The following is a 57,671-nucleotide window of genomic DNA, read 5'->3' as shown; positions in this document are numbered from 1 at the left end:
CTCGATGGTTCCGGTCACGCTCAACTTCAAGCTGGAGCGGGAGCTCGTGCATCACCTGAGCTTCTACTTCGGCGTGGGTGCGGGTGTGGCCTTCACCGAGTTCGACGCCAGCGCGCTTTATTTCAGCGGTCCGGTGGCCGTTTCGGAAGACGACGAGGTCTTCTACGCTCAGGTTTTCGCAGGCCTGAACTATAACGTGACCGATTCCTTCGAGATCTACGGCGGAGCCCGCTGGCTCTATCTGGATGACTCGGACATCTCGGGTCTTCCTTCGGGAGTCGCCGGATTCGACGATGACTTCCTCGGTGAGCTCGGGGTTCGCTTCAACTTCTGAAACGAAATCGCCTTTTTCCAAGCCGGTGTTCCTTCACGGGATGCCGGCTTTTTTCGTCAGGTGGAGGTGATGCCGGCGCATGGCGCCCATTCTTCTTTTGTTTTCCGCCAGAAAAGCGACGCTCCGCCATCCTCCCCCGGTGAATCCGGAGGCTCCCATTCGAGCCCCCTATGAGCGTTTCTGTCATCGTCCCTGCCCGCAATGCTGCGGCTACCCTGCCGCGTACCCTGGAATCTCTGCTGGAGCAGACCTTTGCCGATTGGGAGGCGATCGTAGTGGATGATGGGTCGACTGATCGCACGGCGGCGATTGCGGGAGAGTTCGCGGCGAAGGACAAGAGGTTCCGACTGCTGCGTCAGGAGAATGCGGGTGTCAGTGTCGCACGCAATGCCGGGATCGCGGTGGCGAATGGTGAGTGGCTGCTGTTCCTGGATTCGGATGACTGGATCGGGCCGCAGCATCTCGAGCTCATGACCGGGGTCTTGAAGGAACGGCCGGAGCTGGATGCGGTGCTTTGCGGTTGGGTGCGGGTGCTGCCGGATGGCTCGCTGTTAGGGAAGGGGAACTTTCCGCCTGAAGGTGATCTGTTTGAGATCCTCGCGAGCCGCTGTGCGCTGGCGATTCATGCGTGTCTGGTGCGGCGATCGCTGGTGCAGGCGGTGGGTGGCTTTGATGCGACGTTGGCGACGTGTGAGGATTGGGATCTCTGGCAGCGTGTCGCGCGGACGGGGACCAAGTTCGCGCTGCTTCGCGAGGTACTGGCTTATTACCGAATGCGGCCTGCGTCGCTCACGACGGATGGCTCGCGGTTTTTGGCGGACGGGCTGCAAGTGATCGAGCGAGGTCATGGGCCAGACTCGCGGGTATTGGAGCCGCTGCCGGTTCACGCGAAGGGCCTGTCGCCGGAGCGCTTGGCGGGAGCGAAGATGCGCTTTGCCTGTTGGCCGGCTGCGGTGGCGCTCGGGCAGGGACAGGATGCCCGGCCGCTGCTGGAGATGCTGGGCGATGCCCGCGATGCGGTGCTGGATCCGTCTTTCGTCGCCGCTTCGATCTTCGAGGCCGCGCCATTGCCGACCTGCCGCTGCTTGTCCGAGTGGCATGCGCTGTGGCCGATGGTGGTGCATCGACTCGATGATCTTCTCAGAGCGCTTGAAGAACGTTCGAAAGTTCCGCGGCTGGCCCGGCGGGCGCGGCGTGCCTTGGAGGCGATGATTGCCGAGCAGACTGGGTCTCCGCGTCCCTTGAAGGCAGGACTGACGCATGCGGAGGTCGTGGAGGTCACGAAGCCGCTGCGGGATGTCATTGCGGCGGGTGCGGAGCGCCTGGTCTGCGACTTGATCATGGAGGGCAAGCCGCTGGGGCGTGTCCGGTTGCCGGTGTGTGATGGCATCGTGCCGGCATCGGTCCTCGCCGATGCGATCGTGGCGGAGCATGCATGGCCTGTTCTCGGGGCATTCTTCGAGCGGACGCTTTATGGTGATCTCCGGGTGGAGGAGAGCGAAGAAGGCGTTGCGATTTTCCGTGGTGATCTTTGTTTGGCGAGCGGGCTGCACGCCGCGGCGAGCACCGACTGGTCGACGGCTCATGACCACATCGGATGGACCGTGTTTCTCCAAGAACTCTGGGGTGCTCCGGAGTCTCCGGAGGCAGCCTTCTATGAGCCTTATCCGGGCGAGGTTCCGGAAGTGGCGACGCGATTCGATGTCGAACTGGGTGGCGAAATCCACGATCGCGAGCTCGATGTGAATGCCGCTGAAGTGGCGGTGACGATCGGTGGGGCTGGGATCGGACTGATGGGCGTGGCGGTGGAGGAAGGATGCCTGAGCGCGGCTGCATTGCGTGCTGCGATCAATGCGGCGGGTGGGTTCGAGCTTTGTCGCGTGGCGGTTCGTGAGGCGTTGTTAGGGAGGTCGTTTGATGCTTCCGGGACGCTGCGGGAGCGGCTCGCGGAACTGGCCGGCAATCAAGGACAGCATGGCGCGGGAGTGACCTTCGGCCCGCGGCCGGTGCAGCCGATTGGAACCAGTGCGTCGCGCCGTGCGGCATTTCCTGCCGCGGCCTTGGCGGAGCTGAGTCATGCCGCGACGATCTCCCGCCAGCCGGTGGGGCATTTCTATCAGACGAATGGCACGCGGCGACTGGTGCTTCACGCGCCCGGGATTGTCGCGCCATTTGGCATCGAGCCCTTCAAGCGAACCTCCACGACCAGCGAACTCAAATCGGGCGTCCAAGCTCATGATGGGCATCACTTCGAAGCGCTGTTCGCTTCCGGCGAGGACCCGTGGGACTACACCAACGACTACGAGCAGGTGAAGTACGAGCAGACGCTCTCGCTGCTGCCGGACGGGCCGATCCCGGACGCGCTGGAGCTGGCCTGCGCGGAAGGACATTTCACCGTTCAGTTCGCGGGGCGCACGGGCAATCTGTTAGCCATGGATATTTCGCAGATCGCCTTGTCGCGGGCTGCGAAGCGCTGTTCCGCGTTTGATCACATTCGCTACGGGCACTGTGATTTGATCAGGGACGAGATCCCGGGCATGTATGATCTCGTGGTGTGTAGCGAGGTGCTCTACTACGTCGGAGAAACAGGGAACCTGGAACGGGTGGCGGAGAAGATCGCCGCAGCGATCAAGCCCGGCGGTCATTTCCTCACCGCGCACGCCAACCTCGTCGTCGATGAACCGGACAAGGCGGGCTTTGATTGGGACGTGCCTTTTGGCTCGAAGGTGATTGGCGAGACCTTTGCCCGGACTCCCGGGCTTCATCTGGTGAAGGAGCTCCGCACGCCGCTGTATCGCGTGCTGCTTTTCCGACGCACGGACGATGCTTCGACGATTGTCCCGGAATTCATCGAGGACGACCGGCTTGGTGAGATGCCAGAAGCTGTTTCCCGCCATGTGCTGTGGAATGGTGGCGAGGTTCGCCGGGTGGAGGCGGCGAAGCTGGCGAGCACCTATCGCCTGCCGATCCTGATGTATCATCGGGTGGCTCCCGAAGGTGTGGAGGCGACGTCGCGCTGGAGGGTGACGCCGGAGGCCTTTGAAGAGCAGCTCCGTTACTTGCGCGATGCGGGCTTTTACAGTGTCACGCTGGAGCAATGGCGTGAGGCGGCGCAGGCGAAGAAGCCGCTACCGGGGCGAGCGGTGTTGCTGACCTTCGATGATGGTTATCGCGACTTTGCCGAACACGCGTGGCCTTTGCTGAAGCGCTACGGTTTTACTGCGATCATGTTCCTCGTGGCGGGGAGAATCGGCGGGACCAATGAATGGGACCGGGCCTTCGGTGAGGAGGTCGAGCTGATGGACTGGGATGAGATCCTGAGGCTGCAGAAAGAGGGTGTGGAATTCGGCGCGCACACGGTGACGCATGAGCCGCTTACCGGGCTGTCGCCGACCGATCTTGTTCGTGAGCTTGTGAGGTCGCGGGCTATGCTTGAGGCGAAGCTAAAGTATCCGGTGGATGCGATCGCCTATCCCTATGGCGATCAGGATCGGGCGGTGCAGCACCTGACCGGTGCGTGTGGCTATACCTTCGGGCTGAGTTGCAAGCCGGGGACGTGTCGTTTCCAAGACTCGCTGCTGGAGTTGCCTCGCATCGAAGTGATGGGTGGGATGACCCTGCCGGAATTCGTGGTGAGCTTGGGGTCCTAGGACCCGTCTACGCCCTTCCGCAACGCCGTTGGCGTAGGGGACTCGGGCATGAGTGGACCCGGGGTAGCCTCCTGCGTCGGCAACCCCGGGCTTTGGGACGTAGTCCCGTTGGGACAAAGAGTTCGCCGCCTTATCCGCCTTATGTATCAAGGTCAGGACTCAGGAGGAGCCGGGAGTTTCTTGCGAAGGCGCTCGAGTTCGACGGGAGTGATCCGGTCGGGGTTTTTCAGGATCCAGCCGGTGCCGCCGCAGTAGTCACAGGAGCTTCCGGCGATCTTGCCCAGCATGTTGCAGGAGTGGCAAGGGACGGCGATGCGGAGGTCGGTGCTGGAGCGCGGAAGATCGAGCATGGGGGATGACGAAAGGCGGGATCATTGAAGACGCAAGTTGCGTGGAGGGGAAGCCCGCAGGTTCTTCGTCTGCCAAACGTCAGCGCTACTCCCACCAATCGGTGATCCAATTCGTCAACAGACGGGCGAGCGCCAGCAGCGCGATGATCGCGATGATGCTGATGACCGTGGCTCCTATGCCTCCCATCATGACGGGGAGAATTTACGGCCGAACCGGGAGTGATCAATTCAACACGTGCCACTGCCGGCCGATCGCTGCGGTCAGGGGAGCCGGAGGTTGGCCGCTGGCCTGGCGCAGCGTCCACTCGACCGAAGGCGTGTCCATCGCGAAGGAGTGCTCCCAGCGCGTGGGAAACATGGCCAGCGCGTAGCGGTGGGTGACCTGGACCCTGGCTTGAAGGATGAATTTGCCTTCGTGGCGGGTGATTGCGGTGACGAGCAGCTTGCTGCCGTCCGGAGTGAAGTAGCTCTGGCCCACGGCCGCGTAGCCGGGATTGCGCGCCATTTCGACGGAAACCTCATGCCAGCCTTCGGTCTGAAGGCCGACTTCGGTCGAGACGTAATAACTGCCAGCGATGAGGGTGCCGGCACCGAGGGCGACGAGGGCCGGTTTGAACAACGAGACTGCCATTTCCCGAGGAAATAGCAGCCGGTGTTCCAAATCATGCCGCTTCCCGGGGCGATACTGTTGAATTTGCGCGGACCAACTGAGATTCTAGGATGATCAGGGCTTCTGGATGTAGTTCCAGATGGCGTCGAATTGCTTGGCGGCGTCGCCATCCAGCTCCGGCCGCTGGGATTTACCGTCCTCGCTGTAGCGCGGCATTTTGGTGGCCGGGGTGACCGAGGGCGGATTGTCCATCCAGCGCTGGAACCACTCCTTGCGCAGGCGCTCATGGGAGAGGGCGAAATTGACGCCCTCGACCTCGAAGGCTGCGGTGGGCTTGGCGGTGCCGACGCCGTGGCAGGTGATGCAGCCGAAGCCATCGGCGCTGATGATCTTCTTGCCGATCTCGGCGAGGGCGGCGTCCACCGCCGGTGCTTCCGGCTTGCCGGGTTCGACGCCGTGGATGCGGGCGAGGCCGGTGGCGAGGCCATTCGAGTAGGCGTGGAAGGCGGGCATCCGCATATCAAGCCATGGGCGCGGGCGAATGCCGGTGCTGGTCGGGTTACCATTGATCATGCCCTCGATGAACGAGGCATGGAGCATTTCGCCGATGTAGGTGAGCTGCGGGCGCGATTGATCGAGCTTCTCATTCTCGCCTTTGACGTGCTCGACCAGCGACTTGGACTCGAGATGAGTGGCGTCCAGCCTGGAGGGGTGGCCGTCCATGCCGTGGCAGCTGGTGCAGCGGAGTTCCTGAAGCTTGGCAGTGGCGTATTCCGCGGGAACGTTGCGGGTGAGCGGGGCAGTGCCTTTCTTCGAGAAGGCGACCAGCGCGGCGCGATCGTCGTCGGACAGGTTGAGCTTGGGTGCCTTGGGGCCGGGATGGGCGGAGACGCAACCGGTGGCGGCCCAGTCCTTCGCGAAGATGGCGTCGGTGGTGGCCAGGGCGACGTTCGGGGCACCGGCGCCGGCGTGGCAGGCGGCGCAGTTCAGCTCGGTGGCGATCGCCATGCCCTTGGAGGCATCGCCCTTCGGGAAGTCCGAGGTCTTGTGCTCCACCTTGCCCGAGGCATCGAGCAGGAAGGCGGCGATTTCATTCGCTTCGGCATCACTGAGCGAGAAGTCCGGCATGCCGATGTGGGCATACCAGGCGTCGGGCTTCTTCAGGAAACCGGCGAGGGCGCCGGGCTGGAACTTGAAGGCGACATTGGCCAGCGGGACGCGCGTCGGATCGGCAGGAGTGCCGGCCTGGGTGTGGCAGGCGACGCAGCCGAGGCGATGGAAGTGCTCGCCGCCTTTTTCAGCGAGTGCCTTGTCCGGAGCGGCGGGGACGTCCCCGACCTTCTGGCTCATCAGCCACGCGGCGAGGTCGGCGGCCTTTTGTTTTCCTTCCGGAGTCGACTCGTCGATCAGGTCGGGCATCCGGGTGTCCGGCTTGAGAGCCGAGGGATTGGCAAGCCACTGGGCGATCCAGGCTTCATTCAGGCGGGAACCGGAAGCGACGAGAAGCGGTGCAAACTCGGTGAGCTCGGTCATGCCGGCGGCACCCATGTGGCACTTGCTGCAATGGTTTTCCGCGAAGAGGAGGCGTCCGTGGCGGGCAGGATCGACGGTGACCTCCGCCTTGAAGACGGTGGGTGGAACGCTCTGCTTCGGGAACGATTGTTCCTGCCAGAACAGGCGGAAGCGGCCTGAGCCGTCGGCCTTGGAATGGTAGGCGATGGAGATGTCGTGCTCGCCCTTGTTGAGGCGGGTGCTTTCGGAGGCCTTCGTGCCAAACGTGCCATCCTCGGTGACCACTTCCTTGCCATCGATGGTGAGCGTTGCCTTGCCCTCGCCCTCGAAGGAGAAGATCAGACGCTGGCGCTCGGAGAGCACCAGCTTGCCGGTCCAGGTCACGCCGAACTCTCCTGCGGGCAGGAAGGGCGTGGGGGACTCGCCGGCCTTGACGAGCAGGGCGGGCAGGCGATCGGAACGGGTGTCCTTGGCTGCTCCGGATTCGAAGGTGGCGGCAAGCTCGGCGCGGGCGGCACCGGCGGTCAGGGCAAGGACAGGGAGGAGGGAAAGGGCAGTTCTCATCTCAATCAAGAAAGCGGGGAGCCTACACCACGCAGGCTCCCCGAGCGAATCAGTTCAATCGGAGTTCCGGCAGATTACTTGCCCATCGCGCGGACGGTGCAATGGACGTCGCCCTGGAGGACTTCGCCGTCCTTGTTCTCAAGATCAAAGCCGACCTTGAGCGACATGGAGGGCTTGTGGCCTTCGAGGTCGATCTCGACGGTCTTGCCATCGGCCAGCAGGCGAGCGGCGCTGATCTTGATGTTGTCGCGCTTGTGCTGCTCCTTCGACTCTTTCTCGACGGCGTTCTTGCGGGCTTCGGCCTCGACATTGTCGACCGAGAATTCGCCGGAGCCATACTGCGGGCCGCGGACGTAATCCCAGCGCTGGGCGGAGTAGCTTTCCGGATCGGTGGCGGTTTCCTTGTCGAGTTCGGTCTCGAAGTGGAGGCGCACGCCCTTCTCGGTGATCTCGAGCTTGTCCGGCACGGGGATGGTGGCGCCAGCGTTGTAGCGGATGCGCTGGACGGCGCACTCGTTGGCGGCATTGGTCTGCCAGCCGCGGAAGCCGGCGACATACATGGAGCCGTCCTTGTGGAAACGGGCGCGCATGGCGGAGGAGCCGAGCTTGATCGGCAGCTTGGTCACGCCGCCTTGCAGGGTGTCGCCGACATTGGCGAAGAGCACGCGGAAGACCGAGGACTGGCCGTAGGAGAGGTGGATCAGCTCGCCTTCCTTGAGGCCGAACTTGGCACCCTTCGGCACCCAGACCTGGGAGCCGCCGGAGTTGTCGACGTCCATCGGCAGGTAAACGAGCGGTTCGGTGTAGGGAGCATCCTTCAGGCCCTGGCGGCTTGGCTCGGTGCCGAAGAACTTCGGACGCTCGTTCTTCGCCATGTAGTTGATCTTGCAGCAGGGCTGCCACGATCCCTCGTTCTCACCGGTGGTGATTTCCCCATTCGGGCCGACGCCGAGGCCGCCGGGGGCGCGCAGGCCGGTGGCGATGACCTCGAAGCTGGAGGCGTCCTTCGAGAGGCGCATCACGGTGCCGTGGTTCGGGAAGATGGTGTCGAAGCCGCGACCGCCGGGGCGGACCGGGGCGGCCTTCGAGAAGTAGAAGTCACCATTCGAGTCGGTCTGGAGGTCGAAGGCGAACTCGTGGAAGTTCGGCGAGACGGCGACGCCATTGAAGAAGCACTCGTATTGGTCGGCCTCGCCGTCCTTGTTGAGATCGTGCAGCTTGGTGATCTGGTCGCGGCCGTGGACGTAGACGGTGCCGTCCACCACCTTGATGCCGAGCGGCTGGAAGAGGCCGGAAGCGAAGCGCTTCCACTCGAGCTTGCTCCAATCGCCCTTGAGGCCCTTCACGGTCCAGACGTCGCCATTCCAGGTGGAGATGGCGGCGGTGTCTTCATCGATGAAGTCGAAGCCGGCGAAGCGGATGTTCGAGTGCCACGGATTGTTTTCCGGGAGGGTGAGGGTGTCGGTGACCCACGGCGACTTCTTGTCGGTGGAGACCTCGCCCTTGGTGGTGATGACGTCCTTCCAGATGCCTTCGCCGCCCTTGGTGGCGCCGGTCACATTGAAGGGAGCGACGGGCTTGGCGGTGCCGCCGCGGACGTAGGAAATGGTGAAGGTGGTGGCTTTTTCCGCAGGAGCGAGATTGGCGATCAGGCGGGTGGCCTTGTCCGCGGCGGGAGCGAGCACGGCACCGGAGCCGCCGGTAGCGACGGAGAGGCCGGAGCCGGACTTGGCGCTGCCGTTTTCGGTGGTGAAGGCGGAGGCGTCATCGGCGGCGAGGAGCGCGAGCGGCTTGGCGTGGGCGGCGACTTCGAAATGGCGGACGAAGCCGTCCTTGCCCTGCTCGAGGTGCTCCAGCACGCGGGTGCCATTGACGGTGTATTCGAATACGATGCGGGTGCCGTAGCGGTAGAAGCCCTTGTACTGGGCGTTCGGGATGTTACCGCAGGCGGCGGTTACCTTGCTGGCGTCGCGCTTCGCGGTGTAGAGCGTGAAGTCCATGCTCGTGCGCTTGTCCTCGAAGCTGCCGGCTTCGTTCGCCCAGCCCGGACCGGGGACGGTATTGAAGACGAAGTCCTTTTCGTTGGCGGTCTTGACCAGCTGGCCGTGAGCGCCGGTCCATGGGGTGCCGCCCCAGTGGACGTCGCCCTTGTAAACGGTCACCACGCGCAGGGTCTCGGTGTCGAAGAGGGCGCGGGTGCCATCGCCGAGATCGAGGAGCACGCCTTTCACGGCGGCGACTTGCTCCTGGCCATCGAAGGTGCCGGCGAAGGACTCGGCCCAGGCGGGACCGATTTGCATTTCCTGATACCACTCCGCGGCTTTCAGGGGCGCGGTAATGGCTGCGGCGGCAAGAACGAAGGGTGCCAATTGATACGGGTACGGGCGCATGAGTGTGGAGTTACGTCGCTGGTGCGGATCGGGTTTACGGGTATGGCACGGAAAGCCGCGAGTCAAAAGGGTAGGACATACGGGTAGGCGGCCGCCCTGCCGGGGCCACTACGTCAGCTTCCAAACGCGTTTGACAAGAAATCCGTGCGGCTGGGGCGATTCGGGGAATTCCTCGACCGTGCGGGTTTCCTGATTATGGTCCGCCGCGATGTGGGAGGGAATCACGCACTGGAGCGAGGGAATCATGCATTGGGGCGGCTGGGGCACGGCGGGGACCGGGCTGGCGTGGGTGATCACGTCCTGCCTGCTGATCGCGGGGCTGGTCGGCTGCATCGTCCCGATCCTGCCGGGGCACCTGATCGTGCTGATTGCTGCCATCGCCCACCGGCTGATGTTGGGGCGCGAGGGATCCGGGATGGAGTGGTGGTCCTTCGTGATCCTAACCGTGCTGATGGCGATCTCACAAGCGCTTGAGTTTGCGGCCGGTGCGGCAGGCACGAAGTGGTTCGGCGGCACCAAGTGGGGCGCGTGGGGCGCGCTGGTGGGCGGGATTGTGGGGATGTTCTTTTTTCCGTTCGGCCTGCTGCTGGGGCCGCTGATCGGGGCGTTCATCCTCGAAAAATGGGGCGCGAAGCAGGAGCTGAAGCCGGCCGCGGTCTCCGGGGTGGGGTCGGTGGTGGGCACCGTGGCGGGGATGGGGATGAAGTTCGTCATCGGCGTCGTGATGATCGCTTGGTTCTTCATCGATTGCTTCTGGGTGAAGTGAGGTGAGGGTAAGGGCTGAAATTGGCGCTTTCCACGGGGGTCGATCCGCCGCAGGTTCCCGCCGCCGCTCTCCGGACGGTCGCGGTCTTGCTTGCAAGGTCGAGGAAAGTCCGGACACCACAGGGTAACGCGCCTCTCGAAAGAGGGGGACGGCCGTTTCAAGACGGCTGGACGGAAAGTGCAGCAGAGAGCAAACCGCCGATGGCCCGCGAGGGATCAGGTAAGGGTGAAAGGGTGGGGTAAGAGCCCACCGCGTGTCCGGGTAACCGGCGCGGCACGGCAAACCCCGCGTGGTGCAAGACAGAACAGGGGAAGGGTAGCCCGCCCGTCGTATCCCCGGGTATTAGTCGCATCCCGCGCAAGCGGGGGCCCGCTTCGGCGGACAGAGAAATGACCGTTACTTCGGAACGCAGGGTTCCGGGGGAACAGAATCCGGCTTACAGGAGAGCGGCCCGATCCTTCCTTTCAACATCGTTTCGGGAACACACGCCTGAATTGCAGCTTTCCCGGTTCCCCAAATACTCAGAAAATGCCCTTCTCACGAGAGGTCGCCGACGAGGCGTTGGTGCGGTGTGCACAGACATGTTGTCTGTGTCGAAGGTATTCAGGCACCGCCATGCAGACGCACCACATCATTCAGGAAGCTAGCGGCGGATCGAATGAACTTGAGAACTGCATTCCACTTTGTTTGCTCTGCCATGAAGAGGTGGGTTCATATAACCCAGCGCACCCGATTGGTCGTAAGTTTACCCCGGAGGAGCTCCGCGGTCATCGGGACATTTGGTTCCAATTTGTGGCAGCCCATCCTGAAAGGATCGGAAATTCCTCTGAAGCCCTATTTAGGTCCCTCAAGTCTAGTCAGGAATCAACTACTGAGGTTCGCGCAATTGTGGAGCCCTACTGGCGTGAAACTATGGTGTGGTCAAAAGAAGGCGGATCCCGGATGGAGGAAATCTTCACCGCCAAGGTCCGCAATCAGGGAGCGCAACCAATTTATGTGGACTCCATTGGGTTCACAGTTGGAGAAAGAAAGTATCCGGGACGATTTGCACCACGGTCAACAAAGTCGCATGACGAATCACGCGAGGTGCTACCTGGACGTTTTCAAATTTTCTCCTTTTTTGAGGTGAAGATGGAAAGTGAAGATGTCCCGCTTATTGATGGGATGTATCTTGTTACCGGAGCAGGTCGCACGTTTGAGAATAGGGGCATCGATTTGCGGCGCCTTATAGAGCAATTTCAGGACGAACCCTCCAGCTAGCGCTTACGAAAGACTTTGGCAGCCTAGCCGCCCGAATCTCGACGGCTACTTGCTCCAAGAAACTGGTTTTCACCGCAGCTCCCAGCGTTCTTCCTGATGCTCGGCGGAGCGGGGTTCGAGGTGGGTGATGACGCGGACGTCTTGGCCTAGCAGAGTGGCGACTTGGCCTTCGAGTTCGGTGGCGATTTCGTGGGCGTGGTGGAGGTCGGTTTCGTCGGGGAAGACGAGGTGGAACTCGACCCAGTGGGTGCGGCCGGAGTGGCGGTGGCGGAGGTTGTGGTAGGAGAGGTGGTGAGTGGCGCAGCCGGTGTCCAATAGGTCGCGGAGTTCCTTTTCCACGGTGAGGTCGGCTTCGTCCATGAGGCCGCCGAAGCTTTCGCGCATGAGGCGCCAGCCGGTCCAGAGGAGTTTGCCGCCGGCGAGTGCCGCGCAGATGGGGTCCCAGCCTCTCCAGCCGGTGAATTGGACCAAGGCGAGGGCGGCGAGTACGGCGACGCTGGTCCAGACATCGGCGAGGACGTGTTCGCCATTGGCGCGGAGCACGGGTGAGTTGCGCTTCTTGCCGACGCGCAGCAGGGACAGGCCGAGCACGAGGTTTACCCCGGCGGCAGCGCCGGTGAGGATCATGCCGATGGCCATGCTGTGGACCGCTTCGCTGGCGAAGGCCTTGTTCGCCGCATCATAGAGGATGAGCAGGGCGGCCGCGCTGATCATGGCGCCCTCGAATCCGGAGGAGATGAAGGCGACCTTGTCGTGGCCGAAGTGATGGGTGTCGTCGGAGGGCTTGTGGGCGAGTCGCAGTGCCCAGGAGGCGAAGGCGACGGCGAGGACGTGGGTCACGGATTCGGCGGCATCCGAGTAAATGGCGGATGAGCCGGTGATGGCTGCTGCCGCGACCTTCGCGACGAGCAAGATGATGGCCACGACGAGTGACAAGGTCATCACCCGGGACTGGTCTTCGGACAGCGTCGCGCTCACGGGGGAAAGCGTGGGATTTCCCGCGAGGAGTGCAACTTCACGGGAAATTCATTGGTCGGCGGGTGCGTAACCGGTTGAAATCGAAGCATCCCATTGAAGAGGTTTCTCCTAACAATCTTAGCCACGGCAGGAATTGTTTGCGCCGTCTGCTGGCATTTCCGTGATTCCCTGCCCGCCGCGTGGCGCAAGGTGGCGGAGCCGATGGTGACGAAACCCACCCCGGATGCGGCGCGCTATGCGGAGCTGAAGGAAGAAGCCCAACGCCGGCGGAGGGACCTCTCGGCGAAGTACGCCAAAGCTCGTACCAAGGAGGAGAAGGACCGGGTGATGGCCGAGACGCGTGGCTACCTCGAAACGCTCTTGCCGGCGATGATGCGCTGCTGGCTCGGCACGACGTGGGATTTCCATGGCACGGCCGACACGCCGGGCCAGGGCAAGATCGCGTGCGGCTACTTCGTGGCAACGGTCTTGCGCGATGCGGGTTTCGAGGTGGACCGCTACAAGCTCGCGCAGCAGGCTTCGCAGAATATCATCCGCACCTTCCTGCCTTCCGAGGCGATGACCCTGCGAGTGGGCGTGCCCTACGAGAATTTCGCGAGTGAAGTGGCAGGCGCGGAGCCCGGTATCCGGATCGTGGGGCTGGACAGCCATGTCGCCTTTCTCGTGACCGGCCCTGATGGATTTCATTTCATCCACTCTTCCGGCTGCAAGCCGTGGTGCGTGGTCGATGAGGGGCGCGACGATGCAGAGGCACTGCGTCGCTCGAACTATCGCGTGCACGGGCTGCTCACCAGTGATCGCACGGTGCTGCTGCGCTGGCTGAAGGCAGAAAAAATCGCGGTGAAGGAAACCTCCACCGCGACGGCATCGGCGAAGCGCCGGTGAACCGAATCACCGGCGCTCGCGTTGTCAGATGATTCAGGCGACGCCCGCCACCGAGCCATTGAGCTCGGCGGTGATCTCGTCGGCACGGGTGAAGAGGCCTTCCTCGCGGAGGAAGGCGCAGTAGTTCTCCGCGACGGCGACGAGGTCATCGGCATACTCCACGCCGAGATCCTTGAAGCCGGCGATGGACTTCTCAAAGTGGCGCTGTGCCCATGCCTTGTCGCCGGTCGCGAGGAGCGCCAGTGCGAGGTTGTTGTGGGATTGGGCGGTATCGTGGTGAATTTCGCCAAAGAGCTTGCGGCGCGCATCGAGTGCCATCAGGTGCATCTCGCGGGCTTGCTCGAAGTAGCCTGCCCACTGGTAGAGAGCGCCGATGTTGTTGGAGACGGCGGCCGTTTCCTCGTGATCGGGGCCCAGTTCCTTGTGGAGGATTTCGAGGGCGCGCAGGAAGTGTGCTTCGGCACCTTCGACGTCGCCACCGGCCTTCTTGAGGTAGGCGATATTGTTGGACATCGAGGCGATGTCGAGTGACGCGGGCGGCTCGGCGGCTTCGAAATAGTGGATGGCTTGTTGCCAGAGTTCGGAGGCGCGCTCGCTGTTGCCGAGTTGATCGTGCACGGCACCGTAGCCGGCGTAGAGGCGGCCGAGCTGGACCGCGCGGTCGGGGCGGTTGTCGAGCTGGTCGATCGCCTGCTTGTAGTCATCGCGCGCTTCCTCGAGGCGGCCGAGCTGACGGTAGACGTCCGCCCGGACTTCCAGTGAGCTGGCAAATTCGTCGACGCTGTCCGGGTCGTTGCTGAGCATCTGCTGCGCCTTGAGAACGGCGGCGGTGGCGGCGTGAACGGCCTCGTCAAGGTCTCCCACCGCGACGAGCTCATCGACGCGGCCGCGGAGGATTTGAATCAGGGTAGCTGTTGGTGAGTCCATGGCGTGTATTTACTTTAAATCACCGGTTTCGGTTTCCGCAACGGGTAATTCCGGCGCGGGTGAAAGTCGTTCCAACAATTGGGCCCGCTGCGGGGGGAGGCTGCCGAGCGTTTCGCGGAGGGCTCCGGCGGCCTGCTTGCGCTCGCCCATAATGCCCAGATTTCGCGCGAGTTCCTGCTCGAAGTGGTGCATCGCCCGCACGGTGGCTCCTTTTTCGGCGACATGGTCCAGCGCGCGACGCAGCAAGTCTGCCAATTCGGGCTCCGGATGGTCGCGTTCGATCAAAAGTTCTAGCAGACGGCACCAATAGCCAGACAATAGCATTGCATTGTAATCACCTCGGATGGGCTCCCGGGTGCGGCTCACGACTACTTCGCGCAGGCTGTGGAGTTCGCCGGTGCGCGCCTTGGCCCAGGTGATTTCGGCGTCGAAGAAGAGGTCCAGCTTGCCGGCGAAGGCGCTTTTCGGGCTGCGGGCGCCCTTGGCCACGGTCTTGATCAGCCCGTGGCCGGCCGTGAACCAGTGGACGATCCAGCTCGTGTCAGTGAGCTTGGTCAGCCGGATCAGGGTGCCGTGGCAGTGCTCCATGGTGGGGTCGCTAGGGGGTAACCCGGGAAGTGCGAGAACGTTTCAGGATGATGGGATTCGCGGAAGATTCGGGAAAATGGGATCAGGCCGAGGGGAGACGGTGTCTCCAACAGATCGCATCAGAACAGCTGATCGTCACTCGCCGGTTTGGCGATCAATGGAGGTTCCTCGAATGCGGGCAGTGGTGCGACGAGGTTCGCGGGTAATGGGAACTGCTTCTCGTAGATGCCGTCGGCCAACTCGCCTGCTTGTGAGTAGGCGTCCTTCATCATTTCCAACTTTGCATCGAGGTTGTCGATGTAGTGGAGGGCGATGGCTTCGGGGGTGCGTGGCAGGGTAGGAGAGCCGAACTGGTATTCGCCGTGATGGCTGGCGATGAGGTGCAGCAGGTGGAGGCGGACGGTTTCGGTGGGTGGCTCCAGGGGGAGCCAGCCTTTCGCAACGGGGCTTTCGGCGACGTCGCGCCAGAGCTTGTTGACGAGTTCGATGCCGAGCGGGATGTGGCCTAACATTTCGCCGTGCAGCGTGTAGCCCTGTGCGAAGCCTTTCTCGGGATACTGGTTTTCCCACAGCTTCCCGCAGTCGTGGAAGAGCACGCCGACGAGAAGCAGGTCGCGATTCAGGTAAGGGTAAGCGGAGCAGACGAGATCCGCGGTGCGCATCATCTGGGCGACGTGCTCGGTGAGTCCCCCACGCCGCGCATGGTGGTTTTTCCGAGCCGCGGCGGCACGACGGAACTTCGCGCCGAGATCATCGATGAAATGCTTCGCCAGTGCGCTCAGACGCGGGTCCTTCACGGAAGCGAGCAGCGTGAGGATGGTGTCCCAGTCATGGCGCTGCTTTTCCGCAGTGGCCGCATCTCCGGCGTAGAAGGCCTCGAGATCCTCGCCGGTCAGTCGTTCCCAGGAAATGTTCGCGGCATTGAGGCCATATTGATTCTGCGTCCACTCGGAATCGAGGCGCACCACGGTGCCATCGGGCATGCCCTGCGCGGCTTCGAAGAGCGGTGCGTCCGACCAGGCGTTGAGATTGAAGCTGCCGGTGGCGTCGGCGAAGGTGAGGACCAGATAGGGCTTGCCCGCCTTGGTTTGGCGCTGGCTGCGCGACTGCAATTCGCAGGCGATGACTGCGGCGAGGGCTTGCTCGCCCGCCTGTTCCTTCAATGCCGAGATCGTGAAAAACGTCACGCCGCCAGCATCGCCGGTCGGCGGCGGCTGTCACGAACGGAACTCCTCCCGGTCAGGCTGCGACGCAGAGGGCATCCCGCACCGAGTCCATGAAAACCGCGTATTCGAAAGGCTTCCTGAGCACGGTCTGGGCTCCGAGCTGCCGGGCCAGCGGAAGGAAGTCGCCGCCAGCGGAGGATACTCCGCCGGACATGGCGATGATGCGGATGCCGGGGTGGACGGCGCGCAGTTCCAGAATGGTCTGGATGCCATCCATCTCCGGCATGATCATGTCGGTGAGGACGAGGTCGAAAAGCTGTCCCTTGGCTCGCTTTACGGCTTCGATGCCGTTCGCGGCGGTTTCCACCTCGAAACCCTCGGCGAGCAGAGCTTGCCGGAGGACTTCCAGAATCGCCGGTTCGTCGTCCACGAGCAGGATCCGGGTGGTTTCCTTTGCGACCTCGATCGTTGTCATCGTGGCAGCAGTCTGACTGAAGTCCGGCCGCGTGGTATCACGCCATCGCGGAAGGCGATGGGTGTGAGATCCGGCGTGGCAACTTGCCCGGTGTCACCAATGGCCGCTTGCCTGAGACTGCAATCCATGGTTTCGAGTAGCTGCTTGGTCGTCTTTTGAGATGACCGGCCGTGGCCGACATCGGTCTCCACCGAGTCCGGGTGATGAATCCACCAGATCCCAGCCCTCCCCAGCAGATGGCACGCCGTCGCGCGTGGCGCATCGTCGCGGGCTATGGAATCTTTGCCGCCTTGTGGATCGTGCTTTCGGATCATGCGCTGGCACCGCTGATGCCGAGGCCCGAGCTGATGATGCACTGGAGCATGGTGAAGGGGCTGGCATTCGTGGCGCTGACCTCGCTGCTGCTGTGGATCCTGGTGCGGCGCACCTATGGGGCGATCGAAGCGGGATACCAATCGCTGCAGGTGAGCGAAGGTGAGCAGCGCGAGCTTGCCAGGCAGCTCGCGGCGGAACGGTCCCGTCTGGTGGAAGCCCAGCGGGTGGCGGCAATCGGATGGTGGGAAGAGGATTTGAAGAATGGCGGGGTGGTGTGGTCGGACGAGATGCACGGGATCTTTGAAACCGATGCAGCGTCTTTCGTTCCGAGCTTCGAAAGGGTGCTCCGGCGAATGCCGGATGATGACGGCGGTCGGATCAAGAAGGCGGTGGAAGATTCGCTGGCGGGCCATGGTTCCGGTGCCGTGGATCACCGGATCCTGATGGATGGGGGGCGCGTGAAGCACCTGGAGGTGAGCTGGAAAGTATTCCGCGATGATGCGGGAAGACCCTGTCGCATGTTAGGGATCTGTCGTGATGTGACGGAACGCCATGCGGCGCAGCAGGCCCTGCGCGACAGCGAGACGCGTTTCCGGGAGATGGCGGACAATATAGGCGAGATTTTTTACAGCTACGACATGATCCAAGGTCGCCTGCTCTATGCCAGTCCCGCCTATGAAAGCATCTGGGGACATTCCAGAGAGGAGATCTTTGCTGATCCGGGCTCTTACCTGAAGCATGTGCTGCCGGAAGACGTTCCCGCCATGAACGAGGTTGCCCGGCGCAAGCTTGCGGGTGAACAGACGGAAATCGACTTCCGCATTCGCTGGCCGAAGGGGGAAGTCCGGTGGCTCAGTGATCATGCGGTGCCCATCATCGATGCCACAGGCAGGGTCGAGAGGATTGTCGGCACCGTCCGTGACATCACCGCGGCGAAGGTGGCTGAAAGCCAACTCGCGGAGCAGGCGGCTCTCATCGAGAAGGCCCGGGACGCGATCATCGTGCTCGGTTTGGATCAACAGGTGATCTATTGGAACCACGGTGCCGAGCTTCTCTATGGCTGGAGTGCGGGAGCGGTTACGGGGAGGTCCGTGCGCGAGCTTCTCTATCAGGATGAGACCGCATTCATGGATGCCATTCGCACCGTGCTGAAGGAAGGCGTGTGGGCTGGCGAGATCGGGCAATTCACGCGGAGCGGGCAAGCCGTCACCGTGGATGGACGCTGGACACTGCTGCGCGATCCGGATGGCAAGCCGCGGTCGATCCTTTCGATCAATACCGACATCACCGGCCGCAAGCAGCTCGAACAGCAGTTCCTGCGCGCGCAGCGGATGGAGAGCATCGGCACGCTGGCCGGTGGCATCGCCCACGACCTGAACAATGTCCTCGCGCCGGTGATCATGTCGGTGGATCTGCTGAAGCATCGCCTCGCTGATCCCGCTGATCGTGAGATCCTCGACATCGTCGGTGCGAGCGCTCGCCGTGGAGCGGACATGGTGCAGCAGATCCTTTCCTTCGCGCGTGGGATGGAGGGGCGGCGGGTGGAAGTGGATGTGAGCCGCATCCTCCAAGAGGTGGTGCGGATCATCGGCGACACGTTTCCGAAGTCGATTCGCGTGGAGCTTGAGATGGCTACGGGGCTTCATCCCGTGCATGCCGATCCGACGCAGCTGCACCAGGTGCTGCTGAACCTGTGCGTGAATGCCCGGGATGCGATGCCGGAGGGCGGGGTATTGCGGCTGCGGGCTGCGAATGCGAGCAATGAGGAACCGCTGGTGAGGATCGAAGTGGAGGACACGGGGACAGGGATTCCCGCTGGCCTGTTAGACAAGATCTTCGACCCGTTTTTCACGAGCAAGGAGCCGGGGAAGGGAACGGGGCTCGGGCTTTCGACGGCATTGGCGATCGTGCGGGGTCATGGTGGTTCGCTGGAGGTGTCCAGCGCTCTAGGGGTGGGGACGGTGTTCACGGTATTCCTGCCGGCGCTGCGGCGGGCTGGGGAAAAGCCGGTCACGACGGTCAGCCCGGCGCTGCCGCGCGGCCGGGGGGAGACGGTGCTGGTGGTGGATGATGAGTCTTCGATCCGGCTCATCACGCGGCAGACGCTGGAGGCGTATGGGTATGAGGTGCTGGATGCGGCGGATGGAGCGGAGGGCATCGCGCTGTTCATCGGTCGTCGTTTTGAGATCGATGTGGTTTTGACGGACATGGCGATGCCGCGACTCGATGGGCATGCCTTGATCCGTGAGTTGCATCGGATCGATCCGGCGGTGCCAGTCATCGGGGTAAGCGGAGTCTCGTCGATCCAGCCGCTGGACGAGGAGAAGGAGACGGTGCGATTTTTGCCGAAGCCATACACGACCTCGGCGCTTCTAACAGCACTGCGGGAGGTGCTGGATGTGGCGGTGCGGTGAGTGTTTCACCAGCCTTGGGCCGCTTGCCGGTTTTCTTCGGCAATGCGTTCTTGCAGGGCATTGGGGAAGGTCTTGCTGGTCCACGAGGGGAACAGCGGGTCCTTGGAAAACCAGTAGCGCTCAAGGGCGGTCGAGACGGCTACACTTGCCAGCAGGGTGACGACTCCGGTCATGGCCCACGGCAAGGTCGCTCTCATGACCAGGTTCGGCCGGAGGGCACCGGCGCGGGGGGTGAAGAGGGTCATGATGCCCTGCCACAGCAACCAAAGCCCTCCACACGCGGCCATGCCGGTGACTCCTGCCAGAAAGACGCCCGTTTCATTGTCGGTCATGGAGCCGAGGTAAGGGAGAACTCCGGCAACGGGGATGGAGAGTGCTGTCAGGGTGGCCACGCCCCAGCCGATCCAGGGAAGGGGCACGCCGAGTCCGAGGAATCCGCCGTGAACGCCCCAACGCCAGCGCGCGGTCTGGAGCAGCATCACCGCGGCAAAGACAACGCCGGCGGAGGGCTGGATGAGCCAGACGATGGATGGCCAGGGCTTATCGAAATCTCCATCACGCCAGCCGAGAGGAGTCATGCGGGTGATGGTCCACCACCATGCCCAAGGGAGAGCGAGTCCGAGGCCAGCCATCCAAAGGTGATCTTCCTTTCGGAGAAGTGGCACCAAGCCGCGTGCCATGTTCTTCACGATCCGCGAGCGGCGGCAGGTTTCGAAGGCGACGAGGCCGGCGAATACCAGCGCGAGAAATGCGAGGGAGGTGGCAAGAATGCGGTAGAAGAACAGGAACTCCACCCGCCGCGAGGTGAGGGCTTCTTCCACGGTGAGATTGGCGGGAACGCGGTTTTCCGATTTCAGTCGAGGTCCGAGCGCCTTTGCGACCTCCGGCGGGAGATTGGAAGAGGTGAAGACAAGCCGGTCCAGTATCTTCAGCCTCTGCTCCATGTCGGCCTTTTCCACGGCCATGCCGAGGCGGTCGAAAGCGGACTCCAGGGAATTTCCGATCTCCTTCAGTTGATGAAAGATGTCGTTGTATTCGGACTCGCCGGATTGGGTGGAACCGATGATGTGTCCACAAAGCTGTTTCCATTCCCGGTGAAAGTTCGCGAGTCCCTCCTTGTCAGCCGCCGCGACCAGGCGTTCGCAGTGAAGATTTCCCAGCGCACTGAGATTCGCCGAATAGTAGCTGAAGGGCGAGGAAACCCATCTCGAGAATCCCGTCGCGACCATGCTCTCGGCAAGTGAGCGGGAGGGTGGGAAGGCGTCGAGCTGGCGGCGCTTCAGGGATGTCGAGTGGTCTGAATAAGATGGCTTCGCGGCCGCTTCGGAAAAGAGCTTCAGGGCCTGCTGGAAATCGGGCTCGGAAGTGATCTGGGATCCCATGTAATAGGTGCCGAAGCCGGTGGTGGCGCCCGTTGCCTTTGCGAGATGCAGATTGATTTGAATCAACGGCCACAGCGCGTTGTCCTGGTCCAAGCGATTGATGGATGCCTGTTCGTCGCTGGTGAATCCATTCGACCCATGCGACTGGCTGACCTCTCGCATCTCGCGGATGACGTGCTCTTGAAGCATCGCGATGTCGTCCGGATTCTTCGCGAGTGCTGCTGCCGTTTCCTCCGATTTGCCTGAATGGGGATGGAGGCCCAGGGGTAGATCCGGCGCGATGGCGCGAACGCGATCCATCATCATCAAGTAGTCCTTCCCGAGGCCGGGGGAGATGCCGTAGCGACTTTGAGAGGACGCCATGTTCGCCTGGCTTATCAGAAAGATCTCCCAACCCAGCATCGCAATTGTGATCGCCACCGATGCCGTCAGAAGGACTGCTCCGGTCAAAAGCAGTGACCGCCGCAGTGCGTTCTTGGGAGGCTTCGCTCCCGCCAAGCGATCCAGTGGCTCGGCGAGATCCAACATCTCATAGGGCACCCCGCCGTGCGTGATGCGCGACATGAATTCGCCCTTTGCTTCCTCCCGTTCGTTGGGAGTGGCTTCGAGCGGTCGCGTCGCCAGATTCAGAAACCGCTCCACCTCCGGGGTCATGGTGGGCGGTTCTAGCAGAACATTTCCTTTCGCAAAGGAATTCCCGGATCAGCCGAGTTCCCAAGGTTCGGCCATGTGCGGTTCCTCGGCGGTGGTGGTGGTGGCGCGTGCTTCCTCCAGATGCTTCTCGATGCAGCTGAGGATGGTGCCGAATTCAGAGGTCTTGCTGACGAAGGGCAGGCCGCCGGTCTGGGTCTCGCCGTCGGGGGTGTCTGGATTCTCTTCGACCAATGCGGTGAGCATGAGCACGGGGATGCTTCTCAGCTCGGGATCGGCGCGGAATTGCGCGACGACGTCGCCGCCATCGAGGCCGGGCATCACCACGTCGATGATGCAGAGGTCGGGCATGAACTCCTTCGCGGTCTTCAGCGCGTGGGATGACTCGTTGATGTCGAGCACTTCGAAATTGCCCACTTCTTCCAGGTTGGCACGAAGCAGGGCGGTGAAATCGGCTTCGTCGTCGATGATCAAAATTTTGGTGGTCTCCATAATCGGGGTTCTATCGGAAAGTTCGGAAGTAATCAAGAATTGGCGAGGTGTTCTCGCGGTTGGTTTTCTCGCAGTCGGGGTGCCAAGTCGTCAGGCCTTCAGGGTGATGGACGCCCGAACGCCGCCGCCGGGAAGATTTTCGAGTTCGAGGATGCCATTGTGGAGCTCGACGATCTTGCGGCAGACGGCGAGTCCGAGACCGGTGCCCTGGCCGGTGGCCTTGGTGGTGAAAAAGGGATCGAAGATCTTCGACATGATCGCCTCGTCGATGCCGGTGCCGGTGTCATCCACCTCGATGCGAACGGCTTGATCGCCCTCGCGGAGGTGGCTGGCGGTGCGCACGCCTTCATCACGCCGGACGCCATTCAGTTCGCGGGCGAAGGCGCGCACCGTGAGCGTGCCGCCATCGGGCATGGCGTGCATGGCATTGATCATGAGATTGACCAGGACTTGCTCGAGCTTGGTGGCATCCACGCTGACGCGTGGCATGTCAGCCTCGATTTCCTTCACGAGCTTTACCTTTGCCTGGCGCAGCGGATATTCGACCAGGGCCAACGAGTCGCCGATGACTTCCGAGATGTCCTTCGGCTCCATCGAAAGCTGGCGGGCCGATGAGTAATCGACGAGGCCTTTGACGATCTTCTTCGCGCGATCGATGCCGCGCTTCATGCGCTCGATGGTTTCCTGGCCTTGGGCGTCTTCGGTAGGGACGCGGCGGGCGAGCAGCTCGATGCCCATGCCGATCATGGCGAGCGGGTTCTTCACCTCGTGGGCGACGCCGGCGGCGAGACGGCCGATGGATTCCATCTTTTCGGCTTGGATGAGTTGTTCCTGGGCGCGCTTGAGGTCCTCGTTGGCTTTGACGAGGTCTTGGTTGAGGTGATGCATGGCCTGCTCGGCGGCCTTGCGGTCGGTGATGTCGGTGCCGATGGTGCCGACGGCCTGGATCTTGCCATCAAGGTCGCGGAGCGGGAACTTCACCGAGAAGTAGGTGCGTGGCTCGTTGTCGACGTACAGCTCTTCATCCATCTGGAGTGCCTCGCCCTGCTGGGCGACAAGTTGGTCGTGCTCACGGAACTTGTTGGCGGCGGCTTTATCGGCGATGATATCGTGGTCGGTGAAGCCGAGGACGTCTTTTCTCGATAGTCCGAAGAGTTCTTCGAAACCGCGGTTCACCATTAGGAAACGGCCGTCGAGGTCCTTCATGGCGATGACGGCGGGGCTGTTGTCGATCATGGCCTGCATGCGTTGCTCGGCTTGGAGAACCAGCTCTTTCGCGCGGCGCTGTTCGGTCACGTCACGGTCCATGCCGACGATGCCCCACATCTTGCCGTCCGCGTCGAAGAGCGGGACCTTGGAGGTGACGAAGTGGTGGAGGTCGCCGGGTTTCCACTCGAGATCCCACTCGCGATTGAGCACGCCCTGGCGGCTTTCGATGATGCGGAGGTCTTCGGCTTTGCCCGCTTTCACGACCACTTCGGGGAAATAGTCGGCCGGGGTTTTGCCGATCATTTCTTCGGGAGAATCGGCTCCGACCCATTCCGCCATGGCGCGGTTCACGACGAGGTAGTGGCGGTCGAGATCGCGGGCGAAGATCTTGTCGGGGAAGGCGTCGATGAGGGATCGCAGGAGGTAGCGCTCGCGCTCCAGCTCTTGCTTGGCATGGACGAGTTCACTGACATCGCTGGACATGCCGAAGGTGCCGATGATGTTTCCGTCGCGGTCGCGGAAGGGCATCTTGTTGGTGAGGACCCAGCCGGTCTTGCCGTCGGGAAACACCTCGCGTTCGAGGAGGCCGAGAATGGCGTTGCCGGTGTTGACGATGCGGAGTTCATCGGCGCGGGCGGGGTCGGCGTGTTCGCGGCCGAAGAGGTCGTGGTCGGTCTTGCCGATGAGGTCGCGCGGGTGGCCTTTCTTCACGTAGGCCGCCATGCTTTGGTTCACGCGCAGGAAGTGGGATTCGCGGTCCTTGAAGTAGATGTTGGCGGGCACGTTCGCCATGAGCATCTCGAAGTAGTGATCGAGCTGGCGGTGTTGCTCGCGGGTCCGGTGGAGTTCTGCCTCCAGATCCCGGTTGATTTCGGCGAGGCGGTCGGAGGCGCTGGTGGCTTCCGGGATGGTGCGGAGGCGGCCGATGAGAAGGCCGGTGGAGAGTAGGATCACGGCGCTGGCGGCGACGCGGGTATTCAGGTCGCCTTTCCCCATCACCAGCAGGGTGGTGCCGAGCAGGACGAAGATCCCCGCCAAAATGACCAGCGCGCCGGAACGGCGCATGCGGGCGGGCGGGAGATCGCTTTTCACCACTACCATAGAATCACGCAATCCGGTGCGTGTAAATGGCAGCTTTGAACGGAGGTGTTAGTGTGCGGGGGGAAGCAGCAGGATCCGCTTGATTTCGGCGATGGCTTGGGGGTTGTGGAAGGAACCGTGGCCTGCGGGGACCTGGAGCGAGGATTCCGCGCCGGGGAGGCTGGAGCTGGATGGTGGCACGAACAGGTCGTGGGAGCCGGTGATGACGTGGCCTTTGGTGCCGGGGACCAGCGGCAGGCGATCGAAGATCTCCATTGAGCGGCCTTTCGGAGTGAGTGCCACGACGCTGGTGATTTTGCCCTGGGTGAGCGATTGATAGGCTGGCTGGAGCATGCCGGGGTTCTTCTTCTCGATCTGGCGGAAGAAGTCCTGGAACTTGTCGTCCGGCGCGACGAATCGCTGGCCGAGCTTTCCGATCCATGAGTTGGCCCAATTGCTGCCGCGGAAAGGCACGGAGCAGAAGATGATGCGATCGACGTGAGTACGAGGTTTCCAGTAGAAGGCCTCGTCGAGAGTCTTGTGTTCGCTGCGGGTGAGGTTCAGCGATGATAGCGGACGGGTGAAGACGGCATCCCAGAAGGCATTGCGGGGATCGACAGCAAGCGACTTGGCGAGCAGGCCGCCATTGCTGTGGGCGATGACGACGGTGCGCTGCATGGCGGGATCGTGGCCATCGGGATCGAGGAACTTCCGGAGTTCATCGAGCTGGCCGCGCATGATGCGGGCGGAGTAGAGAGCGGGGGAATTGGTGGGGTAGAGATACTGCCAGACCTGATAGCGGCGGCGGATGGCGGGATCGGCCCAGAGCTCGTTGGTGAGTTCGGCCCAAGCCAAGGGGGTGGAAAAGAGGCCGTGGATGCAGATGAGCGGGGTGCGATTTGGATCATACTCCTCGATCAGCGCGAAGCCGGCTTCGCGTGGCGACTTCCTGCTGATGACGGCGGTGATGCCGGAGCGGGCGAGCGGCCGGGCTTTCTCCAACAGTGCCGCGAAGGGGACGGTGAAGTCGGCGGCGAGGGGCTGGGGCTTTCCGCCGAGCGTGATCGTTTCGGTTTTCGCCCGGTTGTAGAGTCGGATTTCGACCGTGTGCCCTGGACCGGGCACGGCGACGGCGGTGACGGCGCGGGTGATGGCCTCGGGTGGATACCAGCGCTCGACCGGTTGCTGGTGGCGGTTTTCGCGATGTCCGATGAGCGGGACGCCGATGCCTTCCAGCTGGTGGGGAGTCAGGCCGGTGACCTTGTAGTGCGAGGTGGGCTCGAGGCGGTCGAAGTAGGTGGGGGCGAAGATGCCGTTACCACCGGGATGGAAGTGGATGGTGTAGCCGTCGAGGAGGCTTTGTGATCGTGGAGCGCTTTGGAGCCAGTCACCGAGTGCGTGCTTGGCGGCGGGATCGGTGGCACCTTCGAAGGCGCGATCCAGGTCGCTTTGGGAGGCGGTGGCGTGATGCGGCCTCTTCTCCGTGATGCGCTCGAGCCTCGCCGGGGCGCAGGTGGCCACGGCGAGGGAAAGGAGGATGATGGGAAGGTGGCGCATCGTGATGGAGAAGGGTGGACTTGTGGTCCACCCGTGTCGACAGGATGTCGACACTCCTTACTTCAGCTTCGCAGCGATGCCGGCGACGTGCTTGCCTTGGAAGCGGGCGAGGGAGAGTTCCTTTTCGCTGGGTTGGCGGGAGCCGTCGGCACCGGCGATGGTGGCGGCGCCGTAGGGGCTGCCGCCGCGGACTTCGCTGATGTCGGTGAGTTCGGGAGCCGAGTAGGGCAGGCCGACGTAGACCATGCCGTGGTGCAGCAGGGTCGGGATGAAGGTGAGGATGGTGGATTCGTTGCCGCCGCCGGTGCCGGTGCTGGCAAAGACGCTGCCGACCTTGCCGATGAGCGCGCCTTCCATCCAGAGCTTGCCGGTTTGATCGAGGAAGTTCCGCATCTGGGCGGCCATGTTGCCGAAGCGGGTGGGCGTGCCGAAGATGATGGCGTCGTAGTTGGCGAGTTCCTTCGGGTCGGCGACCGGGGCGGCTTGGTCCAGCTTGGCACCGTAGGCGGCGGCGACTTCCGGGGGCATGGTTTCCGGAACGCGCTTGAGGGTGACTTCCACGCCATCGACGGAGCGCGCGCCTTCAGCGACGGCGTTCGCCATGGTTTCGATGTGGCCGTAGGTGGAGTAGTAGAGGACGAGGAGCTTGGTCATGACGTGTTGGTTTTGGGGTAACGGGAGAGAGCGTGACAGAATTCCGGGAAGGCGGGAAATGACTGCTCGGAAGTCTGAGCATGCGTGGGGAGCATGGTCCTCCACCCCAAGGCGGATTCTTTCTGTGAAACGAATGTCACCAGTGAAACAAATTGATAGAATCGGCCGTAGCGGCTGGGCCACGGTGGCGCCGCCGCCGGGCGACTTTCGGGTGCGCCGGGGGTATCAGTTATTCAGCAGCATGCGAAAGATCGGACTATTGATGGGGAGCCTGGCGCTGCAGCCGGGGTTGGGTGACGCGCAGACGAGCCATTACGCGCCGTATGCGCCGGTGGAGCAGTTGGCGGAGGGGATCTCGTGGCCGAAGGGGCAGGCGCTGCCGACATTCGCGGCACCGGCGGCGATGCTAGACTCGCTGGTGGTGCAGGACTTGTCGAAGGACGAGCTAATCACGTTTTCCGCGTTGGCAGGACAGGTGAATCGCAAGCAGCCGCGGATACTGTTGCTCGATGATCGGGCGGGCGAAGGGCGGGATACCTGGGCGCAGACTTTGAAATTCGGGGTGTCGGCTCCTCTTACCCGCGAGACGAAGTGGGACTTGCTGAAGAAGTATGCGGGCGAGGTTTCGGGTGTGATCCTTTATGATCCGTCCAAGAATCCTCATTTGCGGAATCTTGCGGGAACCGCGGCGGGGATTCAGCGGGCCTTGCCGGTGTCGGTGGAGGTGATGGCTGCGATGAAGACGGCGGGCATCGAGCTGAAGGTGGTGGAAGATCTTACCCCGCTCAATTTCCCGTCGGCGATCGAGGTCTATGCCTACATGCACGAGCACTACTGGCCGAAGTGCGACAAGCGGCTGATCGTGAGCGCCAAGCCGCTGGATGAGCGCGGCGGTGGCGACTATCATCACGCGCGGGACATCGCGGCAGCAGCAGGCGCTGCGGTGGTGTGGCTGGATACGCGGAATGACAAGCAGCGGGATGTGCTACGGACTTTCTTCCGCGACATGAAGGCCGGAGAGGCGATTGCGATGGGTTGGTATGCAACCGAGCGCACGGGGATTCCGCTGGCGACGGAGTTCGGGATTGGGACGATGCCGGCGGATTTCTTTGTCAGTGGCACCACGTATGCGAGCAGTAGCCCGAAGATCCAGATCCCGCCGGTGCCGAAGATGCCGGCGTTGGAGAACAAGGTGTACGTCGCGGTGATCATCAGTGATGGCGACAACATCCAGTATGTCCAACACGCGATGCGGCAGGCATGGGATCGCTCGGCGGGCGTGCGTGGCAAGGTGGCGCTGAACTGGACGATCGCGCCCGGCCTGGTGGACATCGCGCCGGGGATGATGAACTACTATTACTCTAGTGCCACGGCGCAGGACTGCTTCGTGACCGGTCCATCCGGCATGGGATACCTGATGCCCTTCAACACGCTCACTGAGCCGGGAGCGCCGACGGGGGACAAGCTGACCGATCCAGTACGGATGGATGGCTATGCGCGGATGACGGAGACTTACCTCCAGCGCTCTGGGCTGCGGGTGTCGACGATCTGGGACGACATGACGCCGATGCAGCGGGCATCGTATGAGAAGTACTGCCGGAACCTGTACGGGTCGACGGTGCAGAATTTCAAGGATGTGCCGGCGGTGGCAGGTGGCGTGCAGAACGGGCGGCTGAGGTTTGACAAGCTGGTGATTCCGTATGCCGGTTCATTCGACCACATGCATGGTTCGCTGACGGAGCAGATCCGGAAGTGGGATGGGAAGTCGCCGCTGTTCCTGAGCTATCAGGTAGAGGCGTGGAAGATGGGGCCGGACAAGATCCAGGGGCTGCGGGACGAGCTGGCGAAGGAGTTTCCGGACAAGGTGAGCTTCGTGCGCGCGGACCATTATTTCAACCTGTGCAATGAGGCGGACAACGTGCCGTACAACCTGTGCATGGCACCGGAGACGACGGTGAAGGCGGGCGACGGTCCGGCCGAGGCGGCGGTGGACGGGACGCCGGTGACGCAGTGGTCGACGGCGGAGAAAGGGAAGCGCTGGCTCGGCTTTGACTTCGGCGCGCCGAAGGACATCCGCCGCTACGTGATCCGTCACGCGGGTGACGGCGGCGAGGAGCGCGGCCGGAATTCCCGTGCGTTCACCGTGGAGGCGAGCCTGGACGGGAAATCGTGGAAACGGGTCCACAAGGTGACGGGGAATTCACAGAACGTGACGGACGTGGATCTGAATCCGATCCGGGCACGGTATTTCAAGATCACGATCGACGATGCGGGTGCCGACGGCACGGCGCGGATCGCGGATGTCGAGATTTTCGGGAAGAAGTAGAGTCCGGCGACTGGCCCCGGGGGGCCAGTCTTTACAGGAAATTCACGTGTCGGGGACGCGGTGGCCGAGTATGCTTGGCGGCATGACTCGTACGTGGGCTTTCCTGCTCTGTGGAATGATGCCGGTGATGGCCGGCGAGATGCCGGGGAAGGCAGCGGGATACCACGAGGCGCTGCGCAAGCGGCCGGAAAGCGAAGCCCTGTTCACGCGCTTCCGGGATGCCTGGCTGGAGGAGAAGCCGGCGGCGGATCTTGATGCGGAGTTGCTTTCCCGCGCCGAGGCCGGTGAGGCGGGCGCGTGGGGGATCCTTGGCCGCGAGCGGCTCGCGGCGGGAAAAGAGGACGAGGCGCTGGAGGCCTTTGGCAAGGCGATCGAAAAGGAGCCGAAGGCGGCATGGCTGCGACTGGCGCGTGCGAAGCTGCTGCTGGCCAAGAAGGATTTCGCCGCTGCGGAGAAGGATGCGGTGGCGGTGCCGGAAGGAGACAAGTCGCGGCCGGAAGCGCTCAAGCTGGCCGGTCTCGCCTGCCTGCGTGGCGAGCGGGTGGAGGAGGCGCTGGCCCACTGGAAAAAGGCGGTGGATGGGGCGCCGGGCGACAAGGGGCTGCTGGAAGATCTCACCGAGCTGACCCGGCGGGAGGGCCGGTATGATCTGGCGCTGGATTTCTGCGGGAAGTGGCGGGACGCGACCGAGGACGCGTATGGGAAGGCGATGGCGACCTTGAAGCGGTCCGAGCTGTTGCTCGCCTCGCAGCGCTTCGACGAAGCGATGAGCGAGCTCGGCGAGGTGCTCAAGGCATCCGGTGATGGCTCGTGGCTGGAGCGTGAGGCGCTGGCGCGGGCGGAACAGTCGTTCCAGCGGCGGGGCAATGCCACCGGCTGGGTGGCGCAGATCACCAAGTGGGGTGACGCCAATCCGGTGCGCCTGAATTTCCGTCGCGCTCAGGCCCAGGCGCTCGCCGTGGCGGGCAAGCCGGCCGAGGCGCTCGCAGTGCTGGGTGATGTCTTGAAGCGGGTGCCAGGGGATCGCGAGGCGCGCTGGCAGAAGATCTCGCTGCTCGAGCGCGATCTGAAGGTGCAGCAGGCCTTCGACGAATGCGCATTGCTCGCGGCGGAAGAGAAGTCGGAGGAGAGCGGCTTGCGGTTGGCCGAACTCGCATTCCGTCTCGACAAGAAGGATGAGGTGAAGAAGGCGCTTGATGCGGTGATCGCGGCGGCCGATCCGGCCAAGCGTGTGAGCCTCGCTGGTCTCTATGCGCGCTATGGCTTGGCGGCGGAGTCGGAGAAGCAATGGCGTGCGCTGGCTGGCGGCGAGTCGGGTGGGCAGGCCTTGCGGGAGCTGGCGAAGCACTTGCGGATGGAGCGTCGTGAGAAGGAAGCGCTGGAGGTGTGGAAGGAGATCGGGCGGCGGGATCTGGTGCAGGATCGCATCGATGCCGCGCAGGCACTGGCGGCGGCGGGCGAGAAAGAGGCGGCCCATGATTTGCTGGAAGCGGGGCGCGAGAAGTTCTCCGCGGAGGCGGGCTATGAGGCGGCGCGTGCCGAGCTGGCGCTGATGCAGGGGCGGGCTTCGGATTCGCGGGCGATCTTCCGTGAGCTGGCGGCGCGGGCGAAGCGGGCCGATGAGATGCAGACAGCGGTGAAAGGCTGGCTGCGGGCGGCGGAAGACGAAGGGGAAGCGGCGGCGAAGGAGCTGGGCGAGAGTACGGGTGACCGATGTTTGCGGGCGGCACTGCTGGCGCAGTCGGATCAAGCATTGCCGGCGTTGGTGGCGGGCGATGAATTGGAGAGAAGCTCGCGATTGATCCTGCTGCGCGAGCATTCGAAGTGGCCTGAGGTGGTGGTGATGTTGGAAGCCTCGGGTGGAAGCGGGCCCTTGTTCCTGAGTGAACTGTTAGAGGCGAAAGCGGCGGCGGGTGATTCGGCCGGTGCCTTGGCTGCGGCGCAGGCATGGCGCGAGCGCGCTCCGGAGCTGCCGGGGCCGTGGATGAAAGAGGCGAGCCTTCTAACAGCTGATGGCAAGCTGGGAGCGGCAGAGGTTTTGCTGCGGCGGGCGGTGGCGCGTTTCGAGTCGGACGAAGACGTGGCGCGGGCATTGTTCGCATTGTTAGACAAAGATCACGACACGATGGGAGCGCTCGACCTGGCGTGGCAGAGGCACGATCAGGTGGACGATGCTGCGGCGAAGGCAGGCTGGCTGCGGGAAATCATCCGCGTGTCAAAAGAAGGGAGCCGCTTGGAAGACCTGCGCGCGCGTTTGGAAGAGCGGGTGCGTCGCGATCCGGCATCGCCCGGGCCGCTGGTGGCGCTGGCGGACCTGGCGAAGACGAAAGGGGATCTGAACGGGGAGATGGAACTGATGACCAAGGCGGCAGCCTGTTCGCCACGGGATGTTCCGATCGTTTCGCGGCTGGCGGCCCTGGAGGAGCAGATGGGGCGGCGCGATCGCGCCTTGCAGCGCTACACCGACCTAGCTCGGCTGGCACCCGGCATGGACTCGGCCCGTGCGCTTGCCCAAGCCAAGCTCCGCTGTGGAGACATCTCCGGCGGCATCCGCGACCTGCAGGCGCTGGCAGGTGATCAAGGGGTCGACGTCCGGGCGATGGAACAAAGCGTCTCCGCGCTGGCGAGCCGCGGCTACGTCGAGGAGTCGATTGAGCTGTTAGAAGCGATCGAGCCGTCCCATGTTGATGCGCGAGTTCACTACCTGCTGGGCTTTCTCCTGGAAGTGGATGGCCGGGATGTGGAGGCGCTGGATCATTTTCTCAAGGTGATGGCGGAACCCGCGGATCCGGCGGAGCAGCAGCGTTACGGGGCAAGCGATCAATCGCTGATGGCTTTCCTCAGGTCTTCCGGCGACGCGAACGCTGCGACGACAGGGCAATTCCGCTATGTGCCGATCCCGGGAAGCCTGGTCGAAGCGAAGGCATCGTTGATGCCGCGGGTCCTGCGACTGGCGTCGATGGCTGGTGGGGATTCGTGGGCGAAGGCAGGGGCCGTGTTGCCAGCACTGAAGCTTGCCACTCCGGAGCAGTGGCAGCAGGTCGACGCCTTCTTCAAGGAAGGTGATTACTCGGTCCACTGGTGGGACTTCATCCGCCGCTTTCCGGAGAATCCGCTGGGCCCGGAGTTCTTGCTGGAAACCCAGCAGGGGGAATTCACGCCAGGGCAAGTGGCGGAGCTGCTCAAGCGCCGGCCTCCGGTGTCGCCGAAGTTCGCGGCAACCTTGCGCCTGTCGAAGCCGGAACTTGATGCGGATACGGCGGAATGGCTGGTGGCGGTGGATCCCGCCGGGTGGCGGGACGCGATGGCAGCCGATCGGGTGCTGACATGGGCGGGGAGCCTCATGCGCCAGTTGGAGCTTGGCGCGGCGGCGGATCCGGAAACCGCGGGACGGATGAAGCGGGTGCTGGCGACGCTGGAGAAGGCGGAGTTTGGAAATCGCGACCTGATGAGGATCCGTCTTCTGCTGGCACGGCAGGCGTTGTTCGAGGGGAACGAGGAAGCCTTTCTCGCCGGTGTCCGGAGCGCCATCGAGGTGCGGCCGGACGATTCGAATCGATTGGTAGTGGAATACTATCGTAACGCTTGGGGGCTGGAGCAGTCACTCACGCGGTGGAAACTGGTAAAGGGAGAAGCGGCGGTGAACTCCTTGATCGACCGTCTGCCATCGCCCTCCATGCGATGCATCGCGATCGTCCAGGCGGGAGGAACGCCGGAGCGAGCGCGGGAGCGGCTCGTGAAGGAACTTGCGGACTTGCCGGCAGATGCGCCCCTCGATCAGAGGCGGGCGATGATCCGGCTGAAATGGGACCTGACCGATCGCAGGGAGGACCCGGCCGGGTTTCGAAAGGAGCTCGAGGCCAGCGTGGCAGACGACTCTGATCCACGGCTGGCGCTAGAAGCCCTCTTCCAGCTGATCGTCATCAGCCCCCGGGCAGAGCGCGGGGATATGGAACCCGAGAACCGGCGGCGGATGGAGCAACTCGTGAAGCGGCTCAGCTCTGGCAGTGAATCCGACCGTCAGTTTGCCGAGAGCATTGGCAATACATTCGGCGGCCAGCGCCGGGCGATCGCCTCGCGAACCTTCGGACGCTGGGGGCCGCCTTCCGGTCCCTACTATGGGAATAGTAATAGTGGCCTCTCCAACACGCAGGGAATGATCATCCGCAGGATCATGGGCTTGGAAGACCGCAACATGGCGGTGGCGGAAGCGGCGGACATGCTGGAGAGTTCGGCACGCGGCTCTTCCGAGTCGCCGGTGCCACTGAAGGCTGCGGTGGCTGCGTTCCGCAAGGCAGGCCTGCTGGACGATGCTCTCGCCAGGATCGAGATGCCAAAAAATCCGGGCCTCACCCGTGAGATGGCGATGTTTTCCCTGATGGATACGGCCGGGAAGAAAGCGGAGGCGCGAGCGATCCTCGCCAATCTCCGCAAGAACCGGTCGGTGGAAACGCACTGGGTCATGGAGCTTGCCGTTCGCTCCGAAGACCGGGAGGAGACCTTCCGGCTGCTGGATGAGATTGCGGGCAAGCCGGATTTCGCGAAGGAGATCCTCCAGGCGTTTTTCAGCAGTTCGAGTCCTGCGGATGCCGGGCGCTTCACCTTGCTGGCGGATTGGGCGGAGCGCCCCGGCTCGAACCGTGCTTGGCTCGGCGAGGCGGCTCTCGTCCTGAGCAACAAGCCAGCCACCACCGGCGAGGAAGCGAAGGAATGGACGGAGCTGTATCAGCGCTACTGGAAGCTGGCGCTGACGGATGCACGGAGCGCAGAGCTGGCCTTCCGCTCGATGTGCGCGGCGAGGCGGGCGAAGGAGCCCGCGGCGGTAGAAGATGCCGCGCGGCAGGCACTGCTGAGCGGCGCGTATGTGGTGGGCTTCGGCGAGCGGAACGGTGCCGCGAAGATGCCGATGCCGGAGGCCCCGGCTTCGCTGGAACTGCTGGTGAATGCCGCGGGAGAGAAGAGTGACGACGTGGTGTTTCCCCAAGAATTCCGCGACAAGCTGAAGGTGGCCGACCCCGAACTCGCGGGTTGGCTGACGACCTTGTTGGCGACGAAGCGAGCCCCCGACTTGCCGGAGATTTCCGATGTCCTGGCGATGTCGAATCCGCAGGACGGCGTGCGGCTGGCGAAGCACGAGGCCGCGATCCTGAGGGCGAAATTCCTCCCCGGGCGGGAGGAGTTGTTAGAGCAGCTGTGCCGTGACAAGAAACTGCAATCGGTATCCGGCAACGTGCTCCATGTGATTCGCGAAAGCCTGCGCGATGCGGCCAAGAACCAGAAGCTGGAGGCTCGGCTGCGACTGATGCTGGAAGCGGGTGCCGGACCGCAGAAGGGGTGGAAGCCGGGAGACGAGAGCGTGACCAATACCGGCAGCAAGATCCTCCAGGCGGCCTGCATTTCAGACAGTGCGATCTTGGTGACGGTGCTGAAGTTCTTCACGGCATGGCAGATCCAACCCATGGCAAGCGACGATACCGAAACCGCCCTCCGTACGCTGTGGAGCAAGGAACTGGGGATGCCGGAGCAAGGAAACTGGGAGAGGCTTCCGGGGACTGGATTGCGGGATGCGCTTCAGCTCGGATTCTGGCAGACCCATTCGTACAGCGCTGAGGGGGTGCCGCAACTTGGCTACAGGTGGATCTTTCCGCAGGCTGTCCGGTTTGGCGGTGGAGCAAATGGCGCGGATTTCCTGGAGGAGGTGCGAAAGAACACGAAAGCCACCTTCTTCGAGCTGATGCGTGCCGCGGCGCTCACCAGCGATCCTGAGTTCGACAAGCGGGCGCTCAAGCTCGCAGCACCGGAACTGGAGAAGCTGCCGAATGCCATCCGCACGGCGGTGGTCGAGTCCCTCACGAAGGACCTCACCGAGGCTGATCTGGAGGACTTGCCCAAGGCGGCGACCGCGAGCTTGCGCAAGCGGCTGGACAGCCAACGTGAGGCGCGGCTGGCGGAAGTTCGCATAAGCCTGGAGCAGATGAAGAAGACCGGCTGGGCGATTCAGAAGAGGCCGGAGGATCAGAAGAGGCCGGAGGACATGGGCCGGCTGGTGGGAAAAGCTGCCTCCGATGATCCCAAGCTTGCTGAAGAGATCATGAACCTTTGGCGCTCGGCGCCTTTGCAGAAACCGGGAGAGAAGGAATTCGACGGGTTCATGAGCGGGCTGTTGGACGATGATCATCGCAAGGACATGGATGAGGTGTTTGCCCGGCTCCTCCTCATGGAGCACCTGTGGGAGGGGGCAATTCCCGCATGCCGTTCCAACAGTGACGATCCCTTCGTCACCGCCTGGGGGCTGATGGCTTTCGGTCGCCTGCCGAGTCCGGATATCTGGCCGAAACTCAGCAAGCTTTCCCCACGCATGCAGGTGCGACTGCTGCTGGGCGCGCAGGTCCATTTCCGTTCCCAAGCGATTGACGATGACGAGTGGCTCAAGAAGTCGAGGGAAGCCGCCAAGGGTGCCTCCCTGACTCACCATGCCCTGGGATGGTTCGTAGAGATGAACCGCCTCCAGAATCATTCGAAGGATCGCAGCACCGGAATCGCACCGCTGGGTCTGCTGGAAGCCATGAAGACCGCCGGGGCCACGCCGGAGGAGCTGGCGATGGTGATGGAGCAGGTCTACCCGCGGCTGGCACAGATCGACAATGCGCAGGACATCATGAAGCGCACGCCCGGCCTGCTCGCGGGGATCAAGGAATTGCCGAAGGACACGGCGGCCGAGATGATCGAAGGAGTCGTCCGTCTGTGGAGCCAGGTGCAGAGGCAATCGCGGGAGCAGGGCCAGTCCAAAACAGGCGAGGACCGTTCACCCGCAGCCGTTCATCCCGCCGAGACGGCGGCCTTGTTCAAGCTCATCCTGGCCAAGGTGCCGGCCGGCAATCTTGAGCGCAATTTCTCCACGAGCCAGGTGACAGAGGTGCTGCTTGCCCTGAACGACGACGACTTGCTCGACCGCTGGATGGTGGTTTCCCGTGAGCGCCTCGCTGGCAATGCCCTGCTGATCCTTCATCTCTTGAAAAAGGACCGGATGAAGGATGCGATGGCCCTGCTGCCTGCCCCGGGGCAGGGAGGCCTCTCAAGTCGCAGCTCCTTGCCAGAATACTCGAAAGAGACGGAGGCAATCGCCGGCAAGCTGGCGGCGGAGGATTCGCCGGAGGCTTTCCGCCTGCGGGTGATGATTTCGAATGTGAGGGATGCCCGCGAAGCGGGTGCTCCTTCGGAGACCTATCAGGAGCGGATCAAACGACTCGCCGGTGAATTTGAGCAGCGTCGTGCGACGCTGTCGATCAACGATCGCATGGCGATGTGCAGCGACCTTGGATTGATCGCCAAGGCCAACAGCGAGCACGTGCCGGCGCTCGACGAGTTCGCCGGAGAGATGGCGGCGAAGGAATTCCAGGCCATCTTCAGCGGAATGCCCCGCGATGGCGGCTCATTCGCCGCGAACGTGTGCGCGGCTGCGGCGAAATCGCGTTTCCACGCCGGCGATGGCTCGGGGATCGAGGCTCTGGCTCAAGCGATCCGGCAGGCCACTCCGGGAGTGAATATGGATCAAACCGTGCGGCGATGGCTGCCTGGGATCACCCAGTGCTTCTGGCTGGCGGCCGCCCAGCATGATGCCAAGCTCCCGGAGGCTTCCGCCGCTGCGGTCCGCTCCTTCGCCGCCGCGCTGGCGACTCGTGAGGATCCGGAGATCCGGGCTGAGGCTTCGCTACTGGTCTACCTCGCCGCAAGCGATGCGGCCTCCCTCAAGGCGGGCTTGGAAAGGTGCAAGCTCGAAGGCGTGGCTCCGGGACGGCTGTCCGATCGCGAGGAGATGAGGATGCGAACGGGCTTCGACGGGCCTCTGCCATTCGTGGTGCGGGTCAGTTTGCTGCATCCGTTTTCAGCGGAGCTGATGAAGCTCATCGAGCGGCCCTCGGCATCGGCGAGCCAAATGGGGTCGTTCCTGTCCATCCTCGGCGATCCGCAGGTGCGAGCTCGGCTGGAGCCAGCGATGGTTCTCGACTGGACCCGCTACACGGTGCGTGCGGTTCCACAGGATTTGGATGGGGTGAAGGCGTATGTCTCCGAGCGGCGGGCTGACTTCAGTGAAGACCAGCGAGTCCAGCTCGATGCGCTGATCGGCCGGCTGGAGAATCCGGGCAGGGAGATGGACAAGGAACTCCAGCAGCGGATGATCCGGGAGATGAGAGATGAACGGGAGAAGGAAATGAACGACATGCAGCGCCGGCAGGAGATGATGCGACGCCGCTGATCTCCTGTTAGGCGGGAGGGACCACAATTCCCTTGGACGTCAGAGGATTATCGGGTTTGTTATTTCAAACTCGGTTGGTTGATGCAGAAAAAACCCCTTCTGATCTCCGGCTTCATCGCGCTCGGAGTTCTCGGCCTGTGGCCGTTTGTTAGCCGCGATTCTGGTTCATCGTCTCTTTTCTCCCCGGCGAGTTCTTCGGCCGCGAGAGGTGGGGAGAGTCGTGCGGTTGAGAGTTCGGACGCTGTGGATTCTCCACGGGCGTCCTTGGCTGCGGTGGTTCATGATCCGCTGCACTGCGCTGACTGTGCAGCGGGGCGGAAGCATGAGGGTGGCAGGCGCATGGTGGGGGTGGTGGCTCCGGTGGTGTTCACGGAGATGACTTCTTCCAAGTCGGTGGGGTTATCCCTGCCGGATGGGAAGGTGGGGGAGTTGGTGATCGAGCACTTCGAGGTCGATGCCGCGGGGGAGTGGGTGAGGGTGGAAGGTCGTCTGAGTGAACCTGCGGAGGGGCGCTTTATTTTCCTTCGTCAGCCGGAAGGGACTCCATCGGGTCGGTATGCGGGTGCGATCCGTTTTCCAGGGGAAGAGTATGGGTATGTCTTCAATGAGAGTGCGAGCGGTGAGCCGCAGCTGGTGTTTGAACATGCGGATGAGGTGAGCTGCGTGAAATTTGCGGCGCAGATTCCGCCGGAGGAGCTGCTGCCGAGTGAGCATCCGACGAATGTGCCGATCCCGGCGTATCAGAATGGGGTGATTCCGCTGGAGAGCCTGCCGGGGGCGACGGGTGTGGTTTACCTCGACTTCGATGGTGAGGAGGGGCCGCAGGAGGGCTGGGGGGACTTCGATGCGGAGCCGTCGGGGGCTAACAACGATCAGATCCGCGAGGTGTGGGCGCGGGTGGCGGAGGACTTCTCGCCGTATAACATCAACATCACCACGGATCTGCAGGTCTATCTGGATGCGCCGGAGACTTCGCGGCAGCGGTGCATCATCACGCCCACGACGAATGCGGCGCCGGGTGCGGGTGGTGTGGCTTACATTGGTTCATGGAACTGGAGCGGGAACACGCCGTGCTGGGCCTTCTACTCGACGGGCAAGGCGGCGGCTGAGGTGATCTCGCATGAGGTGGGGCATACGCTTGGACTCGGCCACGATGGGCAGAATCCGAACGTGGGCTACTATGGCGGACATGGGAATGGGGCCACGGGCTGGGCGCCGATTATGGGCGTGGGCTACTATCAGAACCTCACGCAGTGGTCGAAGGGTGAGTATCTCAACGCGAACGAAACGCAGGATGATCTGGCGGTGATCGATACTTTCAACAACGTCGATTTCCGCGTGGATGATCATGGCAACACGGCGGCGACTGCGAGCCCGCTGGAGCTGTTTGGCACGACGGTCAATGATGATGGTGTCATTGGCACGCGTACCGATGTGGATGTGTTCAGGTTCAAGACGACGGGCGGGACTTTGACGCTGGCGATAGAGCCGGTGGCGGATGGTCCCAATCTCGATATCAGTGCGGAGATCCGGAACTCGGCGAATGCGGTGGTGGCGAGTTCGAATCCGGATCTGGGGATCAATGCGACTTTCACGAACGTCAATCTGACGGCGGGGACTTATACGATCAGTGTCGATGGTGTGGGTCGCGGAAGCGTGACCGGGGATGGTTATTCGGACTATGGGTCGCTGGGGCACTATGCGATCGATGGGGTGATCAATGGGGCGATCTCGCCCGATCGTTTCGCAGTCGATGAGTTTCCGCCGAATGGCAGTGTGGTGGGGACGGTGACGCCGGATAACAATCATGGGGCGAATCCGCTGAGCTACAGCATCCTTTCGGGGAATACCGGTGGTGCGTTTGCGATTGGTGGTTCCACGGGGACGCTGACGGTGGCGAATCCTTCGCAGTTCGACTTCGATCTGCTTTCGAAGGGGTGGAATGACCCGGCGGACTTCGAGCTTCAGGTGCAGGTGACGGATGCGACGAATCCGTCTCTGAATGAAGTGCTGCGGGTGGTGGTGACGGTCAATGATACGGGAGCGACGGCGCCGGTGGTGCTGAAGCATCGGTATTCGTTTGTCTCCGGTGCCACTGATTCGATCGGGGGGGCGGATCTGACGCTGCTGGGAACGACCGCGGTGACTGGTGGCGCTTTGAATTTGCCCGGCGGGGCGACGCGGACGAATCATGCAACCGCGCAGGGAGCAGCGCTTACGAAACTGGCGGCGACGATCAATGGTGCGACCGCGATCACGATCGAAGCCTGGTTCAATCAGGACACGTTCCAGAACTGGTCGAAGATCTTCATGGCGGGGCTGCCCGATGGGAATGACTTCATGGACATTACGCCGCGGCGGAATGCGGACAATTTCGTGTCCAGCATGACGATCCGCAATGATGGGGATGCGGGGACGGTCGCGGTGGGTGGGGTGAATGGTGCGCCGCTGGTGAACGACACGAACTACTATGTTGCTGCGACTTGGGATGCGACGCAGAACCGAATGACGTTCCGGATCGGTGCGGTGGGTGGGACGCTTTCTACTTACACGGGCTCTATGGGTGGGAGGTCGCTGGCGAATATCTCGATCGGACAGTTCTTCCTCGGGTCTGCGGTGTTTTTCGGGGATCCGGACTTCGACGGGCAGATCGATGAGTTCCGGATTTGGAGCGGTGCGCTGAGCGAGGCGAAGGTGAATGCGGACTTCGCTGCCGGGCCTTCACCGGCGGGGGATACGGATCTAGATGGGTTGCCGGATGCTTGGGAGCTGACGTATGTGGCTTCGCTTGCCGATCTCAATGGCAACCTTTCGGCGGGAGGTGGGCCGGGTTCGGGGACGGGAGACTTTGATGGGGACGGGCTGTCGGACTTCGATGAATACCACGGTGGTGTGGGTAGCACGAAGCCCAACGATGCCGACACCGACGACGATACGTTCCCAGACTTGTTGGAACGGAATGAAGGGACGGATCCGAATAGCGCGAGTAGCACTCCGGCCCCGCGGTTGGTGCATCGCTATGCTTTCAAGAACAATGCGGACGATGCGATCGGTGGCGGGCATTTAACGCTGCAGGGGACGGCGACGATTGTTGGCGGGCAGCTGGAGTTGCCGGGGAGCGCGACGGCGCGGGTGAACAATGCGCGTGCGCAGGGGGCTGCGCTCACGGAGGTGGCTTCGACGATCACGGACTCGTATGCGCTGACGATGGAGGCGTGGTTCAATCAGGACACGTTCCAGAATTGGGCGAAGGTGGTGATGGCGGGCAAGGGGGTGGACTTCCAATACTTGGACATCACGCCGCGTCGTGGTGCGGATGGGAATGTCTCGAGCATTTCGATTGATGATGGGCCGAGTGAGGTTCGTGCGATCGGGGGTGCTGCGGGTGCGCCCTTGGTCAATAATGTGAACTACTATGTCTGTGCGACTTGGAATCCGCTGGCGGACCAGCTGGTGATGCGGATCGGCGCGGTGGGTGGGACGCTGAGCACCTACGCGGCGTCAATGGGTGGGAAGAAGCTATCGACGCTCACGATCAATGAATTCCGGATTGGATCGGCGGTGCAGTGGCCGGATCCGGATCTCGATGGGCAGGTGGATGAGGTGCGGCTGTGGCGCGGGGTGTTGAGTGCGGCGCAGGTGCAGGCGAATTTCGTGGCGGGGCCGGTTCAGCCGACGGGTGATCTGGATGGGGATGGCTTGCCGGACGAGTGGGAGATGTCGTTTGCGACGGTGAATCATCTGTCCGATCTTTCGCCGCTGGGGGATTTTGATGGGGATGGGCTGAGCGATGGGGCTGAACGTACGGCGGGGACGAATCCGACGAACCGTGATAGCGATGGAGACACTTATTCGGATGGTATCGAGGTGTCGCTCGGGTCGAATCCTAACAATTCCTCCAGCATTCCGGTGATCCCGCCGACGGTGTTGGCGCATCGGTATTCGTTTGCGGCGAATGCGAGTGATGGGGTGGGGCATGCGGACTTGTCGCTGGTGGGTACGGCGAGCGTGACGGGTGGGCAGCTGGAGTTGCCTGGGGGCACAGCGCGGTCGAATCATGCGACGGCGCAGGGGGCGGCGCTGACGGCGTTGGCGGCGACGATTCAGAATGGGGTGGGGGTTAGCATGGAGGGGTGGTTCAATCAGGATACGGCGCAGAATTGGTCGAAGCTGTTCATGGTGGGGAGGGGTTCAGGAGGGGAGTATATGGATATCACGCCGCGGCGCGGGACGAGTGGCAATGCGGCGAGTGCTTCCTTTAACGATGGGACGGATGAGAGCACGGCGATCGGGGCGACGGCGCTGGGTATCGATGCGAACTACTATGTTTGTGCGATTTGGAATCCGGTGACGGATCAGGTGACGTTGAAGTCGGGGCCGGTGGGCGGGGCGCTGACCACCTTCACGGCTTCATTGAATGGCAGAACCTTGTCGGCGGTGGAGATCAACCAGTTCTTCCTGGGAGCGGCGGTGCAGTTTCCGGATCCGGATTTCGATGGGCAGATCGAGGAGTTTCGCGTTTGGCGCGGGGCCTTGTCTGCATCGAGCGTGGCGGCGAGTTTTGCTGCTGGGCCGAATGCGCCTCCGGGAGACAGCGATGGCGATGGGCTCAGTGATGCGTGGGAGTTTGCCTATGCGGGCCATCTTGAGACATTGACGGCTGGGGGAGACGCGGATGGCGATGGGCTGACGAACCTGCAGGAGCAGAATAACAGCCATACCAGTCCTACCGATCCTGACAGCGATGATGATGGGTATTCGGACAAGATCGAATACAACGCGGGCTCGGATCCTAACAACCCGGGGTCAGTGCCGACCTTGCCGCCGGCGATTCTGGCGCACCGGTATTCGTTTGTGGATGGTGTTACCGATTCGGTGGGCGATGCTGACCTGACCTTGGCGGGGACGGCGGCGGTCGCTGGAGGGAAGCTTGATCTGCCAGGTGGCGCGCCGCGCACGAATCATGCGAAGGCTCAAGGGGCAGCGCTGGCGGAACTTGCGGGCACGATCAAGGGAAGCACCGCGCTGACGATCGAGGGATGGTTCAGGCAGGATACGAATCAGGACTGGGCGAAGGTGTTCATGGCGGGGCAGGGGTCCGGCTTCAGCTTCCTGGACATCACACCGCGGCGTTTGATCGATGGGAACGTCTCCAGTATTTCGATCAACAATGGTCCCGGTGAAAGCAATGTGAAGTCGGCCGCGCCGGTGACGAATGGGGTCGACTACTACTTTGCCGCGACGTGGAATACGCAGACCGATCTGCTGACGCTGCGGATGGGTCCGGTGGGTGGGAGTATCATTACGCAGACGGCGACGATGGGTGGGAAGACTTTGGCGGCGCTCAATATTGCCCAGCTTTATCTGGGGTCGGCGGTGCAGTTCGATGACCCGGATTTCGATGGGAAGATCGATGAGCTGCGGATTTGGAAGGGTGCGCTGACGGCGGTGGAGGTGGGCCAGCACTTTGCGGCGGGTCCGGATGACAACACGCTGGTGCCGAGCAACGGAATCGTTTCGATCAATGCGTCCAAGACGATGCTGACTTTCGGGGTGTCGAACTTGCGGCTTGGGCAGACTTACCACGTCGCTGCGGGCGTCACGCTGAATGACTTCGTTGCGTTGCCGGGGTCGCAGTTCGTGGCGAACAGCGGGACGGCTTCGATTTCGGTGCCGGTGACTCCGGGGACGGTGTCGAAGAAATTCTTCCGGCTGGTGGAAGGGCCGATTCCCTCACCGTGAGTCCGCGTCTAACAAGGCGCGCCGGCGGATGCGGTGGACGAGGAGCGGGTGCAGGAGGTTTGCGAGCAGGATGGTGGCGAGGCCGGCGTAGAAGAGCGGGTGGAGTTGCTTGTGCTCGCCGAAGAGCAGGGCTGCGGCGAGGATGCCGTAGAGGGGCTCGAAGTTGAACGCGAGGTTCATGGTGTAGGCGCTCAGGTGCTTCAGCAGGCTGATGTGGAAGCCGTGGGCGAAGACGGTGCAGACCCAGGCGAGGAGCATTAGCCACAGCCAATCGAGGTCCTTCCAGGCGAGGAGCGAGACGCCTCCGCCGACGAAGGGGAAGAGGAGCAAGGAGGCGGTGAGGGCTCCGGCCATTTCCCAGGCGACCATGGTGAGGGGATCGCTTCCGCCGGTGACGAGCTTGCGGTTCAGCACCGGGAAGACGGAGGCGAGGAAGGCGCTGAGCATGGCGACGCCGAGGCCTAACAGGTGTTCCTTGCCGACGAAGCCGGCGACCACGCCGATGCCGGCGACGACGAGCAGGCCGAGCAGCACTTCAAAGGGGCGGATGCGGCGTTTTTCCAGCAGGGGTTCGGTGAAGGCGGTGAAGAGCGAGATGGTGGCCATGCCGGCGAGGCAGACGGAGATGTTCGCGAGCTTTACCGCGCCGAAGAAGCAGATCCAGTGGAGGCCGACGATGAAGCCGATGGCGAGGTAGGCCTTTGCGGACTTTTTGCCGGGCCAGAGGGAGTGGCGGCGGACCAAGGTGACCCAAGCGGCTGCGCCGAGGGAGGCGAAGAGGGTGCGCCAGATCACCAGCCCCGCGGCGGGCAGGGAGATCAGCTCGCCGAGGATCGCCGTGGTGGCGAGGAGCAGGACGAGGAGGTGGAGTTGGAGGTAGTGTTTCAAAAACGTGGGGACGACGCTGCATGCCGGAACTGGGATGGCGAGCCTTTGGTGCTGAACTCCCGGGGCTTCATTGGTTGTTCGTCTGTAAAAACCGCCGATGTATGCCCCTGAGGTTCGATCTGGACACGCTTTCTTCTTCCCCCTCCATTGCATTTCGCTCTAACTTCTCTCGATCTTGTTGCTCGATGCCTGTCCAAAAATCCACCGCTCCCAAGACCGAAAAAAGCAAGTCCCCCAGATTTTGGTTTTGGGATCTTGTTAGGTCCATTTGCTGCACCTTGAAAAGTCAGATGCTAGGGGGGGCGGGATGAAAGCGTTCATATCGTATTCTCATCATGACGCTGAGTTTCTAACTTCGTTGCACCAACACTTGGCGGGGCTTCGACGTCAGAAGTTACTCGAAACTTGGACGGATCGCGAGATCGATGCCGGAGGTATCCTTGACCAAGAGGTCGCTTCGGCGATGGAAAAGGCCAATCTCTTCCTCCTGCTTGTCAGTTCCTCGTTCATCAATTCCGACTACTGCTATGAGAAAGAATTCAAGAAGGCTCTTGAAAAGCAAAAGGCAGGAAAGGCCCTAATCGTTCCTATCATAGTCCGTCCTTGTGACTGGCTGGTTCCTGAACTTCGCCAATTCAAGGCTCTACCGGAAGATGGGCATGCGATTCATAGCAAACATTGGCACAGCGCCGATGAAGCATTCGCGGACGTGGTAAAAGGGCTCCGAATCCTGATCGAAAATCGGAAAAAGAAGATTGAGAAGTTCACTCCCGATGAATCCCACGTCACCTCTGAGCAACGGGAAGAACTGAGAAACGTCCACGATGAGATTGTGACGCGACTAATTGCCAAAAAGGTGAATCAGGAGGACGACGTTGTTAAGGCCGAGTATGGCAAATGGGCCGGTATTGTTTGGGGCCAATTCCATGACGAGTTTGGTACCAAAACGCACGGCTTGCAGTCTCTTGATCGCTCGCGTTTCGCGGAAGCCAAGTCTTGGCTCCAACAATACCGAGCCAGCAACGACAAGAAGCTTAAGCGGGTCAATCCGCAAGCCTATCGCACCACGTTGACGAAAACGATATATAGCTTATTGAAGCCGTTGGGCTGGACGAAGGAGGCACTTTACGCGTTTGCTGCCGAGAAGCTCGGTTATGCCCAGTCGATCTCGTCCTTGAGTGATTTGGGCAATAGTCAGCTTGAATTGGTTCGCGACCGCGTTCGGTATGAAGCGACCAAGAAGAAGGCGAAGGCGGCACAGGCAAAGGCCAAAAGTGCATCCCGATTTGAAGAGCCCCACTCAACGTTCGCAAAGGAGCTCTTGGAACTCATTCTTCAGCATCCAAACGAGGATGAGCAAGGCCTCACTGAAATACTGCGAGATAGCCCGGTAGGTCCGCTTTATCGAGCGTTCATCCCAAATACAACGGCGGCAGGCGCGGCTCCGTCGGTGAAGAAGTCTCTATTTGCGCCTGCGGTTACAGAACTCATCCGCTTGGGTTGGTTGCTTCAACCGGAAGGGAATAATGCGCTCAGAATCTATGAGCTGAATCCGGAGAGCAAAAGCGGGGCGAAGTAAGTCTTTCGGCATTGGTCGCGCCTGTTTCCCCCGATCTTTGACAATGAAGCCCGACATATCAGAGTTTAGCTACGGATTTGCTCTGACCGATGAATTGATTCATTGGCATGGCTTGAATCTTACCGCTGCACCGGTATTCCCTTCCCTTTTCCAAGAGGGGCAGCCAGGTGGTGGATACGATGTTCGTTTGGATCGGCCTGGTATGCCGCTTTTTATTCAGTTCAAGCTCTCGCACAAGATGAAGCGGCGAAGCGCAGTGGAGGCCAAGAGGGGGCTTCTGAAAGTGCCATTTTACCGGATGCACTTGCGACCCGCGCGACACTCGTCACAGCACGAAATGCTTATTGACCTAGAGCAACTAGGACAGGAGGTGTATTATTCTGCTCCAGCTTTCCATACTCCTCAGGAACTGAATGAGGCCTATTTAAAGCACGAAGTGAAAATCAAGTCCCTATGGATCAAGCCATCGGTGATTGGTGCGCTTCCCGACGATGGTGAACATCACGTTGCTTTTCGTTTGGATGCGCCACCACCGCATATTTGCTCCGAACCCCGCCGTCTTGATTCATCAGGCAGCTTCGAGGAATTCCAAGGAAATGTGATCGGAGCATTTCGCAAAGCTTCGGAGTTTGGGTTGCATAAAGAGAACCTACTTCGGGTAGCGTCAGCAATGACCGATATTGCAGAGAAGCACCGGCATATCGCTTTTGCGTCGAAGCGATTATCGCAACGAGTTCTTGAGGAGCGGACTCCGTTAGAGCGAGTTGCGTTTTATTCGCATGTCTTTTTAGACTGTCAGCTGTTCGTTGTCCAAGAAAGGGACCTTGGGAAGAAAGCTGGGCTCCGACGATAGGTGACCGAGGAGTGGGCCTTTCACGATGTAGTAATCCTGATCAAGGGCGCGATGATGCTGATGCCACTACGTTCCGTGGTGCCCTCCGGGATCGCTCGATGTGCAGAGCGATCAAAAGAGAAAAGGCAGGAGATGCCCGTTAGAGCCTCCTGCCTTTTCTGTCTTTGAATTTAGCTCGTTTCGCGAGTTTCGTCGCCGCTTACGCTTCGCCGGCGATGATGTCGTCGAGGGTTTGGCGCTTGCGGATGATGCGGGCGGTGGAGCCGTCGACTAGGATTTCGGCGGGGAGGGGGCGGGAGTTGTAGTTGGAGGCCATGGCGAAGCCGTAGGCGCCGGCGCTGAGGAGGGCGACGGTTTCGCCGGGTTGGAAGTCGGGGAGCTCGCGGTCCTGGCAGAAGAAGTCGCCGCTTTCGCAGATGGGGCCGACGACGTCGACCTTGCGGATGCCGGTGTCGGCGGTGGGTTGCTTGACGGGGGCGATCTCGTGGTGGCCTTCGTAGAGGGCGGGGCGGATGAGGTCATTCATGCCGGCGTTGACGACCTTGAAGGTCTTGGCCTTGCCGCGCTTTTCGAAGAGGCACTTGGTGAGGAGGACGCCGGCATTGCCGACGATGAGGCGGCCGGGCTCGAGGAGGATCTTGAGGCCGAGGTGTTCGAGGCGGGGGACGAGGGCCTGTCCGTATTGGGCGATGGTGAGGGGTCGCTCGCCCTCGGGCTTGCTTTCCCACCAGCCGGTGTCGCCGGAGTCGAGGGAGCCGTGATAGACGATGCCGATGCCGCCGCCGATGGACCAGAACTCGATGCCGTGGGTGACCTTGAGGTGGGTGGCGAGGGGGGCGACCTTTTCGACGGCCTCGATGAAGGGATCGATGGAGGTGAGCTGGGAGCCGATGTGCATCTGGAGGCCGCGGAGCTTCACGTGGGAGAGTTCGCGGGCGGCGCGGGCGTAGAGGTCGGCGATGGCATCGAAGTCGACGCCGAACTTGTTCTCGGACTTGCCGGTGGAGATGTACTTGTGGGTCTTGGCGTCGACGTTGGGATTCACGCGGACGGCGGCGGGGGCGATGACGCCGAGGGCGGCGGCGACTTCATTGAGGTAGCGGAGCTCTTCCTCGCTCTCGACATTGAAGGAGTAGATGCCCTGCTTGAGGGCGTACTCGATTTCGGCGCGGGTCTTGCCGACGCCGGCGAAGGTGCACTTGGCGGGGTCGCCGCCGGCCTTGATGACGCGGAAGAGTTCGCCGCCGGAGACGATGTCGAAGCCGGCGTGGGCTTCGGCGAGGAGGCGGAGGACGGAGAGGTTCGAATTTGCCTTCACCGCGTAGGCCACCTCGTGGTCGATCGCGCCGAGGGCCTCATCGAGGCGGCGGTAGTGGTCGAGGATGGTATTGGCGGAGTAGACGTAGAGCGGGGTGCCGTGCTCATCGGCGAGGGTCTGGAGATTGACGTCCTCGCAGTGGAGCGAGCCCTGGCGGTAGGCGAATCCGTGCATGCGGGGCCTGTAAACGCTGGCGGCGCGGCGGGCAAGGGCGGTGTGAAAGGTGGCGCAGGTGCTCCGCGGGGACCTCCCGGGAGCGCGGGGTGACGGGGAGGAGCCCGGGAATGGTGGGCCGAAGGAGGGCTCCGTCGTTTGGCCCAGCGTGATCCTCGTTTTAGAGGCCGGTCATTTTCTCCAGCCGTTCCGGATAGCGGGTGCCTTGGACGGTGATGTTGGCCGCGGCGGTGTCGATGGCGTGGAGGTCATCGGCGGTGAGTTCGACGGAGAGCGCGCCGATGTTTTCCTCAAGGCGATGGAGTTTGGTGGTGCCTGGGATGGGGGCGATCCATGGCTTTTGCGCGAGCAGCCATGCGAGGGCGATCTGGGCGGGTGTTGCTTGCTTGCGTGCCGCGACGTCGGCGAGCAGATCGACGAGCGCTTGATTGGCGGCCATCGCTTCTGGAGTGAAACGCGGGAGGGTGCTGCGGAAGTCGGTGCTTTCGAGCTTGGTGTCCGGGGTCATGGCACCGGTGAGGAATCCCTTGCCCAGCGGGCTGTAGGGCACGAGGCCGATGCCGAGTTCCTCCAGCGTGGGAATGACTTCCTTCTCGGGAACACGGTGCCAGAGGGAGTATTCGCTTTGCAGGGCGGCGACGGGCTGCACGGCGTGCGCGCGGCGGATTGTCTGAACTCCGGCTTCCGAGAGGCCGAAGTGTTTCACCTTTCCCTGTTGGATCAGTTCCTTGACCGTGCCGGCCACGTCTTCGATTGGGACGTTTGGATCGACGCGGTGCTGATAGAGGAGGTCGATGACGTCGGTCCTGAGGCGCTTGAGTGAGCCTTCGACGGCGCGTTTGATATGCTCCGGGCGGCTGGTGATCCCGGCGGCGCCCGGGCGGTTGTCGGGGCCGGTGAGGTCGAAGCCGAACTTGGTGGCGATCACGACCTTGTCGCGGAAGGGCGAGAGGGCTTCGCCGAGCAACTCTTCATTGGTGAAGGGGCCGTAGACTTCGGCGGTATCGAAGAAGGTGATGCCACGCTCGACCGCGGCATGGAGCAAGGAGGTCATCTCCTGTTTGTCCTTCGGCGGGCCGTAGGAGAAGCTCATGCCCATGCAGCCGAGGCCGAGGGCTGAGACTTCGAGGCCGCTGTTTCCAAGGATTCTGTTTTTCATCGGGGAATGTGAGGTTGATCGGAAGCGATCGATCCGGCGGCGCTGTGAGCGGGAAAGCCAGAGAACGATCACGAGATCACCCTAGGCGCATTCCCCGGGCGCGTCTCACGGGTTCCTTCTCGCGCTGTCGCGATCTTGCGCAAATGCGCTTCAGAGCTCCCTGCGGAACTCGGTGGGGGTGACGCCGACCTGGCGACGGAAGACCTGAGCGAAGTGGCTGGGGCTGGTGTAGCCGACGTCCATTCCGATCTCGATGAGGCTGCGCGATGTTTCGCGCATGAGCTGCTGGGCGCGGGCGATCCGTTCGCGGGTGACGAATTGGAGCGGGGTCATGCCGGTCGTCTGCTTGAAGACCCGCGAGAAGTGGAAGGGGCTGAGCTCGACCACGGAGGCCATCGCGTCGAGGGAAACTTCCTCGTTCAGGGATTCGCCGACGAAGGCCTCCAGTTTCCGCAGTTTCCCGATCGGGAGCCCGCCGAGGTAGTCCGGCTTGGCAGCCGCCGCATGAGTGTATTTCTCTAACAGGTGGGCGGTCATGAGTGCGCCGATCGCGGAGACGCGTGGCGATGAACCCGGCACGCGTTGTTCGAGCATCCCTGCCAGGGCGTGGAACAGGGGCGTGGCCACCTCGTCGCGGCCGAAGAAGTCGATCACTTCGATCTCCTCGCGCTTTCCGGGAAACAACTGGTCGAGGACGGAAAGAAACCGGTCGACGGCGAAGTGCATCACGATGGTGTCGATTTCCTTGCCGGCGGGGGAGGACCAGGTGAGTTCATACGGCTCCTTGGAATGGGTGACGAAGAGGTCGCCGGGTGTCAGTTGCCGCTCGATCCAATCCTGGCCGGCGTCCCGTTCGCGAAAAGCCGCGGTACCGCTGAGGACGCACGAGAACAGCGGCTCCGGGGTGGCGGGGACGAGGAAGCGGTCCACTTGGCGGGGAAAGCGGAGGCGGCGCACGAAGATGCCGGGCCAGTTCAGCAGTTCGCTGTCCGCGACAATCCTTCCCGACGTGTAGTTGGGGAAAGCCTTGGCGGTGGATTTATCGGGCGTCATCGGCGTGTCGCAGGATTCCAGATGGCGTGTTCCGGTCAACTCTCCCGGCGTGTCTTGCTGCGCATGGCGATGCGTGTGGAGGCTTGGATTCCGGGGAATGCGAGCTATGGGTAGCGGAATGAAGAAGACCGTGCTGCTTCTCGTGCTGGCGCTGCCGGGGATTGCCTTGGCCTTGCCCAATTCGATCACGAGTCCGGTTTTCAATGCGCAGAGTCCGCTGAATGGGAAGGATCTGACGGCGGATCTGATGGCGCCGGGGATTTGGGATGGGTCGACGGCGTTGCCGGGGGAGTGGACGGAGGAGGGGAAGGTGGCGTCTTCGGCGATCTCTTATCTGATGGCGCGGCCGAAGTTGTTTGGGCGGGATCTGGTGCTGCTGCGTGCGGTGAAGCGTGAGGGGAAGCTGGAGTCGCTGGAGGGGACGTTTGTGGATGCGGGATCGTTTTTCGGATACTTCGACGAGGAGTTGCCGGAGGGGCTGAGCAAGCGGGAGACGCGCAAGGAGGTGGAGGTGCGGATGGCGGCGAAGCAGGAGGAATTCGCGAAAATTTATACGGATGCGCACGCGGATCTGCGGACGGCGATCGCGGCGTCCTGTGGGAATACGAAGCCGGTGGAGGCGAAGATCGGGCGGACGCGGGGGCTGAAGATGCCGGTGGAGGAGTGGCAGAAGGAGGGGAAGCACGTGCGGCTGCTGGCGGCAAACAACCGGCTGCTGCGGGTGAGCATCGCGGTGGAGGAGTCGGACCAGTGGCTGGACCCGGCGATCGCGGCGCTGCCGGAGCGGGATCATTTGGCGAAGCTGGCCAAGACCGTGACCCACGGGGAGGATGGGACGGTGAGCCTGGCGGATTTGCAGCCGATTCCGCAGGGGTATCGGCCGTATTGCGGGCTGAATAGCCTGGCGATGGCGGCCCGTCATTTCGGGCTGCACCTCGACGAGGACTGGCTGGCGGTGGCGGCGGGGTTCCAGAATACCGGGCGCGCGGATGGGGCGAACCTGGTGAAGGTGTATCACGCGGTGGCGGCGGAGGCGGGACTGGGGCTGGACCGGACGACGAAGTTCGATGGTGCCGCGGCCGCGCGGGCGATTTCGCAGGGGATGCCGGTGATTGTTTGGCGGCGGTTTTCGTTTGAGCGGAATGAGCTGCACACTCGGTTCATGCGGCAGCTGTCGCGTGATCCTGCGGCGACCTTGCCGGATCCGGCGAATGCGGCGGAGCGGGCGACCTGGCCGACGGAGAGCGCGCCTCTGCATGCCTCGGTGGTGGTGGGCTACAATCCGGAGCGGAAGGAGGTGTTGTTCCTGGAGAGCTGGACCGGCAGAGACAAGCCGCGGCGGATGCGGGTGGAAGAGATGGCGGCGACGAGCTACCTGTGCTTCGTTTTCAAGCCCTGAGGGACCCGGGAGTGCCGGGTTGCATGGGCAGATTGCAAGCTTTGAGCTTGGCTTGAAGGTCAATTTAAGCTAAAGGCCCCGCCGTGGCATCCCGTAAATCCAACGAAATCGCCCCTTGGGTCGCGCTCGCCTTGCGCGTCGCGCTGGGGGGATATTTCGCGTGGAGCGGGTGGGAGAAGGTGTTCCACACGGGGCTGGCGGAGTTCACGCGGGCGGTGGGGAACTACCGCATCGTCTATGCGCCGTGGGATGCGGTGGTCGCCTACACGATCCCGTGGGTGGAGATGGTGGTGGGGGCCTGCCTGATTCTGGGGCTGTGGAAGCGCGGGGCGCTGTGGGCCTTGGCGGGACTGGTGGCGTTTTTTGCGATCGGCGTCGGCCATGCGTGGAGCAAGGGGCTGAACATCGCCTGCGGCTGCCACGGGAACGCGGATGGCTCGCCGATGAACTACACGATGAAATTCGTGGAATTCGGCGGCTACTGGCTGGCGATCCTGATCATCTGGTGGATCGGCCGGCGGGGGAATGGCCACGTTTTCGGCGGGACGAAGATGAAGCTGCCGGGCTGAGCGGCGGGTTACTTGAGGAGGCGCTGGAGCAAGTTCTCCGGGGCGGGTTTGGGATTCATGGAGATTTCCCAGATCGTCTGGATGGTGCCGGCTTCCATGCCGGCGATTTTTCCCTCGAAGGCCCGTTTCAGGCGGATGGCGCGGAAGTGCTCCAACTGGGGAGACTCCTTGTTTCCGGGGACGGTCTCGACGACGAGCAGTTCGTCGGTGCCCTTCGGGTAGAGGCGGACCCGCACGCCATCGGTGCGGGACATGGCCGGGGTGCCGAAGATTTCCTCGGGATCGAAGCGGTCGCCGAGTTGCTTTGCGAAGCGCATGAGCTCCGTGTCGTCGAGCGCCTGCCATGGCAGGGTCTCGCGACCGACAGGTGCCGCCGGGAGGGCAGCGATGAAACTGAAGATAGTCAAATATTTCAGGATCATTAAGTATTTCTACCGGGTCGATGTCCCGCTGGCGAGTCCGGAATTTCGGGGCCTGTGGGATGGCGTGGGTCGGGGGTTGCCGCGGCGGGCTGCGGTGCTACAACCCGGGCATGCGCTACCGCGAACGTTTGCAGGCGAGGATTGCGGCGACCGGGTCCCGCCTTTGTGTGGGTCTGGATCCCCGGCCGGGTGAGGGAGGAATCGAGGCGGTGCCGGATTTCCTGAAGCGGGTGGTGGATGAGACCTGGGAGAAGGCTGCGGCCTTCAAGCCGAACATGGCCTACTTTGAGGCGATGGGGCTGCGGGGGATCGAGATCCTGGAGAAGCTGCTGGGCGAGATGCCGTCCGAGGTGCCGGTGATCCTGGATGCGAAACGCAGCGACATCGGTGAGACGCAGAAGTACTATGCTCATAGTTATTTCGCGCACTGGAAGGTGGATGCGGTGACGCTGAATCCTTTCCTCGGCTATGATTCGATCGAGCCGTTCCTGGGTTGGGAAGGGAAGGGGATCTATTTGCTGGCGGTGACTTCGAATGCCGGGTCGGCGGATTTCCAACGGCAGACGCTGGCGGATGGTCGCTCGGTGTTCGAATTGGTGACCGCGCTCGGCGAGCGGGCGAAGGGGCTGCCGACGGATGTCGGGTATGTGGTGGGCTTGACGAATGCGTCAGGTGTGCTGGCGAAGATTCCGGATGCACCGCTGCTGGTGCCGGGGCTGGGTGCTCAGGGGGGTGATCTTGCCTCGCTGGCTGCTGCCGCGCGAACCGCGCCGGATGTGATCAATGTTTCCCGCGGTATCCTGTATGCCGATGACGGGAGCAGCTACGGCGAGCGTGCGGTTTCATGGGCTGCGAGAATTTCGCAGGCGTATGAAGAAGCGGTCGCGTGACTCCGTAGGAACCTGAGGTTAGGGTGGCAAACTGATGCCGAGGAAAAGACATCCGAAGACCGGTCAGGTGACGGCCCACTATTCCGGGCTGTTGCCGCAGAAAGGTTGGCCGGCGCGGAACTACAAGTTCTTCCGCCATCGCATCGTTCCCGGGATGTTTTCCAAGCGGGGCGGCGCGGAACAGGACCCTGTCCTGAGCGTGCCGGAGAACGGCTGCGTGCGGGTCACGTGGATCGGCCACGCGTCCTTCCTGCTGCAATTCGCCGATCACTCGGTGATGGTGGATCCGAACTGGGCGCGCTGGCACGGCTTTGTGAAGCGGCTGCGCGAACCGGGGCTGCCGCTGAGGGCGATTCCGGAGCTGGATCTGGTGGCGGTGAGCCATGCGCACTTCGATCATCTTCACAAGCCGAGCCTGAAGGTGCTGCGGGCGCGCGGTGGCATCATCGTGCCGCGAGGCAGCGGGAGTCTGGTGAGGCGGCTGGGCTTTCCCGCGGTGCATGAGGTGAAGGTGTGGGATCACTTCGAGTTCAACAGTCTCAATGTGATCCACACGCCGAGCCATCACTGGGGGGCGCGCTACATTCACGATATCCATCGAGACTATGGGGGCTATCTCATCGAGTCCGGTGGCAAGAGCGTGTTCCACTGCGGTGACAGCGCGTGGTTCGATGGGTTCGCGGAGATCGGGCGGCGTTTGCCTAACATCGATGTCGCGCTGATGCCGATCGGCGCCTACGACGCGCCGAGCGGTCGTGACGTGCACATGAATCCCGAGGAGGCTGTTAGAGCCTTCGCGGAGATCGGAGCGAAGGTGATGATCCCGATGCACTATGGGACCTTTCCGCTTGGCAATGAGCCGATCGGTGAACCGGTGGAGCGGTTGCTGATGGAGGCAGACCGGCTTGGGATCAGTGAGAAGATCCTTATTCCGGAAGAGGGGGTAGGGATCGAGTGGTGAGTTTGCCCCGCGGTCCCGGAGGGAGGGCCGGAACCGCGGAGCCGGGAGGGGGATCTTACTTACTGAGGTTCTGTCACGACTTGCACGTCGTCGAAGAACGAGCGGTTGCCGGTGCTTTCGAGGCGGACCTTGTAGGAGTAGGCGGCGTCGAGGTTGGTCTCGAAGCTATCGAAGGAAGCGGGCATGGAGCGTGACCAGTTTCCGGCAGGGATGGCGGCTGCTCCAACGGCCATGCGGGAAAGCTCGGCGCCGCTGATGAGGACGACGCTGGAGAGATTGCCGGGCTGGGTGAAGCCGCTGCGATTGCCGATGGCGGCGGTGATCGAGTGGACGCCGCGATAGCCGAGGAAGGTGCCCTTCATCTCGCTGAAGGAGCCGGCGGCGATGCTGAGATGCTGGGCTCCGCCGGCGGCGAAGTTCGGGATGTTTTCGAACGACGTCGCGGTGAAGGCATCGCCGTCAGGACCCCAGCCGGGAGCATCATTCCAGAAGGTATTCGGCGAAGCGGCAGGCAGCTCGAAGCCGGCATTCTCGATGGTTTGGATCATCTCCGGCTCGAAGCGGGCGCGATAGAAGGTCTTCACGCCGGTGTGGGAAACGATGACGTTCACATCGGTGAATCGCGGGTCGATCATGCCATTGTAGCCAGTGAACTCCCAGTGGATGAGGTCCGTGCTGCGCTCGAGGAAGAATCCGGCGGTAGGGTCCTTGCGCATGGGGACGATGACGTAGGCTCCGTTGGGGTCAGGCCGCGGATTGCTGACGCCGAAGTCGGGACGCAAGATGCAGACCTTGTCGATCCAGCCGCGGTCCTGGCCGATGCTCTGGGAGGAGTCCTTTTGATAGAACCAGCGCAGGGAGTGAGTGCCGGCGGGAATGTTGACGACGACGGGTCTCCATCCGCCGTTCTGGCCGGAGATCGGTGCCGCGGCATTCTCGCCGTCCATTTCGAAGCGGAGGAAGTCGTAGTTGGTCTCGCTATCCACCTTCCAGTGGAAGAAGAGCTTCTTGGGGCCGGTGACGGTGGTTGTCAGGCTGGTGCTCTGGTTGTTGCCGATGGGACTGTGCGAAGTGCTATCGATGCCGCCGTTGGTGGTGTCATTGATCGCGCCCCACGGTGCATCGCCATAGGTCTCCCAGCGCGATCCCCAGCGGTCGAGGCCGCGCGCGGGATGCATGATGCCTTCCTGGAACTCGATCTGATCGATCCAGCCTTGGCCGGCCGTGCCCGAGGCGGTGTAGAGGAAGCGGAGTTCGGCGTAGCCGGGAGGGATTTCAATGTGGACCTGCTGCCATGGGGTGCCGCCGGGGATTGCGGTGATCTTGCGCGGGCCGACGGAGGGGCCGGCCTGGACGAAGCTGCCATTGGTGGTGGTGCGGATCTGAAGCGAGAGATTGCCGCCGACCGAGCCGCTGGCTTGCCACCAGAAGGAGACGGTGCCGCCGCCATTGCTGATGATGGGGAAGCGGATGGCGGTGTCGTTGTTAGCACCTGCAGTGTAGACGGTGTGGATGGAGCTGGTGCCGCGTTCGCCGCCGCGGCCGGAGGGGGCGGCGTCCGAGGCATCGGACTGCCATGGGGCATCGGCGTAGTTTTCGACGACGAGGTTCGAGGCATTCACCGGGAGATCGGCGGCGTCGCGGAGACTGGAGGGCAAGGGGATGACAACGAGTTCATCGGCGTAGCCATTGCCAGCTTGAGTGATGGGCTTGTACCATGACCAGCGTACGGTCTGCGGGCCGGAATCGAGTTCGATGGAGTAGGTTTTCCAAACGTTGCCCGCGCCGTGCAGGATGGAGCGGGAAAGGTTCGGACCCCATTGGGCTCGCAACTCGCCATTGGCTGCCGTCTGGACCATGCGGAAGCGCACCAAGGCCGGACCCTGGATGATAGTTTCCATGTCGGAGCGCTGTCCCGCGTTGATTTCGGCCGATTTGGCGACATCGCCGGTGGGGACGCTGGAGGCATTCAGGAGACTCCACGGCGCGGCGGAGCCGGTGGGTTCGGTGAAGGTGTAGGGGAGATTGTCCATCGCCTCGGGGAGACTGTTGAACTCCAGATTGTCGATCCATCCCTGGTCCGAACCTGCGGTCTGGGAACCGTCCTTCTCATAGGCCCAGCGTAGCGTGTGGGTGCCTGCGGGGACATTGTAGGAGATGGAAGTGGTGGCGACGCTGCCGGAGATTTCCTGCTGCTTCACGCCATCGCTGTAGAAGCGCAGGAAGTCGTAGGTGGCTTCCGAGCTGACGCCCCAGTCGAAGCTGACAGTGACCGGGCCGGTGACGACGGTCTCGAAGCCGGCGGACTGGCTATTGCCGATGGCGAGGTTCACGGCACGGTCGCCGCCGGTGGCGCCGCCCGAGCTTTGCCATGCGAACGAGGCGGTGGCGGCGGCTTGCTTGGTGAAGCTGCGGTCGGGTTTGTCGATGGCTTCGGCGATGGTGCCGGAGGTGTTTGCGACATTGCCCTGGAGCATGAGGGAGAAGGCCTGCTTGAGGTTGGTAGGCTCGAGTGGGTCGGGCTCGGTCAGGGAGCCCTTGTAGGTGACTGACAGTTCATAGGTGCCGGGCAAGCCGGGGATCAGCTGAAGCGGGAAGCCGCCGATCATTTCCACGTTGTCCCTCGTGTTGCCATTGTAGACCGGGGCGGCGGTGGGATTGGTAGGATCGAGTTCCGGCGAACGATAGATCGTCCCGTCAGGCGCGCGAAGGGTGAGGTCGAGATCGTTCACCAGTACCTTCGTCCGGTTATCGAGGCCGGACTGGGCGGTACCTTCGGGATCGGTCCACGCGAGCGTGGCCTTGATCAAACCGGTGGCGGTGAAGGTGACGCGGAACTCGCGTGAGTTCTGCGATAACACCCCTTCGACGATGTGGTAGCCGCCGGGTTCCGAGGCATGGAGGTCGATGTGATTGGCTCCGGCCCAGGCATCGATGAGTCCCCAGCCCGAGGCGTAGTCTGGGCCCGGGGCCTGGACGTCGGTGGCGGTGTGGATCATCAGCGCCTTCAGGGTGCTGGCGCGGAGATACTGGCCGGTCATGTCGCGATAATGCTCATGCATCAGCAAGGCGGTGCCGGTCGCGCCGGGCGTGGCCATGCTGGTGCCGGACAGAGTCGCGGTGGCGGTGTCGCTGGCGTCCGAGGCGGAAAGCACGTCCTGTCCATTGGCGACGATGTCCGGCTTGATGCGACCGTCATCGGTGGGGCCGTAGCTGGAGAAGCTGCTCATGCCCACGCTGGTCGAGCGGCTGCCATTCGAGACCGCGTCCAGCATGCTGCCGACGGCCATCACATTTTTGGCATTACCGTTGTCGGGGAGGGTATCGTAGCCGCCATCGACGCTGCCGTCGACGGCCGGTGCCGAGGCATTGGGCCAAGTGCCCGACGTCTCGACATAACCGCCACTGCCGTTCGGCACGAAGAAATAGATCGTTGCGCCATTGGGGGGCTTGTCGCCCCGTTCGTTGCCAGCCGCAAAGAAGGGGAGGTGATAGGGCGTCACCCGACAGGTGATGTCGCGTTCCCTGCAGCTATTGGAGTATTTGCCGAACTGCGCGGCTTCGGCGGCGCCGTTACTGCCACCCCAGTAGTAGAGGTTCGCTCTCGTGGCGTGATCCTTGGGATACTGGAGCCAGCCGGTAGGCACGCCGTAGGAGTGGTTGGAGACGTAAAGCTTCGACGGCTGGTTGGTAGCAGTTGCGCAGTAGCCGCGCATTTCGAAATCGTCGCTGTTCCAACCGTAGCATTTCGCGGAGGCGCGCCATGCCATCCCCCGTGCGTGGTCATCGACGAAGCCATTGCCGAGGATGGTGCCCATGACGTGAGTCGCGTGGGTGGTGGGCGCGAACAACACGTCTCCTGTGGAGCCTGT

The 57,671-nt window shown here is 62.6% G+C and carries 35 protein-coding genes and 1 other RNA gene (2 of these 36 cut by a window edge); 16 read left to right on the top strand and 20 right to left on the bottom strand.

The genetic code is table 11. From position 1 onward, the window contains the following. Both WKV53_RS03610 and WKV53_RS03605 read left to right on the top strand, forming a co-directional pair. A protein-coding gene (locus WKV53_RS03610) for an outer membrane protein (RefSeq protein WP_341402984.1) crosses the window boundary here: on the top strand, positions 1-334 show its 3' portion. Its footprint begins 323 nt before the window's first position; 334 of the gene's 657 nt are visible here — the last part of the coding sequence; its start codon lies off the left edge, out of view; its stop codon occupies positions 332-334. Between the two features lie 170 nt (positions 335-504). Further along, on the top strand, positions 505-3,984 hold the full coding sequence (locus WKV53_RS03605) for a glycosyltransferase (RefSeq protein ID WP_341402983.1): 3,480 nt from the start codon (positions 505-507) through the stop codon (positions 3,982-3,984). A gap of 152 nt (positions 3,985-4,136) precedes the next feature. Here WKV53_RS03605 and WKV53_RS03600 read toward each other — a convergent pair whose 3' ends face one another. The 4 genes from WKV53_RS03600 to WKV53_RS03585 form a co-directional block, all read right to left on the bottom strand. Beyond that, positions 4,137-4,334 carry a hypothetical protein gene (locus WKV53_RS03600; RefSeq protein ID WP_341402982.1) on the bottom strand — a complete coding sequence of 66 codons (198 nt, stop codon included), beginning with the start codon at positions 4,332-4,334 and terminating at the stop codon, positions 4,137-4,139. Between the two features lie 223 nt (positions 4,335-4,557). After that, positions 4,558-4,965 carry a hypothetical protein gene (locus WKV53_RS03595; RefSeq protein ID WP_341402981.1) on the bottom strand — a complete coding sequence of 136 codons (408 nt, stop codon included), beginning with the start codon at positions 4,963-4,965 and terminating at the stop codon, positions 4,558-4,560. Positions 4,966-5,058: 93 nt separating this feature from the next. Next, entirely contained in the window at positions 5,059-7,020 is a 1,962-nt protein-coding gene (locus WKV53_RS03590; protein WP_341402980.1) for a hypothetical protein, read from the bottom strand. A gap of 74 nt (positions 7,021-7,094) precedes the next feature. Continuing rightward, a complete protein-coding gene (locus WKV53_RS03585) occupies positions 7,095-9,410 on the bottom strand; it encodes a DUF6797 domain-containing protein (RefSeq protein WP_341402979.1) in 2,316 nt (771 codons plus the stop codon). Between the two features lie 208 nt (positions 9,411-9,618). Here WKV53_RS03585 and WKV53_RS03580 point away from each other — a divergent pair, with 208 nt between their 5' ends. The 3 genes from WKV53_RS03580 (at position 9,619) to WKV53_RS03570 (ending at position 11,436) form a co-directional block, all read left to right on the top strand. Next, positions 9,619-10,176: a DUF456 domain-containing protein gene (locus WKV53_RS03580; protein ID WP_341402978.1), complete on the top strand. Its 558-nt coding sequence runs from the start codon at positions 9,619-9,621 to the stop codon at positions 10,174-10,176. Between the two features lie 62 nt (positions 10,177-10,238). Further along, an RNA gene (gene rnpB / locus WKV53_RS03575) (RNase P RNA component class A) lies at positions 10,239-10,631 on the top strand. Between the two features lie 73 nt (positions 10,632-10,704). Next, positions 10,705-11,436, top strand: a complete 732-nt coding sequence (locus WKV53_RS03570) for an HNH endonuclease (RefSeq protein WP_341402977.1) — start codon at positions 10,705-10,707, stop codon at positions 11,434-11,436. A gap of 69 nt (positions 11,437-11,505) precedes the next feature. On the opposite strand, the gene WKV53_RS03565 is transcribed toward WKV53_RS03570, so the two are convergent. Continuing rightward, on the bottom strand, positions 11,506-12,414 hold the full coding sequence (locus WKV53_RS03565) for a cation diffusion facilitator family transporter (RefSeq protein WP_341402976.1): 909 nt from the start codon (positions 12,412-12,414) through the stop codon (positions 11,506-11,508). 93 nt (positions 12,415-12,507) lie between these two features. Between WKV53_RS03565 and WKV53_RS03560 the strand changes: the two genes are divergently transcribed. Then, positions 12,508-13,299 (top strand): hypothetical protein, encoded by a 792-nt coding sequence (locus WKV53_RS03560; RefSeq protein ID WP_341402975.1) that lies wholly within the window; start codon positions 12,508-12,510, stop codon positions 13,297-13,299. Positions 13,300-13,332: 33 nt separating this feature from the next. Here WKV53_RS03560 and WKV53_RS03555 read toward each other — a convergent pair whose 3' ends face one another. The 4 genes from WKV53_RS03555 to WKV53_RS03540 form a co-directional block, all read right to left on the bottom strand. Further along, on the bottom strand, positions 13,333-14,226 hold the full coding sequence (locus WKV53_RS03555) for a tetratricopeptide repeat protein (RefSeq protein WP_341402974.1): 894 nt from the start codon (positions 14,224-14,226) through the stop codon (positions 13,333-13,335). A gap of 9 nt (positions 14,227-14,235) precedes the next feature. Then, positions 14,236-14,814 carry a DNA repair protein RecO gene (gene recO, locus WKV53_RS03550; RefSeq protein WP_341402973.1) on the bottom strand — a complete coding sequence of 193 codons (579 nt, stop codon included), beginning with the start codon at positions 14,812-14,814 and terminating at the stop codon, positions 14,236-14,238. A gap of 119 nt (positions 14,815-14,933) precedes the next feature. Continuing rightward, the gene (locus WKV53_RS03545; protein ID WP_341402972.1) at positions 14,934-16,001 is read right to left on the bottom strand and encodes an HD domain-containing protein; all 1,068 of its coding nucleotides are present in this window, start codon (positions 15,999-16,001) and stop codon (positions 14,934-14,936) included. A gap of 52 nt (positions 16,002-16,053) precedes the next feature. Then, on the bottom strand, positions 16,054-16,455 hold the full coding sequence (locus WKV53_RS03540) for a response regulator (RefSeq protein WP_341402971.1): 402 nt from the start codon (positions 16,453-16,455) through the stop codon (positions 16,054-16,056). 236 nt (positions 16,456-16,691) lie between these two features. On the opposite strand from WKV53_RS03540, the gene WKV53_RS03535 reads away from it, so the two are divergent. Next, positions 16,692-19,184: a PAS domain S-box protein gene (locus tag WKV53_RS03535; protein ID WP_341402970.1), complete on the top strand. Its 2,493-nt coding sequence runs from the start codon at positions 16,692-16,694 to the stop codon at positions 19,182-19,184. Between the two features lie 5 nt (positions 19,185-19,189). On the opposite strand, the gene WKV53_RS03530 is transcribed toward WKV53_RS03535, so the two are convergent. From WKV53_RS03530 to wrbA, 5 genes are all read right to left on the bottom strand, one after another. Next, positions 19,190-21,220 (bottom strand): hypothetical protein, encoded by a 2,031-nt coding sequence (locus WKV53_RS03530; RefSeq protein WP_341402969.1) that lies wholly within the window; start codon positions 21,218-21,220, stop codon positions 19,190-19,192. A gap of 48 nt (positions 21,221-21,268) precedes the next feature. Then, positions 21,269-21,709 carry a response regulator gene (locus WKV53_RS03525; RefSeq protein WP_341402968.1) on the bottom strand — a complete coding sequence of 147 codons (441 nt, stop codon included), beginning with the start codon at positions 21,707-21,709 and terminating at the stop codon, positions 21,269-21,271. A 90-nt stretch (positions 21,710-21,799) separates the two neighbouring features. Then, a complete protein-coding gene (locus WKV53_RS03520; RefSeq protein WP_341402967.1) occupies positions 21,800-23,983 on the bottom strand; it encodes a PAS domain-containing protein in 2,184 nt (727 codons plus the stop codon). An 84-nt stretch (positions 23,984-24,067) separates the two neighbouring features. After that, a complete protein-coding gene (locus WKV53_RS03515) occupies positions 24,068-25,555 on the bottom strand; it encodes an esterase/lipase family protein (RefSeq protein ID WP_341402966.1) in 1,488 nt (495 codons plus the stop codon). Positions 25,556-25,612: 57 nt separating this feature from the next. Then, positions 25,613-26,209: an NAD(P)H:quinone oxidoreductase gene (gene wrbA / locus WKV53_RS03510; protein WP_341402965.1), complete on the bottom strand. Its 597-nt coding sequence runs from the start codon at positions 26,207-26,209 to the stop codon at positions 25,613-25,615. Positions 26,210-26,450: 241 nt separating this feature from the next. Between wrbA and WKV53_RS03505 the strand changes: the two genes are divergently transcribed. From WKV53_RS03505 to WKV53_RS03495, 3 genes are all read left to right on the top strand, one after another. Beyond that, on the top strand, positions 26,451-28,535 hold the full coding sequence (locus WKV53_RS03505; protein ID WP_341402964.1) for a discoidin domain-containing protein: 2,085 nt from the start codon (positions 26,451-26,453) through the stop codon (positions 28,533-28,535). A gap of 82 nt (positions 28,536-28,617) precedes the next feature. Beyond that, entirely contained in the window at positions 28,618-36,792 is an 8,175-nt protein-coding gene (locus WKV53_RS03500) for a hypothetical protein (RefSeq protein WP_341402963.1), read from the top strand. An 81-nt stretch (positions 36,793-36,873) separates the two neighbouring features. Further along, on the top strand, positions 36,874-42,534 hold the full coding sequence (locus WKV53_RS03495; RefSeq protein ID WP_341402962.1) for a LamG-like jellyroll fold domain-containing protein: 5,661 nt from the start codon (positions 36,874-36,876) through the stop codon (positions 42,532-42,534). On the opposite strand, the gene WKV53_RS03490 is transcribed toward WKV53_RS03495, so the two are convergent. Beyond that, a complete protein-coding gene (locus WKV53_RS03490) occupies positions 42,526-43,422 on the bottom strand; it encodes a DMT family transporter (protein ID WP_341402961.1) in 897 nt (298 codons plus the stop codon). The genes WKV53_RS03495 and WKV53_RS03490 overlap by 9 nt on opposite strands. Positions 43,423-43,729: 307 nt before the next feature. Between WKV53_RS03490 and WKV53_RS03485 the strand changes: the two genes are divergently transcribed. Next, positions 43,730-45,001: a toll/interleukin-1 receptor domain-containing protein gene (locus WKV53_RS03485; protein WP_341402960.1), complete on the top strand. Its 1,272-nt coding sequence runs from the start codon at positions 43,730-43,732 to the stop codon at positions 44,999-45,001. 43 nt (positions 45,002-45,044) lie between these two features. Then, positions 45,045-45,854: a hypothetical protein gene (locus WKV53_RS03480; RefSeq protein ID WP_341402959.1), complete on the top strand. Its 810-nt coding sequence runs from the start codon at positions 45,045-45,047 to the stop codon at positions 45,852-45,854. Between the two features lie 199 nt (positions 45,855-46,053). Here WKV53_RS03480 and lysA read toward each other — a convergent pair whose 3' ends face one another. The 3 genes from lysA to WKV53_RS03465 form a co-directional block, all read right to left on the bottom strand. Further along, on the bottom strand, positions 46,054-47,346 hold the full coding sequence (gene lysA, locus WKV53_RS03475; protein ID WP_341402958.1) for a diaminopimelate decarboxylase: 1,293 nt from the start codon (positions 47,344-47,346) through the stop codon (positions 46,054-46,056). Between the two features lie 160 nt (positions 47,347-47,506). Next, positions 47,507-48,505 carry an aldo/keto reductase gene (locus WKV53_RS03470; protein ID WP_341402957.1) on the bottom strand — a complete coding sequence of 333 codons (999 nt, stop codon included), beginning with the start codon at positions 48,503-48,505 and terminating at the stop codon, positions 47,507-47,509. Between the two features lie 150 nt (positions 48,506-48,655). Further along, positions 48,656-49,558 (bottom strand): helix-turn-helix domain-containing protein, encoded by a 903-nt coding sequence (locus WKV53_RS03465; protein ID WP_341402956.1) that lies wholly within the window; start codon positions 49,556-49,558, stop codon positions 48,656-48,658. A gap of 118 nt (positions 49,559-49,676) precedes the next feature. On the opposite strand from WKV53_RS03465, the gene WKV53_RS03460 reads away from it, so the two are divergent. Continuing rightward, positions 49,677-50,957 (top strand): C39 family peptidase, encoded by a 1,281-nt coding sequence (locus WKV53_RS03460; RefSeq protein WP_341402955.1) that lies wholly within the window; start codon positions 49,677-49,679, stop codon positions 50,955-50,957. An 83-nt stretch (positions 50,958-51,040) separates the two neighbouring features. Continuing rightward, positions 51,041-51,526, top strand: a complete 486-nt coding sequence (locus WKV53_RS03455; RefSeq protein WP_341402954.1) for a DoxX family protein — start codon at positions 51,041-51,043, stop codon at positions 51,524-51,526. 8 nt (positions 51,527-51,534) lie between these two features. Here the strand turns inward: WKV53_RS03455 and WKV53_RS03450 are convergent, their stop codons facing one another. Beyond that, positions 51,535-51,948, bottom strand: coding sequence for a hypothetical protein (locus tag WKV53_RS03450; protein ID WP_341402953.1), 414 nt, complete (start codon positions 51,946-51,948; stop codon positions 51,535-51,537). A 110-nt stretch (positions 51,949-52,058) separates the two neighbouring features. Here WKV53_RS03450 and pyrF point away from each other — a divergent pair, with 110 nt between their 5' ends. Further along, complete coding sequence (gene pyrF, locus WKV53_RS03445; protein ID WP_341402952.1) at positions 52,059-52,838, top strand: orotidine-5'-phosphate decarboxylase; 780 nt, start codon at positions 52,059-52,061, stop codon at positions 52,836-52,838. Between the two features lie 34 nt (positions 52,839-52,872). After that, positions 52,873-53,799, top strand: coding sequence for an MBL fold metallo-hydrolase (locus WKV53_RS03440; protein ID WP_341402951.1), 927 nt, complete (start codon positions 52,873-52,875; stop codon positions 53,797-53,799). A gap of 59 nt (positions 53,800-53,858) precedes the next feature. On the opposite strand, the gene WKV53_RS03435 is transcribed toward WKV53_RS03440, so the two are convergent. Then, positions 53,859-57,671, bottom strand: the 3' portion of a protein-coding gene (locus WKV53_RS03435) for a S8 family serine peptidase (protein WP_341402950.1). The gene runs 696 nt beyond the window's last position; 3,813 of the gene's 4,509 nt are visible here — the last part of the coding sequence; the start codon falls outside the window, past its right edge — the gene reads right to left on this strand; the stop codon is at positions 53,859-53,861.

Source organism: Luteolibacter sp. Y139 (genome assembly GCF_038066715.1).
GTDB classification, from domain to species: Bacteria; Verrucomicrobiota; Verrucomicrobiia; order Verrucomicrobiales; family Akkermansiaceae; genus Haloferula; species Haloferula soli.
This window is presented reverse-complemented; position numbering and strand designations above follow the sequence as displayed.

Coding starts and splice junctions, on each gene's coding strand:
- WKV53_RS03605 (WP_341402983.1), top strand. CDS start 505: ATGAGCGTTTCTGTCATCGTCCCTGCCCGCAATGCTGCGGCTACCCTG.
- WKV53_RS03600 (WP_341402982.1), bottom strand. CDS start 4,334: ATGCTCGATCTTCCGCGCTCCAGCACCGACCTCCGCATCGCCGTCCCT.
- WKV53_RS03595 (WP_341402981.1), bottom strand. CDS start 4,965: ATGGCAGTCTCGTTGTTCAAACCGGCCCTCGTCGCCCTCGGTGCCGGC.
- WKV53_RS03590 (WP_341402980.1), bottom strand. CDS start 7,020: ATGAGAACTGCCCTTTCCCTCCTCCCTGTCCTTGCCCTGACCGCCGGT.
- WKV53_RS03585 (WP_341402979.1), bottom strand. CDS start 9,410: ATGCGCCCGTACCCGTATCAATTGGCACCCTTCGTTCTTGCCGCCGCA.
- WKV53_RS03580 (WP_341402978.1), top strand. CDS start 9,619: ATGTGGGAGGGAATCACGCACTGGAGCGAGGGAATCATGCATTGGGGC.
- WKV53_RS03570 (WP_341402977.1), top strand. CDS start 10,705: ATGCCCTTCTCACGAGAGGTCGCCGACGAGGCGTTGGTGCGGTGTGCA.
- WKV53_RS03555 (WP_341402974.1), bottom strand. CDS start 14,226: ATGGACTCACCAACAGCTACCCTGATTCAAATCCTCCGCGGCCGCGTC.
- recO (WP_341402973.1), bottom strand. CDS start 14,814: ATGGAGCACTGCCACGGCACCCTGATCCGGCTGACCAAGCTCACTGAC.
- WKV53_RS03540 (WP_341402971.1), bottom strand. CDS start 16,455: ATGACAACGATCGAGGTCGCAAAGGAAACCACCCGGATCCTGCTCGTG.
- WKV53_RS03535 (WP_341402970.1), top strand. CDS start 16,692: ATGGCACGCCGTCGCGCGTGGCGCATCGTCGCGGGCTATGGAATCTTT.
- WKV53_RS03530 (WP_341402969.1), bottom strand. CDS start 21,220: ATGACCCCGGAGGTGGAGCGGTTTCTGAATCTGGCGACGCGACCGCTC.
- WKV53_RS03525 (WP_341402968.1), bottom strand. CDS start 21,709: ATGGAGACCACCAAAATTTTGATCATCGACGACGAAGCCGATTTCACC.
- WKV53_RS03520 (WP_341402967.1), bottom strand. CDS start 23,983: ATGCGCCGTTCCGGCGCGCTGGTCATTTTGGCGGGGATCTTCGTCCTG.
- WKV53_RS03515 (WP_341402966.1), bottom strand. CDS start 25,555: ATGCGCCACCTTCCCATCATCCTCCTTTCCCTCGCCGTGGCCACCTGC.
- wrbA (WP_341402965.1), bottom strand. CDS start 26,209: ATGACCAAGCTCCTCGTCCTCTACTACTCCACCTACGGCCACATCGAA.
- WKV53_RS03505 (WP_341402964.1), top strand. CDS start 26,451: ATGCGAAAGATCGGACTATTGATGGGGAGCCTGGCGCTGCAGCCGGGG.
- WKV53_RS03500 (WP_341402963.1), top strand. CDS start 28,618: ATGACTCGTACGTGGGCTTTCCTGCTCTGTGGAATGATGCCGGTGATG.
- WKV53_RS03495 (WP_341402962.1), top strand. CDS start 36,874: ATGCAGAAAAAACCCCTTCTGATCTCCGGCTTCATCGCGCTCGGAGTT.
- WKV53_RS03485 (WP_341402960.1), top strand. CDS start 43,730: ATGAAAGCGTTCATATCGTATTCTCATCATGACGCTGAGTTTCTAACT.
- WKV53_RS03480 (WP_341402959.1), top strand. CDS start 45,045: ATGAAGCCCGACATATCAGAGTTTAGCTACGGATTTGCTCTGACCGAT.
- lysA (WP_341402958.1), bottom strand. CDS start 47,346: ATGCACGGATTCGCCTACCGCCAGGGCTCGCTCCACTGCGAGGACGTC.
- WKV53_RS03470 (WP_341402957.1), bottom strand. CDS start 48,505: ATGAAAAACAGAATCCTTGGAAACAGCGGCCTCGAAGTCTCAGCCCTC.
- WKV53_RS03465 (WP_341402956.1), bottom strand. CDS start 49,558: ATGACGCCCGATAAATCCACCGCCAAGGCTTTCCCCAACTACACGTCG.
- WKV53_RS03460 (WP_341402955.1), top strand. CDS start 49,677: ATGAAGAAGACCGTGCTGCTTCTCGTGCTGGCGCTGCCGGGGATTGCC.
- WKV53_RS03450 (WP_341402953.1), bottom strand. CDS start 51,948: ATGATCCTGAAATATTTGACTATCTTCAGTTTCATCGCTGCCCTCCCG.
- pyrF (WP_341402952.1), top strand. CDS start 52,059: ATGCGCTACCGCGAACGTTTGCAGGCGAGGATTGCGGCGACCGGGTCC.
- WKV53_RS03440 (WP_341402951.1), top strand. CDS start 52,873: ATGCCGAGGAAAAGACATCCGAAGACCGGTCAGGTGACGGCCCACTAT.